Origin of the sequence: Pseudomonas sp. D1HM (assembly GCF_019266105.1) — a bacterium.
GTDB lineage: Bacteria > Pseudomonadota > Gammaproteobacteria > Pseudomonadales > Pseudomonadaceae > Aquipseudomonas > Aquipseudomonas taetrolens.
In genome coordinates this window covers 173015-216907 of record NZ_LRMN01000025.1, presented here as the reverse complement: position 1 = coordinate 216907, position 43893 = coordinate 173015, and the positions used below count along the sequence as shown (strand labels likewise).

34 protein-coding genes (1 of these 34 running past the window's edge) are annotated in these 43893 nt (G+C 60.5%); 15 read left to right on the top strand and 19 right to left on the bottom strand.

Annotation, left to right across the window (positions count from 1 at the left end; genetic code table 11):
• Positions 1–325: 325 nt before the first annotated feature.
• Complete coding sequence (locus AWM69_RS21695) at positions 326–1042, top strand: FadR/GntR family transcriptional regulator (protein ID WP_048380360.1); 717 nt, start codon at positions 326–328, stop codon at positions 1040–1042.
• A gap of 104 nt (positions 1043–1146) precedes the next feature.
• Here AWM69_RS21695 and pepN read toward each other — a convergent pair whose 3' ends face one another.
• From pepN to AWM69_RS21665, 6 genes are all read right to left on the bottom strand, one after another.
• Positions 1147–3804 (bottom strand): aminopeptidase N, encoded by a 2658-nt coding sequence (pepN, locus tag AWM69_RS21690; RefSeq protein ID WP_218728424.1) that lies wholly within the window; start codon positions 3802–3804, stop codon positions 1147–1149.
• A 12-nt stretch (positions 3805–3816) separates the two neighbouring features.
• Positions 3817–4647, bottom strand: coding sequence for a DUF2797 domain-containing protein (locus tag AWM69_RS21685; RefSeq protein ID WP_131654085.1), 831 nt, complete (start codon positions 4645–4647; stop codon positions 3817–3819).
• Positions 4644–4904: a YeaC family protein gene (locus AWM69_RS21680; protein ID WP_131654086.1), complete on the bottom strand. Its 261-nt coding sequence runs from the start codon at positions 4902–4904 to the stop codon at positions 4644–4646. The genes AWM69_RS21685 and AWM69_RS21680 overlap by 4 nt, the downstream gene beginning before the upstream one ends.
• Positions 4905–4980: 76 nt before the next feature.
• Positions 4981–5853: a rhomboid family intramembrane serine protease gene (locus AWM69_RS21675; RefSeq protein WP_218728422.1), complete on the bottom strand. Its 873-nt coding sequence runs from the start codon at positions 5851–5853 to the stop codon at positions 4981–4983.
• Entirely contained in the window at positions 5850–6821 is a 972-nt protein-coding gene (locus AWM69_RS21670; RefSeq protein ID WP_048380368.1) for a metallophosphoesterase, read from the bottom strand. The genes AWM69_RS21675 and AWM69_RS21670 overlap by 4 nt, the downstream gene beginning before the upstream one ends.
• A complete protein-coding gene (locus AWM69_RS21665; RefSeq protein ID WP_048380370.1) occupies positions 6821–7711 on the bottom strand; it encodes an NAD(+) kinase in 891 nt (296 codons plus the stop codon). The genes AWM69_RS21670 and AWM69_RS21665 overlap by 1 nt, the downstream gene beginning before the upstream one ends.
• Positions 7712–7814: 103 nt before the next feature.
• On the opposite strand from AWM69_RS21665, the gene AWM69_RS21660 reads away from it, so the two are divergent.
• Complete coding sequence (locus AWM69_RS21660) at positions 7815–8768, top strand: DUF1853 family protein (RefSeq protein ID WP_218728420.1); 954 nt, start codon at positions 7815–7817, stop codon at positions 8766–8768.
• Positions 8769–8875: 107 nt separating this feature from the next.
• On the top strand, positions 8876–9424 hold the full coding sequence (locus AWM69_RS21655; protein ID WP_131654090.1) for a cytochrome b: 549 nt from the start codon (positions 8876–8878) through the stop codon (positions 9422–9424).
• Here AWM69_RS21655 and AWM69_RS21650 read toward each other — a convergent pair.
• On the bottom strand, positions 9421–10344 hold the full coding sequence (locus AWM69_RS21650) for a 1-aminocyclopropane-1-carboxylate deaminase/D-cysteine desulfhydrase (protein ID WP_218728418.1): 924 nt from the start codon (positions 10342–10344) through the stop codon (positions 9421–9423). The genes AWM69_RS21655 and AWM69_RS21650 overlap by 4 nt on opposite strands.
• Before the next feature lie 193 nt (positions 10345–10537).
• Here AWM69_RS21650 and mrdA point away from each other — a divergent pair, with 193 nt between their 5' ends.
• The 3 genes from mrdA to AWM69_RS21635 all read left to right on the top strand — a co-directional run bounded on the left by mrdA (position 10538) and on the right by AWM69_RS21635 (position 14738).
• Complete coding sequence (gene mrdA / locus AWM69_RS21645; protein ID WP_218728416.1) at positions 10538–12430, top strand: penicillin-binding protein 2; 1893 nt, start codon at positions 10538–10540, stop codon at positions 12428–12430.
• A gap of 166 nt (positions 12431–12596) precedes the next feature.
• Positions 12597–13577: a taurine ABC transporter substrate-binding protein gene (gene tauA / locus AWM69_RS21640; RefSeq protein WP_218728414.1), complete on the top strand. Its 981-nt coding sequence runs from the start codon at positions 12597–12599 to the stop codon at positions 13575–13577.
• A gap of 165 nt (positions 13578–13742) precedes the next feature.
• Positions 13743–14738 (top strand): GlxA family transcriptional regulator, encoded by a 996-nt coding sequence (locus AWM69_RS21635; protein ID WP_131654094.1) that lies wholly within the window; start codon positions 13743–13745, stop codon positions 14736–14738.
• Positions 14739–14824: 86 nt separating this feature from the next.
• On the opposite strand, the gene AWM69_RS21630 is transcribed toward AWM69_RS21635, so the two are convergent.
• Complete coding sequence (locus AWM69_RS21630; RefSeq protein ID WP_218728429.1) at positions 14825–16144, bottom strand: MFS transporter; 1320 nt, start codon at positions 16142–16144, stop codon at positions 14825–14827.
• Between the two features lie 230 nt (positions 16145–16374).
• A complete protein-coding gene (locus AWM69_RS21625) occupies positions 16375–17586 on the bottom strand; it encodes a M24 family metallopeptidase (RefSeq protein ID WP_131654095.1) in 1212 nt (403 codons plus the stop codon).
• 250 nt (positions 17587–17836) lie between these two features.
• Here AWM69_RS21625 and AWM69_RS21620 point away from each other — a divergent pair, with 250 nt between their 5' ends.
• The gene (locus tag AWM69_RS21620; RefSeq protein WP_218728413.1) at positions 17837–18274 is read left to right on the top strand and encodes a YqaA family protein; all 438 of its coding nucleotides are present in this window, start codon (positions 17837–17839) and stop codon (positions 18272–18274) included.
• Positions 18275–18414: 140 nt separating this feature from the next.
• A complete protein-coding gene (locus AWM69_RS21615) occupies positions 18415–23682 on the top strand; it encodes a dermonecrotic toxin domain-containing protein (protein WP_218728412.1) in 5268 nt (1755 codons plus the stop codon).
• A gap of 32 nt (positions 23683–23714) precedes the next feature.
• Here the strand turns inward: AWM69_RS21615 and AWM69_RS21610 are convergent, their stop codons facing one another.
• Genes AWM69_RS21610 through AWM69_RS21590 form a run of 5 tightly spaced genes read right to left on the bottom strand, consistent with a single transcriptional unit; the run spans position 23715 to position 29102 of the window.
• Complete coding sequence (locus AWM69_RS21610; RefSeq protein ID WP_218728411.1) at positions 23715–24626, bottom strand: SMP-30/gluconolactonase/LRE family protein; 912 nt, start codon at positions 24624–24626, stop codon at positions 23715–23717.
• A 14-nt stretch (positions 24627–24640) separates the two neighbouring features.
• Complete coding sequence (locus AWM69_RS21605; protein WP_218728410.1) at positions 24641–25603, bottom strand: ABC transporter permease; 963 nt, start codon at positions 25601–25603, stop codon at positions 24641–24643.
• On the bottom strand, positions 25600–26604 hold the full coding sequence (locus AWM69_RS21600) for an ABC transporter permease (RefSeq protein WP_218728409.1): 1005 nt from the start codon (positions 26602–26604) through the stop codon (positions 25600–25602). The genes AWM69_RS21605 and AWM69_RS21600 overlap by 4 nt, the downstream gene beginning before the upstream one ends.
• The gene (locus AWM69_RS21595; protein WP_218728408.1) at positions 26601–28055 is read right to left on the bottom strand and encodes a sugar ABC transporter ATP-binding protein; all 1455 of its coding nucleotides are present in this window, start codon (positions 28053–28055) and stop codon (positions 26601–26603) included. The genes AWM69_RS21600 and AWM69_RS21595 overlap by 4 nt, the downstream gene beginning before the upstream one ends.
• A 24-nt stretch (positions 28056–28079) precedes the next feature.
• A complete protein-coding gene (locus tag AWM69_RS21590) occupies positions 28080–29102 on the bottom strand; it encodes an ABC transporter substrate-binding protein (protein ID WP_131654103.1) in 1023 nt (340 codons plus the stop codon).
• A gap of 384 nt (positions 29103–29486) precedes the next feature.
• Here AWM69_RS21590 and AWM69_RS21585 point away from each other — a divergent pair, with 384 nt between their 5' ends.
• The gene (locus AWM69_RS21585) at positions 29487–30722 is read left to right on the top strand and encodes a GAF domain-containing sensor histidine kinase (RefSeq protein WP_218728407.1); all 1236 of its coding nucleotides are present in this window, start codon (positions 29487–29489) and stop codon (positions 30720–30722) included.
• A 19-nt stretch (positions 30723–30741) separates the two neighbouring features.
• The gene (locus AWM69_RS21580) at positions 30742–31485 is read left to right on the top strand and encodes a response regulator transcription factor (protein WP_131654105.1); all 744 of its coding nucleotides are present in this window, start codon (positions 30742–30744) and stop codon (positions 31483–31485) included.
• 30 nt (positions 31486–31515) lie between these two features.
• Here the strand turns inward: AWM69_RS21580 and AWM69_RS21575 are convergent, their stop codons facing one another.
• Positions 31516–32700 carry a sugar transporter gene (locus tag AWM69_RS21575; RefSeq protein WP_131654106.1) on the bottom strand — a complete coding sequence of 395 codons (1185 nt, stop codon included), beginning with the start codon at positions 32698–32700 and terminating at the stop codon, positions 31516–31518.
• Between the two features lie 559 nt (positions 32701–33259).
• Between AWM69_RS21575 and AWM69_RS21570 the strand changes: the two genes are divergently transcribed.
• Together AWM69_RS21570 and AWM69_RS21565 are read left to right on the top strand one after the other, a co-directional pair.
• Positions 33260–34318 carry an aromatic ring-hydroxylating dioxygenase subunit alpha gene (locus tag AWM69_RS21570; RefSeq protein ID WP_218728406.1) on the top strand — a complete coding sequence of 353 codons (1059 nt, stop codon included), beginning with the start codon at positions 33260–33262 and terminating at the stop codon, positions 34316–34318.
• 90 nt (positions 34319–34408) lie between these two features.
• Positions 34409–35359: a PDR/VanB family oxidoreductase gene (locus AWM69_RS21565; protein WP_218728404.1), complete on the top strand. Its 951-nt coding sequence runs from the start codon at positions 34409–34411 to the stop codon at positions 35357–35359.
• Positions 35360–35366: 7 nt separating this feature from the next.
• Here AWM69_RS21565 and AWM69_RS21560 read toward each other — a convergent pair whose 3' ends face one another.
• The 3 genes from AWM69_RS21560 to AWM69_RS21550 form a co-directional block, all read right to left on the bottom strand.
• A complete protein-coding gene (locus AWM69_RS21560; RefSeq protein ID WP_131654109.1) occupies positions 35367–36080 on the bottom strand; it encodes a GntR family transcriptional regulator in 714 nt (237 codons plus the stop codon).
• A gap of 162 nt (positions 36081–36242) precedes the next feature.
• Complete coding sequence (locus AWM69_RS21555) at positions 36243–37469, bottom strand: OprD family porin (protein ID WP_131654110.1); 1227 nt, start codon at positions 37467–37469, stop codon at positions 36243–36245.
• A gap of 111 nt (positions 37470–37580) precedes the next feature.
• Positions 37581–38912 carry an MFS transporter gene (locus tag AWM69_RS21550; protein WP_131654111.1) on the bottom strand — a complete coding sequence of 444 codons (1332 nt, stop codon included), beginning with the start codon at positions 38910–38912 and terminating at the stop codon, positions 37581–37583.
• A gap of 575 nt (positions 38913–39487) precedes the next feature.
• Between AWM69_RS21550 and AWM69_RS21545 the strand changes: the two genes are divergently transcribed.
• On the top strand, positions 39488–40726 hold the full coding sequence (locus AWM69_RS21545) for an MFS transporter (protein WP_218728402.1): 1239 nt from the start codon (positions 39488–39490) through the stop codon (positions 40724–40726).
• Between the two features lie 140 nt (positions 40727–40866).
• Here the strand turns inward: AWM69_RS21545 and AWM69_RS21540 are convergent, their stop codons facing one another.
• Positions 40867–42324: an FAD/NAD(P)-binding protein gene (locus tag AWM69_RS21540; protein ID WP_218728400.1), complete on the bottom strand. Its 1458-nt coding sequence runs from the start codon at positions 42322–42324 to the stop codon at positions 40867–40869.
• Positions 42325–42618: 294 nt separating this feature from the next.
• Here AWM69_RS21540 and AWM69_RS21535 point away from each other — a divergent pair, with 294 nt between their 5' ends.
• Together AWM69_RS21535 and AWM69_RS21530 are read left to right on the top strand one after the other, a co-directional pair.
• Entirely contained in the window at positions 42619–43515 is an 897-nt protein-coding gene (locus AWM69_RS21535) for a TauD/TfdA family dioxygenase (RefSeq protein ID WP_218728399.1), read from the top strand.
• A 35-nt stretch (positions 43516–43550) separates the two neighbouring features.
• A protein-coding gene (locus AWM69_RS21530) for an ABC transporter substrate-binding protein (protein ID WP_218728397.1) crosses the window boundary here: on the top strand, positions 43551–43893 show its start. Its footprint extends 677 nt past the window's final position; the window shows 343 of its 1020 coding nt (coding positions 1–343); the start codon lies at positions 43551–43553; the stop codon falls past the right edge of the window.

Genomic DNA, 43893 nt, shown 5'->3' with positions numbered 1-43893 from the left:
GGCAAGGTGTTGTGAAACAGACGCTGAGTGTCGCTGGGATGGTCTTTGAAGCACTGAGTCATGGGCGGGCTCCAGGTCGAATGCCGCGACCCTAACAGCCCACACCCCGGTGTAGATCATCGCCAAAGAAATCCGGACGTGTCCTACCGATACCAGCCCGCAGTCCCGCAGAAAACAGCCGCACATCCTTCTACCGATCGGTTTATTTTCCTTTTAGCCACCTGTGGCGACGACGATAAAAGACGGGTGAAGCACTCTGCGCGTAAAACCCCCGCGGCCCCTGTTATGATCAGTGCTTTTCACTGACAGGATCGACCCGCGGCCAATGGATTATCGTCAGCCTTCCGAACGCAAGAGCATGCATGCGCGCATCGTCCAGGAACTCGGCATGCAGATCGTTTCCGGGCGTTTTAAACCCGATGACAAGCTGCCCGCCGAAGCGCTGCTGTGCGAAGAATATGCCGTCAGCCGCCCGGTGCTTCGCGAGGCCACGCGCGTATTGCTGGCCAAAGGGCTGGTGTACTCCAAGCCCCGTGTTGGCACGGTGGTCAAACCGCGCCGTGAATGGCACATGCTTGATCCGGACGTGCTGCACTGGCTGATGCAAAGCTCACCGCAAAACGAATTTTTTGCGCTGCTGACCAGCGTGCGCAGCATTATCGAACCCGCCGTGGCCGCCCTCGCCGCCCAGCATGCGACCGATGAGGACGTGGCGTCGATCCGTGAGGCCTATGAACGCATGGAGACGGCCACAACGCCCGAGGCCCTGTTACAGCCGGACCTGGATTTTCACAGCCGGATTGCCGACGCGACCCACAACGACCTCCTGGCCAACCTGTGCAACATGCTTTCGCTGGCTTTGCGCGAAGCCTTGAAACACTCCAATCGCCGTCCCAACCTGCACGAACTGGCCCTGCCCCGGCACAAGGCCATCTTGACGGCCATCGAAAATCACGACGCCCTCAGCGCCCGTCACGCCACGCTGGTGCAGCTTGATGACGCGCGCACGGCACTGGATACGGTGCTTAACCCTCAGCACTAGGCTGGCGCGGAGCTCGGCAGCGACGACACCCAAGCCCCGTAATGGAAGGCACAAAAAAGGCGCTAACCGATCACCCGGTTAGCGCCTTTTATTTGCCTGCGGGTTTACGCCAGGCTTTTGCTCACGACTTCAAACACGTCGCTGGACAATTCACCCGAGTTGCGGATGCGTTCCAGTTCGGCCTTCATCAGCGCCTGACGGGCGTTGTCATATTTGCGCCAGCGGGTCAGCGGTGCCAGTTGCCGCGAGGCAATCTGCGGGTTGAACCCGTTGAGTTCGATCACCAGATCAGCCAGGAAGCGATAGCCCGAACCGTCCGCCGCATGGAAGTTGATCAGGTTCTGCCCGGCAAAGGCCCCGACCAGTGCCCGCACCTTGTTCGGGTTCTTGATGTTGAAAGCCGGGTGCTGCATCAACTCCCGCACCCGCTGCAGTCCACCCGGCAAACCACTGGCCGCCTGCACGCTGAACCACTGATCCATGACCAGCGGGTTGTCCTTGAAGTGCTCGGCAAAGCTGGCCAGGGCCTTGGCCTTGTCTTCGGCAAATGGCGAGTTCACCAGCACTGCCAGCGCGGTCAGGCGCTCGGTCATGTTGTCGCTGTGTTCGAACTGTTCCAGCGTGGCCGCCAGCACCTGTGGCTGGCCGCTGAGCATCAGGTATGAGAGCGCGATATTTTGCAGGCTGCGACGGGCGAAATGCTCGGCGGCGGCCACATACGAAGTCACTCTGGAGATTTCGCGATTGGCCTGGTAGCGCGTCCACAGCCCGTCAAACAAGCTGTCGGCCAGTTGCTTGCGGGCAAACTCGCGCGCCGTGTGAATGGCCTCGACATCAGCCACTTCACTGATCTCAGTCAGGTAGGCTTCGCCCGGAAGCGAGAGCATTTCAGCCACCATCGCCTGATCCAGTTGCTGGTTGCCCAACACACTGCGCAAGGCCTCAACCAGTCGCTGATCCATGACCAGCGGCTCGCCGCGCTGGTGCTGGCCAATCAGTTCCTGCAGCACCTGCACCGACAGTTGCTGCCCGGCCTCCCAACGGTTGAAACCGTCAGTGTCGTGCTGCATCAAAAACATCAACTGGTCACGGCTGTAGGCAAAGCTCAGCTTCACCGGCGCCGAAAAGCCACGCAGCAATGAAGGCAACGGCTTTTCGGCCACGCCCACGAACGTGAACGTCTGCTCGGATTCAGTCACCGACAGCACGCGAGTGGTGCCGCTGGCGGCAGCTTCGTCCGCCAGTTGCAACGGGATTTCAGCCCCCTGGGCATTCAACAGGCCCACCTCGACAGGGATCACGAACGGCAGTTTTTCAACCTTGTCCGGTGTGGCCGGGCAGCTTTGAGCAAAGGTCAGGCTGTAGGTTTTCAGGGCCGCGTCATATTGCTCGCTGACCGCCAGCCGGGGCGTACCGGCCTGGCTGTACCAACGCTTGAACTGGGTCAGGTCAACGCCGTTGGCGTCTTCCATGGCCTTGATGAAGTCATCGCAGGTGACGGCCTGGCCGTCATGGCGCTCAAAATACAGGTCGCTGCCCTTGCGGAAGCCTTCGGCCCCCAGCAGGGTGTGGATCATGCGCACGACTTCAGAACCCTTTTCATAAACGGTCAGGGTGTAGAAGTTGGAGATTTCGATAAAGCTGTCTGGCCGCACTGCATGGGCCATGGGGCCGGCATCTTCGGCAAACTGGTGGGTACGCAGGAAGGCCACGTCCTCGATGCGTTTGACCGTGCGTGAGTTCATGTCGGCCGAGAATTCGGAGTCACGGAACACCGTGAAGCCTTCCTTGAGCGACAGCTGGAACCAGTCACGGCAGGTCACGCGGTTGCCCGACCAGTTGTGGAAGTATTCGTGGGCAACCACCGCCTCGACCCGCTGGTGCGCAGCGTCGGTGGCGGTTTCGGCGCGGGCCAGGACGCAACTGGAGTTGAAGATGTTGAGGCCCTTGTTCTCCATCGCGCCCATGTTGAAGTCGTTCACGGCCACGATCATGAAGATGTCCAGGTCGTATTCGCGACCGTAGACCTCTTCGTCCCAGCGCATCGACTTCTTCAGGCTGTTCATCGCGTGCTGGCACTTGTCGATGTTTTCCGGCTCGACATAAATACGCAGCGCCACGGTCCGATCGGTCATGGTGGTGAACGTGTCTTCGACGCACCACAGGTCGCCGGCCACCAGCGCAAACAGGTAAGCCGGTTTCATGAACGGGTCTTCCCAGGTGGCCCAGTGCCGCCCGTCTTCATCAGGACCACTGGCAATCGGGTTACCGTTGGACAGCAGGATCGGGTAGCGGTGCTGCTCGGCCACCACCGTGGTGGTGAATGTGCTCATCACGTCAGGACGATCGAGGTAATACGTGATTTTGCGGAAGCCTTCGGCTTCGCATTGAGTGCAGAACATCCCGCCGGACTTGTACAGGCCTTCCAGCGCGGTGTTGGATTCGGGGTGGATCTTGACGCTGGTATCGACCACGAACTGCGCAGTGGTCGGCTGCAGGACCAGGTGACTGTCCGTCAATTGATAGTCGCCTGGCACCAGGTCGGCATCATCGAGCTTGACCGAGAGCAGCTCCAGTTGCTGGCCATCCAGCTCCAGGGCCGGGAATCCAGCGCCACGGGCCGGATTGCGGCGCATCACCAGTTGCGCATGGACCAGCGTGTGGTCCTCGAACAACTCAAAGGTCAGGTGCGTCTCGTCGATCAGGTACTCGGGCGCCTGGTAGTCCTTCAGGTAGATCATTTGCGGTTGTTCGGTGCGCATGCTGGAGTCCTTTTACTGATGCACGGCCAATTGATAAGCCGTGTACTTGCGGATATTGATAACGCCGGTATCGAAGATCAAATACTGCCCCTTGATCCCCATCAGCGTGCCTTCAACGATCGGATTCTTGTCCAGATTAAAACTGACAATCTTGGTCGGGTAGCGTTCGACCGGATAACGAATCTCGACAGGCTCGACGTCCAGCAAGGGCTGGACGGCCTGCAGGCCGAAGCGCGCCTGCAACTCATTCATGCCTTCGGCGCAGCTCTCGAACAACTGGTCACGCACCGCCAGCAGGTCCACCGGCTCGGCATCGCCCTTGAGCAAGGCTCGCCAATTGGTCCGGTCGGCCACTTGAGTGCGCAACAGGTCTTCGACAAAACCCGATTGCTGGCGGGTGGCAACCCGCACGATCGGCAACGCCTGGCTCGCGCCCTGGTCGAGCCAGCGCGTCGGCAACTGGGTGGCACGGGTGATGCCGACCTTGACCCCGGACGAGTTGGCCAGATACACCACGTGATCGGTCATGCAGAACTGCTCGCCCCAGGATGGATCACGGCAGGTACCGGCGTCGTAATGGCAACGCTCCGGGCTCATGATGCAGACATCGCATTGCGCCAGCTTGGTCATGCACGGGTAGCAGTAACCCTGACTGAAGCTGGTTTTGGTCTTGCGCCCGCAGTGGGTGCAGTGAATCGCCCCCAGGTATTCCAGACGCAACGTGCTGCCGATCAACGGGTTGACCGGCACCTCGGTATCACCCAGACGAAACGCATATTGCACGGTCGGCGTTTCAAGGCTCGCCGACATTTTGCTGATTGCACCGCGACCAATTTCAATCAATGGATTGCATCCGACTTGAACAGAATATTGGGCACCGGTGCCGACTTGGAGCTGCACTCTTGAGGGCCCATGTAGCCGGTACGCTGGTCTTCGGGCAGGTTTTGCACTTCCCAGGCAATCATTGCCTGCAATGACAGCTCGCGCTGTTCGGCGGTGAGTTTGTTGCCATCGGCCCACTTGCCGATTTCGACCGCCAGTTTCAGGCTCTGGTAAATCTCGGGGGTGATGTTGTGAATCATTTCATTGAAAGAGGACATGGGTCTTTTCCACTCCTTAAAGAATAAACAAGCCTGTAGCCGCTGCCGCAGGCTGCGATGGGCAGCAGCTACAGCGTTAAGCCATCTGTTTGCGTCGCGCCCAAAGACCGCCGAGCAAACCGGTCAGGCATCCGATCAACAAGCCGCCGACATGGGCCGCGTTGGCGATCTGGCCAAAACCCATCATCGACACCAGCCCCGACATGCACAGCGCCAGCCAGACCAGCATCATCACCAGTACGCCGCGAGGCATGTGATACATCGGATTGGGTGCCATCCGCTGGTAAATCCAGACATGCCCAAGCAAGCCATACAACACCCCGGACAAGCCACCAAACAGGCTTGGGCCACCAAACAGGTACTGGGCCACGTTGGACACCACGCTGAACAACAGGCTCAGGCCAATCAGGTTGATGCTGCCCTGACGCATTTCAATGCGCCGCCCCAGTTCCCAATACCACATGCCATTCATGGCGATGTGCAAGAAACCGAAGTGAATCAGCATCGGCGTGAATAAGCGCCACCACTGCCCCGCGGCCAGGCTATCGGCCAGCGGCGTGAACTGGATGTACTCGCCGTGAATGCTGAAATCAAGGAACGTCAGCGCGCTGAGGGCAGGCAAGTTGTCACCCAGCTGCGTCAGCGCAGCGACAATCACGCACAGCAGCAAAATCGCAGCGGTTGCCGGACTGTCACGCAATTGCCGGGCGAAGCTCGGGCGGCCCATGGCCGGCGGGCGCTCGACGATGGGCAACGCATGATCGGGGTCGCCCACCGGGAAACGCTGATACAGGCTGCGCACATCGTCGGCAATGGTTTCGGGTGCCCACAGCACTTGCTCACCGGCTTCTTCGCTGACCCGATGCGGCACTTGCATGCGTTTAAGCAAACTCACAAACCCGCTCAGGTCGGTGGACAACGGCAAGCGTAAAACGGCGACGGCACTCATTGCACAGCCTCCGGACGCTCAACATCCACCCACACGAACTTGGCCGGATCGAGGCGTGTTTCCTGATCCAGGCGATAAGCAACCAGTTTGCCGTAGAGCACGGCACTGTAATCAAGACAGGCCAGGTTCGGCCGGATCGGTGCCGGCTGGCCGCTGCGCCAGTAATGGCCCACAAACAACAGCGGCTCATCACTGCCATAGCGCAGCAGCGCCCCTTTTTCAGTGGTTGATAACGGTTTTTTTGCAACGAGCTCAGGCAGAGCGTCAGGTTGGAACACGATATCTCCGTAGGTCTTGGGGTCATCTTCCCAGAACTTGGTGCGAAAAAACGCCCGGGTCAGGCCATCGCCACCGGTCAGGGTCATGCCGTCCGGCAGGCGCATGTCGGTGCCGCGCAACAAACGGTTGAAGGCCATGCTGGCAAAGCTTTCCGGTACCGCTGCGGCTTGCAGGAAAGGCCGGTCGATACAGCCATCGGGGTACTTCGCACGCAGTGCGGCGATCACATCGGCATCCCAGCAGGCGTGTACGACCCGAAAACGACCGGCGTCGACAAACAGCGGCATGTCATAAAACCACTGCACGAAGTCGTGCCAGTCGCCAGGGTACTGTGCGAACTGTTCAAGGGTCTCGTGGATCAGCCTGGCATGGCGCGGGGTGTGCTCACGCACGAAATGCTTGCCCGTGCCGGCCGGTGCCGGGGTACACCAGCCCAGCGCGTTGAATTCATGGTTGCCCATCAGGCACAGCGCCTGACCGGCTTGAACCATGTCGTAAACGATATGCAGCGCTTCGCGAATGCGCGGGCCACGATCAATGATGTCGCCCAGGAACACCGCCATCCGTTGCGGGTGTCGCCAGGTACCGGCGTGTTTGCGATAGCCCAGACGCTCCAGGAGGTGCTCAAGGGTATGAGCGCAACCATGCACGTCACCGATCAAATCGTAACTGCGCGCTGGATCGAGCATCAGTCAGCCCTACCGCCCAGTCGGCTACCCCAGCCAAGCTTGGTCCGACACACTTCATAGTAGTTGTGGTCCAGCGGGTGAATCAGGCGCAGCTTCTGCGCTTTTTTACTGACAGTGATGGTGTCGCCCGGCGCACAGGTGAAATGGTTCTGACCATCACACGACACTTGCGGGTAGATCTGCATGTCCTTGGCCACCACGATCTTCAGCTCGCTGTTGCCATCGACCACAATCGGCCGACTGCTGAGGGTATGCGGGTACATCGGGACGATGACGATCGCATCGAGTTTGGGGTGCATGATCGGCCCTCCGGCAGACATGGCATAGGCCGTGGAACCGGTCGGCGTGGCGACAATCAGGCCGTCGGCCTTTTGGCTGCACACGAACTGGCCGTCGATATGCAGCTCGAATTCGATCATCCGCGTGGATTTGCCTGGGTGCAACACCACGTCATTCAGGGCATCGCCCTGACCGATCGCTTCGCCATGGCGGCGAACCTCGGCCTGCAGCAAAAAGCGGTTTTCAACCAGGTAGTGGCCGTCCAGCACCTCGGCGACCTTGACTTCAAGTTCGTCCGGCCGGATATCGGTCAAAAAGCCCAGGCTGCCGCGGTTGATGCCCAGTACCGGAACATTGTGCCGCGCCAGTGCACGGGCAGCGCCCAGCAAACTGCCATCGCCGCCCACCACGATCACCATGTCGCAGACTTCACCGAGCATTTTTCGCGAAGAGGTTTGCAGGCCATGACCGGGCAAAACCTCGGCAATGGTGTCTTCAAGGATCACGTGCAGGTGTCGCCCAAGCAGGAATTTTTTCAGTCGGCGAACCGTGTCGAGCACCTGAGAACTGCCCAAACGACCAATGATGCCGATATTACGAAATTGCTCCATGAGGCTCCTGCGGGGTTATTGACAGGTGAAAACAACGATTATGGGCGAAAGACCACAATAGACAAAACCCTTTCAGCGCCTGACAAACAGCTATGCTCGCAGAATGATCCTCTTCCCCGACTTGCTTAACCTGCCCCGTCAATTGCGCCACCCCGAGGTGCGGGACCTGGCGTGGGTGATTCTGGCCCCGCCCATGCTCAGCCAGACGCCATGGCCTCAGCGCCACCCGCTGACCGGCAGCGACTGGGTGCGGGCCCCCGATCAACTGGAGCGTTGGCTGCGAGAGCTCGACCGCCACAGCGAACCGCTGCAGCAGTGGCTGGCATTGGCCACCACGCGGCGATTGGGGCGCTACTACGAACGGCTTTGGCAATTTGCCATCGACCAGGCGCCAGGTGTTGAGCTGCTGGCCGCCAACCTGCCAATCCGTGTGGGCGGCCATACGCTGGGTGAGCTGGACATGCTGCTGCGTGACCGTGACGGCGTGCATCACCTGGAACTGGCGATAAAACTCTATCTCGGCCCGCAAGACGCGGATGGCCACGATCCGGCGCACTGGCTCGGCCCCGGCAGCAATGACCGGCTCGACCGTAAGCTCAAGCATTTCACCCAGCATCAACTGCCCATGTCCAGCCGCCCGGAAAGCCGTGAGATTCTCGCGCAGATGGATGTCCGTCACTTCGATGCCCATCTGTGGCTCGGCGGCTACCTGCTGTATCCGTGGCCCGGCCATTCGCGGCCACCGCTCGGCGCTCACCCCGGTCACTTGCGGGGCCGCTGGCTGCATCAGCGGGACTGGCCGGCGTTCATTCGCCAGAGCGCCGCGGGTTGCTGGCAGCCCTTGCCCCGGCATGCCTGGCTTGCACCTGCGCACTCTGGCCCCGACGGGCTATGGTCTGAACAACAATTGCAGGTCTGGTTGTCAGAACTGCACCCCCAGGCGCCCGCCCAGCTGTTGGTGCGTCTGGCCGAAAATGGCGGCGGCGACTGGGAGGAAGCCGAGCGACTGTTCCTGGTTTCCGACCTTTGGCCCAAAGTCCCGGGCAACCCTGATTGAACTAAATCTGACTTGCCTCAGGAACGAAGTAACACAAGCCGATTAAAGTAAAGGTACTCCGTCGTACAAGAACGGAGGCTTACCGATGTGAACCGTGAGGAAAAGCCATGTCCTGGAAAAGCTCCGCCGACCGTTACAGCCGAATGTCCATTGCCTTGCACTGGTTCATGGTGCTGCTGTTCGTACTGATATATGCCTCGATCGAGTTTCGCGGAATATTCCCGAAAGACAGCGACGGTCGCAACCTGATGAAAGATGCGCACTTTATGCTCGGCCTGACCGTCTTCGCCCTGGTCTGGTTGCGGCTGCTGGCCCGTACCCTGGGCGCAGCACCGAACATCACCCCCGCCCCGCCGGCCTGGCAAACCGCTCTGGCAACGCTGATGCACTGGGCGCTGTATGTATTCATGATCGGCATGCCGCTGCTGGGCTATCTGATCCTTAGCTACAACGACAAATCGGTGTTCTTCTACGGCTTCGACCTGCCCGCTTTAACCGTCAAGGACCCGGAGTTCGCCAAACAGATCAAAAGCTGGCACGAACTGGGCGGGACCATCGGCTATTGGCTGATCGGCTTGCACGCGGTGGCTGGCCTGGCGCATCACTATGTGATCAAGGACAACACCCTGCTGCGCATGCTGCCCAAGCGCGGCTAGGTTTTTGCTGCAAACCCCCGGCGGCCTTGCAAGCCGCCGGTGTGGACAAAAACCAGACGTTTGCCACGCTCAATGACGCCTTCTGCGACCGCCTGCTTGAGCGCCATCAGCGCCTTGCCGGTGTACAACGGCTCCAGCGGCACACCTGCCGCCTGCTCGCTGACCTGAATGAACGCCAGCAACGCCTCGTCAACCCGGGCGAAACCACCGCGACTGGCCTCGATCAAGTCAAAGGCCGCCGAGGCGCTCCCCGCCTGTTGCAGAATGGCCTCGACCTGCGGCGCCACCCCATGATCCTGAGGCACCGCCAGTGCACCATATACCGGGCGCTCACCGGCTTCGGCCAGCACCAGGCCAGCCAGCGTCGTGCCGGTACCGGCGGCCAGCCACCAGCCGTCGTAGTCATCCCAGCCCACAGCGTCCAGTTGCTCGCGCACCAGACTCACCAGCGGCCTGCACCCCAGGGCACCCGCAAGGCTGCCGCCACCTTCAGGCACCGGGTACAACTGCGGGTACAGGGCTTGCCACGGCGTCCAGAAGCCCGGCTCGTGACGTGCCCGATAGCCGCCAAACCCCAGCCAGTGCAGCTGCATGCCAAAGCGTTGCAAGTCCTCAGTGGTCGGGGTTTGCTGCGCATGCCCGCGCAACAGCCCCACCGTAGTGAAACCAAAACGCTTGCCGGCGGCTGCCAGCGCATGCAGATGATTGGAGTGAGCCCCGCCCAGGCTGATCACCCCGTCAGCGCCGGCGGCATGCGCCGCACGCAAGTGTTCGGTGAGTTTGAACCACTTGTTGCCGCTGATCAGCGGATCGATCAGGTCAAGGCGCAGCACGGCAACCTCAACCCCGGCCTGTTGCAGCCAGTTCACGTGCAAACGCTGCAAGGGCGCATGGGGCCGCCAGTCAATCAAGGGCAACATCGGGATCGCTTCCGCTGAAAAGAACAGAGTCTACAACAGCCCGTGGCCTGCGCAGCCCGTCGAGTTTCATGTTCAGAACGGCCTTTATGCCCACTCCGCCCCAAGCTTATTGGTAAGGTGTGCGCCGACTTTCGTCGCCCCCAGGTCATTGCCCGGGCGACTGCACTTCTGTTTACCGATACGAGCCCCCGATATGCCCGAGCCGATCCATCTCAAAGACCACGAATCCGAAAAGCGGCTGGTCAACAAAAGACTGATTGCGTGCGCAGCGCTGGTGCTGGCAATCAGTTGCGCCCTGATTGGCCGGATGTACTTTTTGCAAGTGACTGAGTTTGCTTACAACTCGACCGTGTCCGAAAACAATCGCGTACACGTATTGCCGATTCCACCTGAGCGCGGCTTTATCTACGACCGCAACGGCGTACTGCTGGCCGATAACCAGCCCAGCTTCAACATGACCATTACCCGCGAGCGCGCCGCCGATACTGCCAAGGTGCTGGACACGCTGTTCGGCATCCTGCACTTGCCAGACGAAGACCATGCCTTGTTCGCCAAGGCCATGAAACAGGCACGCCATCCCTTCGATCCCTCGACCTTGCTCTATGACCTGAGCGAGGAGCAAATCGCCCTGCTGGCGGTCAATCAGTTCCGCCTGCCGGGCATCGATGTCGAGGCGCAGTTCGTCCGCCATTACCCTCAGGGCGACCACTTCGCACATTCGGTGGGCTATGTCGGCCGGATCAATGAAAAAGAGGCCAAACAGCTCGACAGCACGCAATACCGGGGGACGCAGTCCATCGGCAAAACCGGGATTGAACGTTTTTACGAACACGAACTGCATGGCAAGGTCGGCTTTGAAGAGGTCGAGACCAATGCCCAGGGTCGGGTAATGCGCGTGCTGCGGCACACCGATGCGGTGGCCGGTAAAAACATTGTGCTGAGCCTCGACATTAAATTGCAGGAAGCCGCTGAAGCTGCCCTCGGGGATCGGCGCGGCTCGATCATCGCCCTCGACCCGAAAACCGGCGAAGTGCTGGCGATGGTCAGTAAGCCCAGCTTTGACCCCAACCTATTCGTGACCGGCATCAGTACCCGGGACTACTCGGGACTGCGCGACTCCATCGACAAACCGTTGTTCAACCGGGCACTGCGCGGGCTGTATGCCCCGGGCTCCACCATCAAACCCGAAGTGGCCATTGCCGGACTCGACAGCGGGGTGATATCCGCTTCGACCCGGGTGTTTGACCCCGGTTATTTCCAGTTGCCCAACGTCGAACACAAGTACCGCAACTGGAACCACAGTGGTGATGGCTGGGTCGACTTGAACGCCGCGATCATGCGCTCCAACGACACCTACTTCTACGACCTGGCGTCCAAGCTGGGCATTGACCGCATGCATGACTACATGGCGGAGTTCGGGCTGGGGCAAAAAGTCTCGCTGGACATGTTCGAGGAGTCGCCCGGCCTGATGCCATCGCGCGAATGGAAGCGCATTACCCGTCGACAGACCTGGTTCCCCGGCGAAACGGTGATTCTGGGGATTGGCCAGGGTTATATGCAGGTCACTCCGCTGCAACTGGCCCAGGCCACCGCGCTGATCGCCAACAAGGGGGTGTGGAACCGCCCGCATCTGGCCCGCACCATTGACGGCGCGCCACCGGTGGATGAGCACCCGATAGCCAATATCGTGCTGCATGACCCCCGGGAATGGGAGCAGGTCAACCATGCCATGCAACTGGTCATGCATGATCCGCGGGGTATTGCCCGGGCGTCTGCCCAGGGTGCGCAATACCGCATCGCCGGGAAAAGCGGCACCGCGCAAGTGGTCGCCATCAAACAAGGCGAACGCTATAACCGCCTGAAAACCGCAGAGCGCAATCGCGATAACGCCTTGTTTGTCGGGTTTGCCCCGGCCGAAGATCCGCAAATCGTGATTTCGGTGATGATCGAAAACGGCGAAGCCGGCGGCCGGGTGGCCGGACCTGTGGTGCGCAAAGTGATGGACGCCTGGTTGCTGGACAATCAAGGCGCCCTTAAACCGCAATACGCCAGCCCGCAGCTCAAGCACGACGCCCCCCACGTCTAAACCCTGAACGCCTTTGAACCTGACCCTCTGCCTGGAGAGGGTCAGGCTCTAAGCTAGTTCCAAAACGGTATTTTCCCCTTTCATTTAAAGCACTTAGATTCCCCTCACCGGACCGCCGGACCTCCCTTGCATTTTCTCGTTTCCTCATCAGAACAAGGTCCAGCCCATGTCCGTGCGCACACTGTTGATTGCCCTTTGCGTCTCACTCGCGGGACTTAGCCCCGGCACACAAGCGGCTGAGGTAACGATTGGCTACATCACCGGCATCGACCCGACCAAACTGGCCCAGGCCGAAGGCACTTACGACAAAGCCATTGGCCAGAAAATCGACTGGCGCCGTTTCGACTCAGGCCCCGCCGTAGTCGCGGCACTGGCATCGGGGGATGTACAGATCGGCAATCTGGGATCGAGCCCGCTGGCAGCTGCCGCCTCGCGAAAGGTGCCGCTGGTGACCTTTATCGTCACCGCACAAATCAAAGGTTCAGAGGCCCTGGTGGTACGTGATGGCAGCGGTATTGCCTCACCACAGGACTTGATCGGCAAGACGCTGGCCACACCGTTCGTGTCCACCTCGCACTACAGCCTGCTGGGCGCACTGAAACACTGGAACCTGTCGCCGCAACAGGTAAAAGTGGTGAACCTCAGTCCTGCGCAAATCACCGCGGCCTGGAAGCGCGGCGACATTGACGGCGCCTTCACCTGGTCGCCCGCGCTGGGGGAAATCCGCAAGACCGGCAAGATACTCACCGATGCCGGTCAAGTCAGTGAATGGGGCGCACCGACCTTTGAAGTGTGGGTCGCACGCAAGGATTTTGCCGACAAACACCCCGAAGTGGTCGCGCAGTTCGCCAGGGTCAGCCTTGAGGCCATCGCCGATTACCAGGCGCATCGGGCTGACTGGACGGCCGACTCGCCCCAGGTGCAGAAAATCGCCTCGCTCACCGGGGCCAATGCTGCCGACATTCCCGAGTTGTTGCAGGGGGCGCACTTCCCTTCGGCCGATGAGCAAAAAAGCCCTCAGCTGCTAGGCGGCGGTACGGCCAGGGACATTGCCCGAACCGCGCTGTTCCTGAAGGATCAGGGCAAAATCGAAAGCGTACTGCCTGACTATTCTGCGTATGTCAGCGACCGGTTTTTGCCACGATAAAGAACGTTCCCGGCCAGAGCGTTCACTGGCATAACAAATGCTTCTTTACGCTCAAAAATACAGGGCACGACATTCCTTGAACGCTCACTCACGGCGCAATGGATCCCGTGCCCTGTGTGAACCCCGACGCTAGACGCGTCCCGGATCAAAAAAAGGAGCGTAAGGATGGCAACGCCTGTTACAGGGTCACCGCACACCCCGCACTCGGTAAAGACCGTGGGTTTTCTGGTGATACCAAACTTCACGACCATCGGTTTTGCCTCGGCCATTGAAACCCTGCGCATGGCCAACATGGCGGCGCGCCGCGAGATGTTTCGCACGGTGATCATCGCCCCCAGTCTGGACCCGGTAACCGCCAGCAATGGCATGCGCATACTGCCCGACTATGTGGTGGGCAATGCACCAAAACTGGACATCTTGCTGGTGGTCGGTTCAAACCCGATCGTCTCTCACCTCAGCAGCCGCCCGGTTCTCAACTGGCTGCGCAAACTGGCACACGAACAGGTCGCGCTGGGCGGGATCTGCACCGGCAGCTACTGGCTGGCGCGCGCGGGGTTGCTCAAAGGCTATCGCTGCACTATTCACTGGGAAGATATCGAAAGCCTGAAGGATCACTTTCCGGGGATCATCATTTCCAACCAGCTCTTCGAACTGGACCGGGATCGCTACACCTGCTCGGGCGGCGTAGCATCCATGGACATGACCCTGCAACTGATTGCACGGGAGCCCGGTGGTCGTGAGATTGCCGCCCATGCCGCCGAACTGCTGCTGTGCGACCGCGCACGCGGGGCGCAAGAACAACAGCGGGTCCCTCTGCGACAAAAACTGGGCACTTCGCAGCCCAAACTCAGCCAGGTGGTGGCCATCATGGAAGCCAATCTCGAAGAGCCGGTGAGCCTCGAAGAACTGGCACGCTTGAACGAAGTGTCAGTGCGTCAACTTGAACGCTTGTTCCACAAGCATTTGCAACGCACCCCCAGCCAGTATTACCTGGAGTTGCGCCTGGCCAGGGCACGTAATCTGTTGCTGCGCAGCGAATCGCAGGTGCGCGATATCGCCCTCGCCTGCGGCTTTGTCTCGGCGGCGCACTTCTCCAAGTGCTACAGCCGCCTGTTCGGCGTGTCGCCCATCGGTCAGCGCAAACAGATGGCCTTGCACTGAGTGGCGGCGGGCGCCCATCCGTAGAGCAAAAACGGCGAAGGCGTATCACTGCGCCTTCGCCGTTTCCTTTTCAGGCCTGCAATGCGTCAGTCCTGCAAGGCTTTGTGCGCGGTCTCGCGACTGGCCAGCATGGCAACCAGCGCGACGGCGGCGGCCGCGAGCAAATACCAGGCCGGGGCCATTTTGTTGCCGGTCATTTGAATCAGCCACGTCGCAATAAACGGTGCCGTCCCGCCGAACAGCGCATTGGCGATATTGAAGCTAAAGGCAAAGCCGCTGAAACGCACCCGGGTCGGGAAAATCTCGGCGAGGAAGCACGGCAAGGTGCCGTCGTTCATCGCCAGGATCGCCCCAAAAGCAATCTGGATCATCAGAATGACGGCCAGCGAGGTATTGCCGAGCATGCCGAACAACGGAAAGGTCAACGCCAGAAACAGCACCGAGGCTGTGACCAGCATGGTCTTGCGCCCGAAACGGTCCGACAGCTTGCCCATCAGGAAGATCAGGCCGATGTAGGTCGCCAGCGACACCGTTGAGGCAATGAATGAATCACGCTCACTCAGGCCCATTTCAGTGGACAGGTAGGTCGGCATGTAGCTGAGCAGCAGGTAAAACGCTACGGCATTCAGGCAAGTGACGCCAATCCCGATCATTACCGCACGCCGGTGCACGGTGAGCAGCTCACGAACGGGTGCATGGGTCGCACATTCCTTGGCTTCCAGGCGCTGCTCCATCTCCAGAAACTTGGGCGAGTCCTGCAGGCTGACGCGGATATAACGCCCCACCAGGCCAAAAGGTGCCGCCAACAGGAACGGCAAGCGCCAGCCCCAGTCATGCAGGTCTTCTATCGTCATGAAGGCATGCATGGCCGCCACAAACAACGCGCCAAACAACAGGCCTGCAGCGGTACTGGCCGGCACGATGCTGGTGTAGAAGCCCCGCTTTCCTTCGGGAGCGTATTCGGCGAGAAACGCCGAAGCCCCGGCGTATTCGCCCGAAGCGGAAAAACCCTGCACCAGCCGGATCAACAGCAGCAACGCCGGCGCCCACAGGCCGATGTGGTTGTAGCCGGGCAGAATACCGATGCAAAACGTTGAAACCGTCATGATCAGGATCGACCACGACAAAGCGCTGCGACGTCCGTACTTGTCACCAAAATGGCCCCAGACCAACCCACCGATCGGGCGCACGATAAACGACAGGGCAAACACCGCGAACGTCGCCAGCAACCCGCTGGCGGCATCGGTCTGCGGGAAGAACGTCAGGGCGATGACTGTGGCCAGGTACCCATAGGCAGCGTAGTCGAACCACTCGACAAAGTTGCCCATGAAACTGGCGGTGGCCGCACGGCGTAACGCCTTGCGTTCACTGATACGCTCGTGGAGCTGTTCTGTACTCAGGGGCATGGCGAGATTTGCGCTTGGGACGCTCATCGAGCACCTCCAGTGTGTGAGGTGCGGGGTTGAACCACAGGGACCGACGTTGAGACGTTAGGCATGACTAATACCCTCATTCTGTTCTTTTTGGCAGGGGTAATGGGTCAGAACACACCGCGTATCTGCGCACGCATGTGTGGGTGTCTGGAGCGATCAGCTCAACTGAAAACGCCGCACAGGGAGACTGTGCGGCGCTGATATTACTGCTTGATAATGTTGTGCTGCGGGCCATACGGGAATTTAGTGATGTTCTCGCCGCCCTGTTCGTTGACGATCAGAATATCGTGCTCACGGTAACCGCCCGCTCCCGGCCGTCCTTCGGGAATCATGATCATTGGCTCGATGGAAACCACCATGCCGGGCTCCAGCACCGTGTCGATGTCTTCGCGCAATTCGAGCCCGGCTTCGCGGCCATAGTAATGGCTCAGGGTACCGAACGAGTGACCATAGCCAAACGTGCGGTATTGCAGCAGGTCGTGCTCCAGGAAGATCTCGTTGAGTTGCAGTGCAATATCCGAGCAGCGCATGCCTGGCTTGATCAGTTTGAGTCCGGCTTCATGCACCTTGACGTTGACTTCCCAGAGCCGCAGATGCTCGTCGGAGCAATGGTCCAGAAACAGCGTACGTTCCAGCGCGGTGTAGTAACCGGCAATCATCGGGAAGCAGTTGAGACTCAGAATATCGCCCTTGTTCACCTTGCGGCTGGTCACCGGGTTGTGTGCGCCGTCGGTATTGAGCCCCGATTGAAACCAGGTCCAGGTATCCATCAGCTCGGCGTCCGGGAAAGTGCGGGCAATTTCACGCACCATCGCCTGGGTCGCATGCAGCGCGACTTCATATTCGGGTACCTGATCGCGCAGGGCTTCGATGATCGCCGCACCGCCAATGTCGGCAATACGTGCGCCGTGACGAATGATGGCGTGTTCTTCAGCCGACTTGATCATGCGCATGCGCATGCACGGGGCGGCGATGTCCACCAGTTCGGCCTGCGGATAGCGGCTGGCCAGTTTGTCGCGATTGAGCAGGTTGAGGTGGTCATGCTCGATACCGATACGTCCGGCAGCAGGCAGCGCCTGTTGAATCGCTACAAAAAAGTTATCCCGCTGCCAGTCGGTGTACACAATGTTTTCGGTGCCCACCGTCCGGCGCCAAGGTTGGCCACCGTCAATGTTGGCGCTGATGGTCACGGCCTTGTCCTGGGTCACGACCAGCGCGTAATTGCGGCCAAAGGAGCAATACAGGAAATCGCTGTAGTAGTTGATGTTGTGGTACGAGGTAAACACCGCCGCGTCGATATTGTTCTGCGCCATATAAGCCCGCAGCCTGGCCTGGCGATTGGCGTACTCCTGGGCCGAGAACGTTGGAGTGACCTTTTCACCGTTCTTGATCTGGATGGTTTTCGGCATTTGCATGTCATTTACCCTTGTCTGTGATCGCGCTTGAGAGGCCGCCAGCGGGCGGGTCGTTGAGGATCATTCGAACAGATACAAGGCTGACTTTTTTGCGCGAATCCGACCTGTAATTGATCAGATCCGCTGTGCAGGCACTTCGCTCAGGCGCCTCAGGCAGAGATGGGTCGTTCTGAATTGTCTGTACACTGCACCGGCCATTTTTACCGCGTCCCCCGCCGCCCCTTCCAACCGTCTACAAGGCATCCTTTGAGTGTTTGAACTCTCCAGCTACTTAGGTCTGTTTCTCGCAGCATTCGGTGCCGCCTCGATACTGCCGATGCAGTCTGAAGCGGTGCTGGTGGCAATGCTGCTATCCGACCGTTACGTCGCGGCCACCCTGCTGACGGTGGCGACCCTGGGCAATGTGCTGGGCTCGGCCCTCAACTGGTTGTTGGGGCGTTCGCTTGAACGATTCCGGCACAAACGCTGGTTTCCGGTCAGTGCAGACAAACTCGAAAAAGCCCAGCGCTTCTATCTGCGCTACGGGCGCTGGTCACTGCTGTTGAGCTGGGTACCCATCATTGGTGACCCGCTGACCGTCATCGCCGGTGTCATGCGTGAGCCGCTGTGGCGTTTCTTGCTGATCGTGACCCTGGCAAAAGGCATGCGCTATCTGCTGCTGGCCGCGGTCACGCTGGGCTGGGCATAGGCCTGCGCCCTACAAGATTGCACCTGCACCCGGTATGACTATATGCACCACCTTGCCTGCCGATAAGCCACCTAGTGTGTGCGCTTTATCCACGATGTCCTGGCTGCCTTGACCAGGGCACGGCAGCCAGGGAACACGCAATGAATGACAACGACCTACCTTATTACTTTGCAGAAGCATTTGAAGCCCGCCCCCACTCCAGTGCCCGTGAACTGGCACGTGGCTTCGATGACGACCTGCGAACATGGCTCCACACGGTGCGCATCTCCACCGCCCTGGAGCGCTTGAATCAGCAGCGGCCGATGCAGGTTGAAAAGATAATCCTGAACTTTTCCGGCCAGCCGGCCATTGAGCTGGCGGGGGCGTTTCTCATGACGGCCCTGTTGCAGCCTTACACGGTGCTGTACACCCCCGAGTTTGGGCTTGAATCCTTTACAAACCGGGCCGGCCTTGAGCAGCGCCTGACTGAGCGCCTTGACGCACCGGTGCTGCGCGACGAACTGATGGCGCTGGTGGATCGTACACAGCGCAAGGCTGTTTCGGAGTGGGACGCCCCGCAGATTTCATACGCAACCATTGAGGGTGATGTGTTTATGGAGGTTGCGGCCACGGTCGAGGCCAACCAGCGCCGCAACCTGCAGGTTCTGCAGGCCGAGCTGCTGAAGCTGCCCTCCTTGCCCGTCCTGCTCGATCAGGTACTCCAGGTCGAGCTGACGTCTCTGGCCCTGGGCTGGAACAGGTCCACGACCCGCCTCATCACTTACCGCGCCGAGACCACCGTAGACAGTGCGGGGCAGACTGTGACCCGCAACCGGCAGGTCGCCTCGCAGACCCTGGAAGAGGCCGTGCTGAGCTACTTTCGGCATCAGCACTGGCCTGCCGGGCAGACCTATCAGGTAAGCGATCACGGCACTGGCGAGACGCCCTATCACGCCAGCTCCATGGAAAATCAGCAATGGCTGGACATTATCTCGACGCTGGGCACAAACCTGCCCAACCGCTTGCAGGCGCAGCTGGAACGTTACTGGAGCACGGTGCTGGAGCCGGGCCTGACCCGAATGGACGTTTTTGCCCGGATACTCAAGGACGGCTACCAGGCAGGACTGCTCAAAGGGCTGGCATCCGCCAGGATCTCCCCGCAGGACTATCAGTGGCTCAAACCCCTCAATGAAGGCCTGTCATTGCAAGCGGAGGCACTGCGGCTAAGCAGCGAGCACAAGCCGTTCATGGAACTGTCCGGGTATTTGATGCTCAGCAACCCCCGGCGCCCCGGCAGCCCCTTCTTTCTGTATCAGCCCTGCGCCAGTATCAGGGCGTTCGGTTCCGCTGCGAGCCTGCACAGTCACTTGCTGAGCCCGCTGAACACGGCGTCCGTTCCGGAGCCGCTGATCAACGCTTTGGCCCTCAAGGAACGCCAGATCGTGGTCGCTTACCATTCTCCAGGCATCCTCAGCATTCCCGTTCCGGGGCCGATGATGCTCAGCGTCATGCAGAGCATCGCCGACAAGCAGGCACATAACCTGAACCACGTCATGAGCCTGTACCGCACGCTGGCGCAGGCTTTCGACCTGGCGGCCGTGATCGACTCGGTGCTGGATGTGCGCCGCCTGATCGACCCCGCGCTGTTAGCCTTCGATACTCAAGGGCGCTGGAGCACTCATCTGAACCTGCAGTCCCTGCAAGCGCCCCCACCCCGGCCTGACATGCCGACGCCGCTTTCGCCAGAAGAAGCACTGGAGCAGCAAATACCGTTGCTCGAAGGGCTGCGCCATTCCTGCCAGCACGAAATGCACACCTGCCCCGCGCTGTACGCCGTGGCTCAATCGGCCTTGAATGATGCCTTGCGGGACGCCCGGTTAACTTCATTGAACGCGGGCGAGATTGTCCTGAACCACTACAGCTCACCCCCCTCGAGCAACGAGTCGCGCCCGCCATTGCTGTCACAAGACCTGGTGGATCACTTCATCGAACGGTTCAACGGCTTTGCCGCGCCCCTGTCAGCGCCTGAGCACTGGGGCGCCTACACCCGTCGCGTCGAGGGCATCAGCCAGATGATTCCCGAACTCGGCTGGCGAGCCCTCAATACGTTGATCAACTTCACCCTCAACGGATTCTCGACGCGTTTCTTTCATCAGCACCGTGACTTCTACACCCGCCTGATGCCCTTCCTCAGCAACACGCAGCAGGCAGCCTTGCGCAATGAACTGATCATCAAGGCACGCAGCCACCCTGAAATACTGCGCAAGCAAGACGTCTTGCTGCGGGTCCTCGATAACCCTGTACAAGCGCTTCGCAAAGGCTTGAACGGCTTTATTCCGCAAGTTTTCGGCATGTCCGTGGTGCTGCCCGGCAAGCCGCTACCGCTCGATCTGCAGCATGCCTTCCTGATTACCGAGCACGGAGGGCTGGACCCCAGACACTCCGGCTGTGTCCTGTTCTGGACCCCGGTGGCAGGCCTGGAATTCGCCGACAGCCTGAGCCTGGCGCTCAATGGCCTGAACAGCCGGCTGGCAACACCGCACCTGCATGAAATGTTCCAGGGCCTGCAAAGTTACCCCGACCGCCTGACACCGTGGCAACACGACTCAGGCGGTTCGGACATCCCGCCCCGCATACAACTACGGTTGATCGAGGCGAATTTCATCGAGACCTTCAACCACGCCCAGATCGCCTCGTTGACCCGAGAAATTCACCATGCTGTCGCCCAACCTTTACCCGCTCATCAAACCCAGGACTGGATCAAGTACAGTCAGACCCACCAGCGTTTCAACCTGCTTCTGGAGCACACGCTGAACCTCGCACGCAACGCACAGCTTCTGCTTTCTGCGCCCCATTGGCTGGCGACGGCACCCGAGCAGCACCTGCTGACGCTTGCCGGGTGGGTGGAACAGCATCACCAGCAGACCCCGCAGAATCTCGACTTTCTCAATGGCAACCTGCCCGACCTGGAGGCTTTCACCCATGTGCGGCTGGTCGCCCAGATAGAAGCCGACCATCCCGGGCATGGTCTGGATCTTGGGCATTACAGCGTTGTCGCACACCCTCTGCACGAGCCGCCCGGCACCCTGCCCGTCGCGCAACAGCACTCGCTGATCGAACTGATGCTGAGCCATGGCAGCCATCTGGATGATCATCAGCTAACACTGGCGTCAACCGACGCAGGGGCTGTGCCTGACTGGATGACCATCGACTACCTGAAACAACTCCACAGGCGGCTCGACATCGGCCGTAATTTCCAGACCATCATGCGTCCCCGTTTTGAGCCCCATCGGGCCGGCGACGAGGAACGCTGCCGAATGTTCAGCCAGCACGCGCCATGGCAGCTTCTCGCCCAGGCCATGTCCCTTCACTTGCAAGGCCAACTGTCCTCGACCGCGTTGAACCTGGTCGAGCAATTGATGGAAATGCCCGATCACCTGGCGCGCACGCCGGTCAACGGGCACAAGGCGGTGCTGCGTGAAGTTCACCTGCGGCACATGCCAAACGCAACACCGACCAGGCTGGAAGGCCTGCACTGGATACAGCGCGAACACGCGCACCAGGGCCCCTGGGTATTACTGACACTGTTCAATGACGTGTTTCACCTCAATGAATACGCCCACGGTGAAGCTTTTCTCAGCACGCTGCGCCATTCAAACAGCCTGCAATCGCTGGTTCTTGAACGCTTGCCAGGTCCTGTGCGAACGCTGTATTCGGTCGGGCATTTTTTGAATGCGCAGCTCGGCTCTTCCATGGGCGGGCCGCTCTACACCGGTAATGTGCTGAAAAAGCTCTATCACGACACCTGCCATGTGGTGCTGAACCTGCTTGGCCAACAGCACAGTTCCTTTGGCCAAACCGCCTGGCATATCGCCAAATCCATGTTCGGCGCCGCAGAGCGGCTGGGCACGTTCTTGTTGCTCGGCAAACAACGTTTGCCGTTAATCGCCTGGCAACTCCTTCCACAATTGCTCAAGGCTGCCAAACTGGCCTGGCAAGGCGAGTGGAAACACTCAATGAGCGAGTGCGCGCAAATCCTCCTGCAACTGGCGCTGGCCAAAATATCGACCGTGGTGCCCGCCACTCCTGCAGCACCGGTTCCCGCCGCGCTCACCCAGGCCGGCTCCGGCACGACCCTGCACGAAGAAGCGTCGCCCGAGACGCTTAGTGTGTGGCACAACCGGATACAGCTGACGCCCTCCCAGGAGCATCGGCTTCGCAGCTACGAGATCAAGCACCTGGAATTGAGCAGCCTTAACCATGATGCCTCGACCGGGTTGTACACCGACCCTCTGACACAAAAACACTACGTCCCGGTCACCGGCAAAATCTTCCAGGTCGAACAAGTGGGCCTGCGCTGGCGCATCGTGGGCGTGTACGAGAGGGGGCCGTTTCTGCTCAGGGATGAGCAGCAGCAATGGCAGCTGGATCTCAAAGGCTACCTGCTGGGCGGTGGTGCGGCGCTGGGCAAAATCATTGACCAGGCCGAGGCCCAAGCGTTGATCCAGATTGCCTTCAACGTCGAAGCCATCGGGATGAAAAAAATCAACCGTCTGTACCCCCACAAGGCCGCGATCATCCGCAATGCCCATGAACGGGCCCTGCATTATCTGGCAAAGAGCCAGATCAGCTTGCGCCAATCACAGCCGGACGTCTTTGCCCACCCGCGTAACCGTGAGTTTTTAAAAAGCATTTTCGGCGAAAACAATATCACCGAGGCTCTGCGTCAACGCTTGCTGACTTCAATCGCGACGCTGCGTACGGACATGCTGAGTGAAGCCATGTCACCGCTAGACTCGGACCGTTACGTGGTGGGCACGCTCCGGGGGGCACATGAAAACTCGTATGGATTTGTCCATCCCAATGAAAAACCGATGCGTATTTACCTCACCGAGCTGTACTTCAAACCGCCATTGGACAAACTCGCGCAGTGCACCCGTGAACCTTTCGAGGTGCTGGCCAACGCGCAAATCCTGACCTTGATCCACGAACAAACGCACATCAGCCTCAACACCCTCAACATTGCCTACGTGGATGCCATCCTCCCGCTGTATGACCTGATAGACACCAACACCGAGCAAGGGCGCAACGTTTATGAAGTGCTGTACAGCGGCCAGACCCGGGGCTTGAGCACACTGACGCCCTTGCAAAACCTGTTCAAGCTCTGGGATCACGCCAGTGATTTGTGGATCGATCCTGAACCGTCCACGGTAGCCGGCATCATCCGCCTGGCTGAATCCCGTACGTTGAGCGCAGCCAGGTACCTCTTCACCAATAACGACAGTACCCGGTTAAAAATCATTTTGAACAATGCCGACTCGTTGACACTGGTGGTTGCCATTCTCAACCGAACGCTGGAGGTGGTGCCGGCCACGCCCTTGGTGCCAGCGGCAATCCCGGAAATACTGCTTGGCTTCAACCAGCCTTGAAGACGTGCGGCCAGCACCTTGCCGCCGCTGTCTCAAGGCAGCTGCGCACCCGCCACAGCCACGTGAATCATGTACAGCGACGTATTGGCCGTGATGAACAGCCGGTTGCGCCGTGGCCCGCCAAACGTAAGATTGGCCACCTTTTCGGGCAGGCGGATTTTGCCCAGCAGCACACCGCTGGAATCGAAGCACTGAATACCGTCGCCAGCGCTGGTCCAGATATTGCCCTGAACATCGACTCGCAAGCCATCGGGGATGCCGGGCTCTATCTGGGCCAGGATCGTCGACGCCCCCAGTCGGCAGTTATCGATCACCTGAAGGGCGCGAATATGGTGCGCGGCCTCCGGGTCATGGGAGCGCGCAGAGTCGGCCACGTAGAGGGTCTGGCCATCCGGGGAGAAGGCCAGGCCATTGGGCTGCTCAAAGTCATCGGCCATACAGGCGAGTTCACCGGTGTGAGGGTCAATGCGAAACACATTGCGCCCGCTCTGCTCCGGCTCGGCCTGGTAGCCTTCGTAATCACTGAGAATGCCGTAGGTCGGGTCGGTGAACCAGATGCCGCCATCCCGGTGAACGACCACATCGTTGGGGGAGTTGAGCCGTTTGCCTTCGAACCGGTCGGCCAGCACGGTGATGCTGCCGTCGGGTTCGGTCCGGGTGACGCTGCGCGTGCCGTGCTCACAGGTCACCAGCCGCCCTTGCAGGTCCCGGGTATTGCCATTGGCAAAGTTCGACGCCGGGCGAAACACCGACACGCCCTGCTCCGGGGTCCAGCGCAGGATGCGCTGGTTGGGGATGTCGCTCCACAGCAGGTAGCCGCCGTCGTTGAACCACACCGGCCCCTCAGCCCACCGGCATTGATCGTAAAGCCGCTCCAGCTGGGTGTTGGGCAGGGTCAGGCTGCGAAAGCGCTTGTCGAAAAATTGGTAAATGTCGTCACTCATGGAAGGGTCCTTGCTCAAAGACTGCGCAATGTCTTGCGCCCGCTGACAGCGGCGATCACCGCGATAATAATCACACCGGTCAGAATCAGCCGCACACCGGCGCTCGCGCCAAAGGTGTTGAGCATGCTCACCAGCAAATACAGAAACAGTGCCGCCCCCCACAGCCCGGGGACGTTGGAAAACCCGCCGGCCACCGAGGTGCCGCCAATCACCACCACAGCGATGGAAGCCAGCAGGTACTCATCGCCCATGCTGAGGGAGGCACCACCGGAAAACCCGGCGAGCAACACCCCGCAGACGCTGGCGAACACCGCACTCAAGACGTAGGTGGCGCATCGCACCCGCTCCACCCGCACCCCGGCCAGCTCGGCAGCACGCATGTTCTGCCCCAGCGCCAGGGTCCAGCGCCCATAAAGCGTGCGGCTCAACACGTAGCCGGCCACCACCGTGAGCAAGCCAACGGCCAGAGCCAGATAAGGAATGCCTGCGATATGCCCGGTGGAGAACTGGTAGAACCACTCCGGCGGGGCAATGCGCACGCTGCGGCCATAGGCAATCGCCATCGACTGCAGCAGAAAACTGGCCGACAACGTGGCGATGATCGGCGGGATCCGCAGCACCCGGATCAACGCGTAGTTGGCGCAACCGATCAGAACGCCCAGGCCCAGCACCCCGGCGACACCCAGCGCGATCAGGCCGTCCTGCCCGTCCATCAACTTCATCCCCACCGCACCGCTCAAGGCGATATTGGCCGGGATCGACAGGTCGATGTTGCCGGGCCCGGTGGTGATGACGAACATCTGCCCCACGCCGACGATTACAAAAAAAGCCGAGAACGACAGCGCGCCTGAAGTCAGGGCGCCAGCGCCCTCGCCCCGCGTGAACGCCAGGGTGGCGAGCCACACCAGTAACGCGGCCAAAAACGACCACAGCCAGGGTTTGCTGCGCAGAGTCGAGACATGCGTGGAAAGGTTCATGCAGGGCGGACCTCAAGACGGTTGACGGCAGTGCGCAGGGCCAGCACCAGGATCAGAATCGCGCCCTGGGCACCGATCTGCCAATCGGGGGAAATGCGGATAAACGACAGCAGTGAACCCGCCAGCACCAGGGTCAAAGCCCCCAGCACTGCACCGATGGGCGATACCCGCCCGCCGGTGAATTCACCGCCACCCAAGATCACGCCAGCAATCGATAGCAAGGTGTAGCGCAAAGCCATATTGGCGTCCGCCGAGGTCGTCAGGCCCACCAGGAACAGCCCCGAAAGCACGCCGAAACTGCCGGCCAGCGCATACAGCGTGACCTTGATTTTCAGCAACGACCAACCGGCCTTGGCAATCGCCAGCGGATTGCCCCCGGCACCGCGCAACACCACGCCCAGCCGCGAACGCATCAAAAACAGATGCACCGCCACCGCCAGGACCACGCAGACCACAATGGCAAACGGCAACAGGGGCGTCTTGATCTTGACCAGCGCCTGCAACCATTGCGGTGCGCTGCCGCCGGGAGCTGGCAGCAACAACACTGCGCCACCGATCCAGATAAACGACATGCCCAGCGTCACCACGATCGCCGGCAACTGGCGGACATGGATCAGCGCCCCCAGCAGCGCATAAACGCCAATGCACCCGAGCAAGGCCAGACACCCCAACAGCGGATGATCGTTGAGCAACGTGGCGGCCACGCAGGCGACAAAACTGATAAAGCTGCCCAGGGACAGGTCCAGATCATTCACGGTGATGATCAGCATCTGGGCAATGGTGGCCAACGCAATCGGTACCGCCAGGTTGAGCATCAGGTTCATGCCCATATAGCTCATGGCCCGTGGCTGCATGATGAAGATCGTGGCCAGCAGCACGATCAGCGACAGGGCCGGCAAAGCGCTGCGCAGCAAACGTGCACGATTGAACGTGCCTGTACCTGCAGGCGCAAAACCCGTAGCAGATATTTTTTTCAAGGTCATGGGTTGAGGCGCGTTCATGCCACCTCCTCCTGAAAGGAGCTGCGCAGCACTTGCGCTTCGCTCAGTTCGTCCCGCGGCATGTCGGCTACGGCCTGCCCGTTGCGGAACACGTAGATGTGATCGCAGTGATCCAGCTCTTCAAGCTCAGTGGTGTACCAGATGAACGTCCGCCCGCGAGCGGCCTCTTCCTTGATGATCGCGTAGACCTCGCGCTTGGTTCCTACATCCACCCCGCGCATCGGATCGTCCATCAGAATCAGGTCACTGTCACAGGCCAGTGCGCGGGCAAACAGGGCTTTTTGCTGGTTGCCGCCGGAAAGCGACAGGATCGGGTTGTTCATGTCCGGTGTGCGAATCCCCATGCGCTGCTGCCATTTGGCGGCCATCGCCTGCTCCGCCTGCGGGTCGATCAGGGCGCCGCGCCTTAGGGCCGCCAATGAACTGATGGTGATGTTCTCGGCGATGGACCACAGGTTGAAAACCCCGTCGGTCTGCCGGTCTCCGGCGACCAGGGCCACACGCTTGCCCCGGGCGATGCGCTCGCGCAACAGTTGCACCAGCAACTGGCTTTGCCCCTGCCCGGCGAGCCCGGCCAATCCGACAATCTCCCCCGGATACGCCGCGACGGTAACGCTGTTTTGTTGCCGGGCAGGTCGTTGATCCACCACCGGCGTCTGTGCGCCGCGTTTTGAGGTAAAGATATGCGCAGGGTCGTGGGGCCTCGCCACGGTGCCCATGGATTCGACCAGCGAGGCATGGGTAAACGCACTCGCGGCACGCACGTCGACCACACAGCCGTCACTCATCACCGCGATCCGGTCGCAGGTTGCGAGCATCTCGCCAAGGATGTGACTGATCAGCACCACGCAGCCGCCACTTTCGACGTAACGCCGTACGTGTCGCAACAGTTGTTCGGCAACCCGCGCATCCAGCGACGAGGTCGGTTCGTCGAGAATCACCAGCGCCAGGTGTTCATCGACACAGGTAAAGGCCCGGGCGATTTCCACCATCTGCCGCTGACCAATCGGCAGGTCGGCAATCACGTCACCAGGGCTGATACCGTGCCCCGGAAAAATAGTGTCCAGGCTCGCCCCAATCAGCGCCCCCGCCTTGCGCCGCCAGCCAAAGCCACCCAGCTTGGGGCACATCAAGCGGGTATTCTCCGCCACGCTCAGGTTAGGACACAGCGACAGCTCCTGGAACACGCAACGGATCCCGTGCTGGCGAGCCACTTGCACCGAATAACCGGTGCGGACATCCGCTGCGGCCATCATCAAGGCGCCTTCATCAGCGCGCAAAGTGCCCGCCAGAATATGCATCAGGGTCGACTTGCCCGCGCCGTTATGGCCGATCAAGCCCAGGCACTCACCGGCCCTGAACGCCAGGTTTACATCGCTCAATGCGCGCACGGCGCCAAAACGCTTGCCGACCCCTTTGAGGTCTACGAGCGGTACGTAAGTCTCTGTCATTACGCGTTCCTCGACGGGCCGGGCTTATTGAGGTGAAGGGCTTTTAAGCTCGGCCACGTCGTTGACGCTGTAGACATGGCTGACAATGCCGCCCTTCTCCACCCCGGCGAGCGAAGCTTCGAGGGTGTCCTGGGTCACACTGATGGCGGGCGACAACAGGTCATGGGGCAGTTGCTTGCCGTCCAGCAACTGCTGGGCGACCCAGAAGGCCAGGCTGGAAATACTCGGCGCACTGGAGATCGAGAACGACGCATAACCGTTGCTGTCTTTCTGTTTTTTCCACCACGACAACTCTTCCTCCCGGTTGCCGAAGATGATCACCGGCAGAGGCCGCCCAGCGGCCGTGAACGCCTGGGCCACGCCATACCCGTCATCGCCCTGGGTCACCACCGCATCAATTTTCGGCAGGCTCGGCAGGATCCCGGCCACGGCTTTTTGCGCAGCGGTCTGCGACCAGTTGCCATTGACCGAGCCGACGATTTTCAACTGCGGATACTGACGGGCACCAGCCATCACCCCGGCATGGATCATCTCGTCCACCGAGACCCCGGCCAGGCCCCGGACCTGCAACACATTGGCCCCGTCGGGGAAGCGCTTGGCCAGATACGCCATGCCGTCCAGGCCGCTTTGCTTGAAGTCCATGGAAATCCGGTAGGCACAGGGCTCCGTCACCACCCCGTCAAAGGACACCACGATAATCCCGGCATCACAGGCCTGCTTCACCGCACCGTTAAGGGCCGTCGGCGAAGCCGCGTCAATCACGATGGCGTTGTACCCCTGAAGGATCAGGTTCTGGATTTGGGCGGCCTGCTCGGTGGCCTGGTTTTCCCCGGTGGTGAAGGAATCCGCTGAGGCAATCACCCCGTCCTTGACTGCCTGGTCGGTGGTTTGCTGCCAACTGCTGAGCATGCTCTGACGCCACGAGTTACCGGCGTAGTTGTTTGACAGCGCGATGGTTTTGTCGGCCGTATCGGCCTGAACAGACATGAAGGGCGTCAGCAGTAAGGCGGTGGACAACAAGGCGCGACGAAGCGTGAAACGTTCCATGACAAGACCCTTTTTATTATTGTGGGCATTCGGTCGCCGATTGATTCGGTCGTACCTGATAACTGAACGCCTCCAGTCTGATCTGAGCACCCGGCCCATGTCTGGAGCGTTACTGCACACTTGATACTCTTTACGCGCAAATAAACTGCGGGATCCCGCAAAACAAACGCGCACATCTGCAGACATTCAGTGGCGACGGTGACGGTTCGTGCATTTTTGCAGGCATTGTTGCAGGCTGCGATGGGGTGTCTGGTTGAAGGGCCTGCCGCCCTTGCCGCCGCCTTCGACAGCGGCTACAGGATCCCCCGTCGCGACGTTCAACGACTGCTGTGCAGCCGGGCGGGGCATACTCCCGGCCTCGTGCCTCACTACGGATCTCCAGTCATGGTGCAAAGAGTCCCCATCGCCGCTGAACACGTGTTGCACCATTTTCTCGGGATTTCCCGCGCGCTCGCCGGACGCCTGGACTTTCAGTCGATGATCGAGGCGGTGTCCGAGGAAATCCGTTTTATCCTGCCCCATGATCATCTCGACGTCAGCCTGCTGCTGGATGACGACAGTCACCTGTCCGCTTACGAGACGGGCCTGCACACGTCCTGGAGCGATTTTGCGCTTCACCCGCTGGCCATCGCACGTAGCCCGATCCGCACGGTGCTGCTGGGCGAAGCGCCGTACCTGCTCAGCGATGACGCCATGAACGATGAGCGCTTTCAGTTCCCTGGCGCGCTCAACCACCCGATTTTCGACGCCCGCTTGCGCAGTCGCCTGCATGTGCCGTTACGGGCACGGGGCGAAGTGATCGGTGCGCTCAGTTGTTCCAGCCACGCTGCCAATTACTACACCCTCGACGACGTGCGCCACACCCAACATGTGGCTGACCTGCTGGCGTCCTACCTGTATGCCCTGCGCCAGACCGAGCAGGCCAAGCAGCTGGCGATTGCCGAGGCACAGATTCGGGCCCGCGAAGAAGGCCTGCGCCTGGGGGTGCTGCGCCTCACCGAAGAGCTGGAGAACGAACGTCAGCGGATCGGCATGGACCTGCACGATCAGACCCTGGCCGACATGACCCGCCTGCACCGACGCCTCGGCCGCCTGCAGTTGCTCGATACCGTCCCGACCACCGAGCTGGTGCCTATCGGCCAGGCCCTGCATGAAAGCATGCAGGAGTTGCGGCTGATCATCGATGCGGTGAAACCGACGATCTTGCAGCTGTTCGGTTTTGTCGAAGGACTTGAGGACCTGTTGCTGCGCAGCGTTCGCAACAGCGGGCTGGCAATCAGCACCCAGTTGCGTGATAACACCGACGGGCTGGCCAACGCCCTGGCCGAACCGCAAAAAATCGCCCTGTTCCGGATCATTCAGGAAGCCGTCAACAACGCCATCAAACATGCCGCACCGCTCGCCATCACGGTCGAGATCACCGCCTCGGACAGCCATTTGCAACTGACCATCATTGACGACGGCGTGGGCCTGGACAGCGCCAGTCGCCTTGAAACCGGCGGGCTCAAGAACATGCAAGTCCGTGCGCAGCTGCTCAGCGCGCACGTCAATATCGACAAGGGGCCGCACGGCAAAGGGACCTGCGTGCAGGTCAGCCTGCCGTTGCCGGCACAGGCCTGAACCCCGCTGGGAGAACACTATGGAAATCCTGTTAATCGAAGACGACCCGGTGCACAGGGCTTTTTTCAAGGAAGTCATCGACGGTGCGCTGCCCGAATGCGAGCGCTTGTATGAAGCCGAGGACGGGCTGGCGGGCGAACGCCTGGCACAGGAATTTGCCATTACCTCGGTGGTCATGGACCTGCAGATGCCCCGGCGTACCGGGGTCGAAGCCGCGCGGGCGATCTGGCGCGAACGCCCGCACACCTCGATCATGTTCTGGTCCAACTACGCCGACGAGGCCTATGTTCGAGGGATCTCGCGCATTGTTCCCGAGGGCGCGGCCTACGGCTATATCCTCAAGACCGCGTCCGAAGACCGGCTGCGCCTTGCATTGCGCAGCCTGTTCATCGAGCAGCAATGCGTGATTGATCGCGAGGTTCGCGGCGTACAGCAAAAAAGCCAGAACCAGTTGCTGGGCCTGACCGATACCGAGTACGAAGTGCTGCAGGACATCGCCCTGGGTCTGACGGACCGGGTCATTGCCCGACGACGCAACCTGTCGTTGCGCAGTGTACAAAACCGTCTGCAGCAGCTGTACGAGAAGCTCGGTGTGCGCCAGCCCAGCGATGACGGCGACAGCGTCCCGGCCTTTAACCTGCGCGCCAGAGCGGTGAATGTCGCGCTATTGCGCAAACTGTTGAACCGGACCGCGCTGGAACAGGCTGAAATCGAATTGCAGGAATGGCTCAGGGATCCACGCTTCGCGCCGCTTCGAAACTGAGCGCCCGCGAACAGGCGCCAAACTTGAGCGTCAGGTGTTCTGCCCGGTATGGCGAAGCAGGTACATCGACCAGCCGTAGAACGCCAGCGCCAGGCCTGCCAGCAGGCCACCCGCCAGACCGATCCAGGCGAACCCGAAATGGCCGCCGACCCAACTTCCCAGCAGTGCCCCGCCACCGATGCCAATGTTGTAGATGCCCGAAAACATCGCCATTGCCACATCGGTCGCATCCGGTGCCAACGACAGTACCCGGGACTGCAAGGCCAGCCCGAAGCCCATGATCGCCATGCCCCAGATCACACTCAGCACGCCCAGGGACTCAATCGCACCGCTGGCCGGCAACAACAGCAACAGGCACAGCGTGAGCAGACTCACGGCCACCAGCAAAAAGCGCTGCGGACTGTATTTGTGAAACCAGCCGAAGCACAGCGAGCCAAAGATCCCGGCACCGCCAAACAACAGCAGCACCAGTGTCACAGCGCTGCCACTCATGCCGGCGACACCCTGGACGAAAGGCTCAATGTAGCTATAGGCGGTAAATTGCGCGGTCACCACTGCAGCCGTCAGCACATAAATCAGCACCAGCGCCGGGCGCTTGAACAGGATGGGCAGGCTTCTGAGTGAGCCCGAGTTCTGGCTTGGCAGCAACGGCAAGGTTCGAGCCAGCCACAGCACCAGTAGCGCAGCCAGACCGCCAATCGCCAGAAAGGTCGTGCGCCAACCCATCGCCTCGCCCAGCAAACGTCCAAGCGGCACACCGAGCACCATGGCCAGCGAGGTGCCGGTTGCCAGCAGGCCAAGCGCTTGCACTTGTTTGCCCGGCGGTGCAAGACGCACCGCCAGCGAAGCCGTAATGGACCAGAACAGTGCATGGGATAACGCTACCCCGATCCTGCTCAGCAGCAATAAACCAAAGCCGGTTGCCAGGCTCGACAACGCATGGCTCACGATAAACAGGCCGAACAGCACCAGCAGCAACTTGCGCCGCTCAACGTTACGGGTCAGCAGCATGATTGGCAGCGAGGCCAGCGAGACGATCCACGCATAAAGCGTGAGCATCAGCCCGACACGCGAGGTCGGCAGATCAAAGCTGGCGCCAATGGCCGTCAACAGGCCAACAGGGACGAACTCAGTGGTATTGAACACAAAGGCTGCCAGCGCCAGGGCGATGACCGGTTGCCAATTTGCGTTAGGTGTCGCAGTGGGGGTGTTCATTTAAAGGTCGGACTACTCGCTATCGATGATCAAACAGGCCCATGACTCGAGCGCCCTTGCCGCCACATGCTGCTTACACAGCACGTGCCACTTGGAAACCTTTCGATTCTGAACCCCATTGGGCGGCATTCTATAGGCTTCTCAAACGACTGTTGATGAACATCGACAGTGGCTAACGAGACATTTCGCCGCACGGAGCCGCTTCATGCACACCCGACACAACACCTTGAGCGACCCGCTGGGCGAGCAGGCACGGGTCGGGAATCTGCCCGGCATGGGCGTGCCCCGACAATTGTAGATCAACCCCCGGATTTACAGTGGCGACAGCCCTGACCGTGGCAGCGCCGAGCAAAATGAACGGAGCGCCTTGCATGCCTGCAGAGGTCGAAAAACACTCAATGGATCCACTACATATAAAGCCGACCTCAATTAAGTGTTCGGTAATCGCCAGAACAGGCTGAATACCGGGTTAACAGACCGCCTTCCAGATTGACTTGCCGGATCCAGATCACGCCTAATGGATCCACAAAAGCAATAACGTCTAATTTGGAGATTGGTCATGTATCCGAAAAACACCTGGTACGTCGCGTGCACCCCCGATGAAATTGCCGAAAAACCGCTGGGACGTCAGATTTGCGGCGAGAAAATCGTGTTCTATCGCGGCCAGGAAAATAAGGTATCGGCCGTCGAGGATTTCTGCCCGCACCGCGGCGCCCCTCTGTCTCTCGGTTATGTCGAAAACGGAAATCTGGTGTGCGGTTACCACGGACTGGTCATGGGGTGCGACGGCAAGACCGTCGAAATGCCAGGCCAGCGGGTACGCGGCTTCCCGTGCAACAAGACTTATGCCGCAGTGGAGCGCCACGGTTTCATCTGGGTCTGGCCGGGCGACCAGGACAAGGCGGACCCTGCGCTGATCCACCACCTGGAATGGGCAGAGAGTGATGAGTGGGCCTACGGCGGTGGGCTGTTCCACATCAATTGCGATTATCGATTAATGATCGATAACCTCATGGACCTCACCCACGAGACCTATGTGCACGCCTCCAGCATCGGCCAAAAAGAAATCGACGAAGTGTCGCCAACCACCACGGTCCAGGGTGATGAGGTGGTCACTGCCCGGCACATGGAAAACATCATGCCTCCGCCGTTTTGGCGCATGGCGTTGCGCGGCAACCACCTGGCCGATGATGTGCCGGTAGACCGCTGGCAGATTTGCCGCTTCACGCCGCCCAGCCACGTGCTGATCGAAGTCGGCGTGGCCCATGCCGGCAAGGGCGGCTACCACGCCGACCCCGAATTCAAGGCATCGAGCATCGTGGTCGACTTCATCACGCCCGAAACCGAAACCTCGATCTGGTACTTCTGGGGCATGGCCCGCAACTTCAATCCTCAGGACCCTGCACTGACCACCACGATCCGCGAGGGCCAGGGGAAGATTTTCAGCGAAGACCTGGAAATGCTCGAGCGTCAGCAGCAAAACCTGCTGGAGCATCCGCACCGCGCCCTGCTCAAACTCAATATTGACTCGGGTGGCGTGCAATCGCGACGCGTTCTGGAGCGCATCATCGCCAACGAACGCGCGCCCGAACCTCAATTGATCGCCACCGCTCAGTAACCTCGATGGCACGGCTTCGGCACCGTGCCAGCAACCTATCGAACAATAACCAGAAGCGCCCCATGGGGAGCAACGCTCCGAGGACCCGGCATGATTGAAGTAGTGGTGGTATCCCGCAAACACGAAGCCCAGGACATCTGCAGTTATGAGCTGGCCTGCGTCGATGGCAACGCCCTGCCCGCGTTCAGCGCCGGTGCGCATATTGATGTGCACCTGCCTGGCGGACTGATCCGCCAGTATTCCCTGTGCAATCATCCCGATGAACACCATCGCTATGTGATTGGCGTGCTCAGGGATCCGGCCTCACGCGGCGGTTCGCAAAGCCTGCACGAACAGGTCAACACCGGGGATCAGTTGCGCATCAGCGAACCGCGCAACCTGTTCCCTCTGGACGATACCGCCCGGCGCAGCCTGCTGTTTGCCGGCGGCATCGGCATTACTCCGATTCTGTGCATGGCCGAACGTCTAGCCCATAGCGGTGCAGACTTTGAACTGCACTACTGCGCCCGATCAAACGAGCGAGCGGCCTTTATTGAGCGCCTGCACAATGCGTCGTTCTCGGACCGGGTGTTCCTGCATTTCGATGAAGACCCGAACACCGCTCTGGACGCGACCCGAACTCTGGCCGCCCCTCACCCCGACACCCATCTCTACGTGTGCGGCCCTGGCGGCTTCATGCAGCACATTCTGGACAATGCCCGCGCACAAGGCTGGCAGGAAAAAACGCTGCACCGCGAATACTTTGCGGCAGCGCCGATGCAAACCGCTAACGAGGGCTGCTTCTCGGTGAAGGTCAACAGCACCGGGCAGCTGTTCGAGGTGCCGGCGGACAAGACCGTGGCTCAAGTGCTCGAAAGCCACGGCATCGATATCCCCCTGTCATGCGAACAAGGCATCTGCGGCACCTGCCTGACCAAAGTGCTGGAGGGGGTGCCGGAGCATCGTGACCTGTTCCTGACCGAGGACGAACAGGCCTGCAATGACCAGTTCACACCGTGCTGCTCACGGTCGAAATCACCGCTGCTGGTACTGGATATCTAGCGGCTTTTCACTCGGTCCGCTGAATGACTTTCATCCGCTCGCGAGCCGTGGCCAGGCCAAATATCTCGGCATAACGCAAGGTCGCGTTGGCGTGCTCGCGCATGATGGATTCGGCGCGGGCACCCTGGCGATTGACCAGGGCATCAAACACCGAATGATGCTGCATGTGGGCGTAGTTGAAGCGTCGATACTCACGCACCATGTCCTTGCGGTCGACCGCCAGCGCCGTCACCGAAGCGAACGGCAAATGGTCGTTGCGCGCCAGGGCATCGGCAATCGCCGGGTTGTGGCTGCCTTCAACAATCACCTGATGAAAGCGCATATTGAGGTCGTGGTAGATCTCCAGATCCTCTTCGGTGACAAACCCCTTGTCGAACAGCTCGTCACCCTGCAACAGGCAACGCTCAAGGATCGCCCGCCCTTCTGCCGAGAGCCCGCGCTCGGCAGTCTGGCGCGCCGCCAGCCCCTCGAGCACACCGCGCACTTCCACGGCCCCGGCAATATCATCGGCACTGACCGAGCGCACCTGAAACCCTCGCCCTCCGAAACGCACCAGCAACCCTTCCTGCTCAAGTGTCCGAAACGCCATGCGCACCGGCATGCGCGACACACCGAACAACTCCGCCGTGGGGATTTCCATCAAGCGTTCACCTGCGGCCAGCTCGCCCGAGGCTATCATCTTGCGCAGTGCGATCAGCACCATTTGACCGGGCTTGCTCATCCAGGCAACTTCCAAAAACGTGAGCCGTCATAGTAACGCAAGCACCGCGAAAATCGCCCCCGGCATCTGTGGCCAACCGCACAAAAGCCGAGAAGGCCCGCGACAGCAGCGGCATGCCGTGCATCATCGCGAACCTGCTCGGCTCCGAGGGACGATTGGCCCTTACATTGACAGCGGGTAACTGACGACTACCCGGGTCTGGTCCAGGTCGCTGTTGAAACTGCGGCGGTTGGTGGCGTTATTGATACGAAGGCTAAGCCGCCTGAACGTGCCGCTTTGAAAGGTGTAGCCGATCTCGGTGTCGCGCTCCCACTCCTTGCCATTACTGCCCTGCAAGGTGGTTGCGTTGTCGCCGCGACCATAGCGGACCATCGCCAGCAGTCCCGGTACGCCCAGAGCGGCAAAGTTGTAGTCATAGCGCACTTGCCAGGAACGCTCATCCGCTTGGCTGAAGTTTCCGTTGAACATGTCGTTGCCCAATGTCCGCCCGCTGCTGCCGTAGACCGACATCCAGGCGCTGTCACCGCTGACCCGCTGCACACCGAGGTACAGCGTATGCCCACCTGTCGCCGCCGATAACAAGGCATACCCGGTACGACTGTTGACCTGGCCGATACGGGCAGCCCCCTCGTCCGCGTCGATGAAGTACCCCAGGTTGGCACCCAGCACCCAATCGCCCACCGGCTGCTTGTGCAGCACATTCAAGTAGCTTTGCCGGTAGATGTCTTTCAGCTGTGAGTGCCACAACCCGACCTGCGTACGCTGCTCGTTGAAACGGTAGTCGGCCCCGGCATAGCTGAAGCGGTCAGAGGTCACACCCGGTGCAGCCCAGGCCGACAGATCCTGCATGTCCGAGGAGTTGCGCAGGCTCACAGCCCGGTATTGTCCCGCCTGCACCGCTAGCCCTTCGATCTCGCTGGACACCAGCATCGCCCCGCGAAAGGTTTGCGGTAGCAGCCGGCCATCGTCGTAACGCAGCAGCGGTATATCAGGCATCAACTCACCGACTTTCAACTCGGTGGCCGAAAAGCGCATTTTTGCCGCCAGGCCTGCACGACCGAAATTATCCGCCGCACGCCCATCATCATGCACCGGCAACAGCTCCGAACCACTGGCCGAGCGACTGCTGTCCAGCTTGACCCCGAGCATGGCAATTGCGTCCAGGCCAAAGCCCACCGGGCCCGGGGTGTAACCCGAATTGAATTTGAGAATGAAGCCCTGCGCCCATTCATCAACCTTGCTTTTACTGGCACCGGGATCACGAAAATCTCGGTTGAAGTAATAATTGCGCAACAGCAAATCCGTGGTTGCCCCTTCAAAAAATCCCTGCTCCTGTGCCAGCACCGGAGCGCACAGCGTTAACGACAGCAAGCCAATGGTGTGTTTCATTATTATTGTTCTCCATTTTTAGAGCGCAGCCGCTCCCCGCGACTGATAAAGCCCGCCCGGAAATGCGTGTGGAATATGCCCGGCTACCCGGGCATGGATTGAGTCGTGGCGTCAGGCTTGCGCCAGTGCCGGTTGCGTCTGCGGCCTGGCTGGCTTGAGCAGCAACAGGCAGCCGGCCGCGACCACAAACACGATGGCAAACACCCCGTACAGGTGCAGCGGTTGCCAGCCGGCATCAAGCAGGAATCCGGCCACCACCGGCGACAGGATTGCGCCAATCCGGCCAATCCCGATGCCCCAGCCCACCCCGGTCGCGCGCACCGACGCGTCATACACCATCGGCGACAACGCATAGAGCCCGGCAACGCAGCCATTGGAGAACAGCCCGATCAGCAGACCAAGCCCAAGTGCGGCCATCACCGAAGACCCTGAACCGACAAACAGCACGAGCAAACCGGCAGTGATCAACATGAACAGGGACAACACGCGCGTCAGCGGCCAGCGTGAAGACAGACCACCCACCAGGGCAGCCCCGAAGATCCCGCCCACACTGAGCAACACCCCGCCGGTTATCCCTTGTTGCGCCGACAGACCTGCAGACACCAACAGCTTGGGCGTCCAGCTCATCACAAAGTAGAAGCCGAACATCACCAGGAAGAACAGCAGCCAGATCAACAACGTGGTACGGCGCATCGCCGGCGCCAACAATTGCGTCAGGCCTTTGCCTGTCCCGGCCCCAGTGACGGCCCGCGGCGGTAACTGGTTCAAGCCCGGCTGGCCGAGACGTCGGGCCAGGCGATTGATGCGCTGCAGGGCCGAGGCAGGCCGGCGCGCCAGCAGAAAGTCCAGCGACTCGGGCAACCACAGCAGCACCAGCGGAATGACCGCCAGGGTGACAAGCCCGCCGAACAGGAAGACCGACCGCCAGCCCCAATGCGTCAGCAACCACACCGCCAGCAAACCACCCAGCGTGGCACCGAGGGCATAACCGGTGGATTGCAAACTCACGGCCAGCCCACGCCAGCGTTTGCTGGCATATTCACTGGCCAGCACGTTACTGCTGGCCAGAATCCCGCCGATTCCCAGGCCGGTGAGCCCGCGCAGTAGCGCCAATTGCACAGGCGTCTGACTCAAAGCCGAGAGCAACATGCCGCTCCCGGAAATCAGCAAACACAACACGATCAAGGGGCGCCGTCCGATGCGGTCCGCCCAAGGGGCGAGAAACAACGAACCGGCGGCCATACCAAACAATCCGGCACTGAGCAGCATGCCGATTTGCGCACCCTTCAGGCCCCACTCGGCCGACACCGAAGCGGCGGTGAACGCCATCACCAGTACGTCGAACCCGTCAATCATGTTCAAGACAATACAAATACCGATCGCGAGCCATTGAAAAGCGCTCATCGGACCGTTATCCACGGTGGCTTTCAAATCGACAGTCATGGTCGCACCTGCGGTTTGCAGAGGGTGATGCACACGGAGCTAAAACAAGCAGAACTCAGGCAGTTCTGTGCCCTGGATAAGTCATTCATGACGAGGCCCTTTTTTTGTATTTTTTATGGGCGACGGTCTGGAGGGGATCCGGCCATCACCGGAAGCTAGTCAACCCGCTAATGGATCCATAGACAAGATGATCGGTGAGCGAAACCAGTGACTCAGCGCCACAGATCGGCTAACTCACTCAAGATATAATCTTTAATATCAATCACTTATCTTAGTAACCCATGCCTGATATTACTGTGCGATTATCGATCACAATCCGCGTAATGGCTGCCCTTACAGTCGAAATATGCCAAATCCCGGCATAATCCTGATCGGGTGCCGCTCATTGGATCCATTGCCCCCAGAAAATACGCCCGGGCCTTGCGGCTTTTCGCTGGACCGTTGAGGCGCAGGCACGGCGTTTGTTTAGACACCGGCGATGTCAGGATTCAAACGTTTGAACCTCCCACGCTGTTTTTAACTGCTATCAAAGAGGCAGACCATTTACCCCAACACACTGTCCAAGGAATCACTCCATGCCGCCCGCCCAGCCTGCCGCCCCCTCGACAAAAGGTTTGTTTGGCGTCTTTTGCCTGAGCAGTTACCTGTTGTCGGTCTCTTACGGCAGCACGTTTTTACTGGCCGTGATGCTCAAGACCCAAGGCGGCAGCGAGTCCGACGCCGGTACCGTGATTTCAGCCGCCATGTTCAGCACCTTTATGGCCGTGCTTTTTTCCGGGCATCTGACCGATAAATTCGGTGCCACCAAAACCATTGCGGCGGCAGCACTGCTATTGGCCGGTGCGTGCGCAGGCTTTGCAGCCGTTCCGGCGTTCGGGGCTGCGATGCTGGGTTTCGGCCTGCTGCTGGGCTTTGGCTGGGGGCTGTTCTACACCCTGGGGCCGATTGTTGTGTCGATGCTCATCGAACCCGCAAGGCGAGTGAAATACTTCGCCCTGCTCTCGGGCAGCATGATGAGCGGGATCGGGACCGGCCCCTTGCTCGGGCGTGTCGCCGAAGCCTTGGGCTATCCGCTGGAATCGGCATTTGTGCTAGCGGCGATCGCCAGCCTGGTGGGCGGTGTGCTGTTTGCCCTGATCGGTCCCCGGGTTCAACACCAGCAAGCCATGCAAGGCACCGTCAGCGTGTGCAGAATCACCCTTCGGGCCACCCGTTTGGTGCTGAGCTCCAAAGCGGTGTTCGCCATTATGATGGTCGGCCTGGGCGGAGCAATTTTCGGCGGGCTGTCGAGCTTCCAGACGACTTACGCCACGCTTAAGCAGCTGGATTACTCGTTGTTCTTTCTCGGTTTCATGTGCGCCGTGATCACATGCCGACTGTTGGTTGCCGGGTTTATCGTCAAGCGCGATCCCTATGTGACCGCCTGTATCCTGACCGCCCTGATCGTGGCCTCGGTGCTGATGCTGATGTTCTCGGTCAGCTCCAGTGCAACCTATTTGATGGCGGCGGTGACCTTGGGTGTCGGTTATGGCCTCACCTACTCGGTGATCAACGGGCTGGCCGCCAACGAAGCCCCGGCCGGGTACACGGCGCAAGCCTTGGTGTTATTCAGCCTGGCGTACTTTATCGGCGTGTTCGGGTTCCCGTGGTTCGCCGGGCAAATCATCGTCAGCTACGGCATCCCTGCCCTGCTTTCAGTCATCCTGGTCATCGCCCTGTGCAACTGGCTGATTACCCTCGGCCGTGTGCTGTGGCGGCGGGCGCGCCAGGGCGACGCCGGCACGCCGTCCAAACCGCTGGCCTCAGCGCGTTGACCCCTCGTTCGGGCAGCCTGGATCGGCCCCCTCGCCCATTATCTGGCAGCGTCCACAGGGTCATCACGTAGCCGATGCACCAGAGGCCAGCTCGTGATGGGTGTTTTAACGGCGCCAGTTCTTGCGCCGTTGAAACACGCTCAGGTCCGGTCAGCACCGGCTTTTCTAGCGCCCGTGTCCAGGTGCGCGGCCAGTGCCTTGGCCTGCAGGGCGACGTCGGTGACGGCAGTGCTCTCCCACCATTGGCCGCGCAAGGGTGGGCCCATGGCAAACAACCGTTGCGCCGGCACAGACTCGGTATTCAACACCGCACCATTGATATCGGCCGCGATTCCCAGGCCCAGGTTGCCAGGCTGGATCAGCCCGCGCTGCAACAGGTTTCTGGGCAAGGCCTTATCCACCCGGCGCCAGTCGTATTCGATACCGGTGGAGTTGATCAACCCATGGCCTTCAACCACGCTCACCTGTGCCTGCCCGCGATAGCGCAGGCGGATCCGGGGCAGCCCGCTTTCGGAACGTTCCACCCCTTGCAACGATGCGGCGCGGATACTCAGACGCCCTTCACTCAACAACCGCTGCAGCAAGCCATGGCCCTGGGGTGGCGAACGGTGGTGATGGCTTTCCCACCACGGTCGCACATGCCGCACGAACTGGCGGCGCTGCACGTCGGTGGCCTGGCTCCAGAGCCGAGCGATATGAACCCGCACCGTGTCCAGCGGTGCCTGCCAGTCAACCCCGGCCGCCTCGGCCAGACCGCACTGGCGCCGCAGTTCACGCATCAGCTGCAAGGGGCTGCGCAGGTGCGGTGACCGATCCAGAAAGTCCTCCCAGGCGGGTGGCTGACGGCGCACATGCGGTAACAACCCGTGCCGCGAGTACACCTCGATCGGTCCGCGATGACCGGCCTGGTTCAGGGTTTCCAGCGCGTCGACCATCGTCAGCCCGGAGCCGATGATCAACACCCGCGCGTCGACCGGCAGAGCCCGCAAGGCCTCGACATCCCACGGATCCAGGGCCGTGGCATTGAGTCCGCTGGATTGACGCTGGGCCGTGCGCGCGGCCGGGAACATACCCGTTGCCAACACCACCGCACCGGCTTGCCATTGCTCACCGCCCTTGAGGGTCACGCTGAACCCGTGTGCACGGGGTTGCACATCGACCGCTTCATCGCGCACATGCGTCAGGCTTGAGCCACGGGCCGAGCCGATCGCCAGCGCTTCGGACAAGCGTTGCCGGGCGTACGTTCCGAACAGCCCGCGCGGCGGGAACAGCTGCGCAACCGGCACTGACTGTGCGGCGGATTCAGGCCATCCGCCGTGGGCAATGTGCGCCTCCAGCCAGCGGGTCAGGTCGTCGGGATCGTCCGGTTCGACGCTCATCCGCGCCGCGTTACCGTTGAGGGTGTGGCCCAGTTCAGTCGCACTGTAGGCTTCTCCGCGCCCCAATTCGGCCCGGGGCTCCACTACCACAATGCGCCGGGCATCCGCCAAGCGCAGCAGTTGCATGGCCAGCAGATTGCCGCTCAGGCCACCGCCAATAATCAGGACATCGGCCTCGCGGATGCCAGGGTTTGCCTGTCCGGCCAAGGGCTCGCGCATGGTGACTCCCTCACTCGTCGATAGGACGGGCCCGCTCAGCCAGGCCCGGTTCAATGGAGCGCAGATCCTGCGACGAGTCCCCCTCCGCTGTCCAGCACCGTGTCCCAGCATCCCGTCCCGACCATATCGTTATTCCTTAACGGTATTTAAAATAAATTTCTTATGCTTATATATTCATTCCCCTGCGTACAGGCCGACCAATCGGCGCGCCGCACGAAATGAACCCGCACGGGCTATCCGTGAGTTTCTGATCGACATGCGCGCCACTGAGCGTGCTCTGCGTGGGAGTGATTTATGTCTGCACCGTCTGCCTCTGCGATCGCCGCGAGCATCGCCCCCCAATCGTTCGAAGTCCGCCCGTTCAATGGCGCGGTGGGTGCCGAAATCATCGGCCTTGATCTGGCGTTGCCAATCAACGACCAGGACTTCGCCCGCCTTCATCGGGCCCACCTGGAGCATCACGTGGTGGTGTTTCGTGATCAACACATTACCCCGCAACAACAGATCGCTTTCAGCCGCCGGTTCGGCGTGTTGCAGATCCACGTGCTCAAACAGTTTTTGCTGAGCGGCCACCCGGAAATCCTCATCGTCTCCAACATCATCGAGAACGGCCAATCCATCGGCCTGGGCGATGCCGGCAAGTTCTGGCACTCCGATCTCTCGTACAAGGAGCTGCCGAGTCTGGGCTCGATGCTGCACGCCCAGGAGCTGCCTTCCGAGGGTGGCGACACCTTGTTCGCTGACATGCACAAAGCCTGGGACACCCTGCCGCAAGCACTGCGCACGGCGGTTGCAGGCCGATCGGCCGCGCACTCCTACACCGCGCGTTACAGCGAGACCCGGTTCGAAGGCAACTGGCGTCCGACCTTGACCCCGGAACAACTCGCCGAAGTCAGGGAAGTGGTTCACCCCATCGTTCGCACCCACCCGGAAAACGCCCGCAAAGCACTGTTCGTCAGCGAAGGCTTCACCACCCGCATCGTCGGTCTGCCCGAGGATGAAAGCCGGCAATTGCTGGCGCAGCTCTATGCCCACAGCGTCCAGCCGGAACATATCTATCGCCATGCCTGGCAGCCCGGCGACCTCGTGTTCTGGGACAACCGCTCGCTGATCCACCTCGCGGCAGGATGCCCGAGTCATCTGCGGCGCAAGCTCTATCGCACCACCATTCAGGGCGACGCCCCTTACTGATCGGCTACGTCATGTCCATGACCAGGAGCACTCACATGTCCAAACGCATTAACGCTGTAGCAACCCGTATCGGCCTGGGCCTCAGCCTGCTCACCAGCAGCCTGTTTGCCCCCGGCATGGCCCAAGCCGAAGGCGAGATCCGCATCGCCGAACAATTCGGGATCGTTTACCTGCTGCTCAATGTGGTGCGCGATCAGCATCTGATCGAAAAATATGGCAAGCAAGAAGGTATCGACATCAAGGTCGACTGGACGCAACTGTCCGGCGGTGCAGCCGTCAACGATGCGCTGCTCTCAGGCTCGATTGATATCGCGGGCGCCGGGGTTGGCCCGCTGCTGACCATCTGGGACCGCACCCGCGGCAAACAGAACGTCAAGG

Bases quoted from the DNA above. Each gene is read 5' to 3' on its own strand.
- AWM69_RS21695 (WP_048380360.1), top strand. From the start codon at position 326: ATGGATTATCGTCAGCCTTCCGAACGCAAGAGCATGCATGCGCGCATC.
- pepN (WP_218728424.1), bottom strand. From the start codon at position 3,804: ATGCGCACCGAACAACCGCAAATGATCTACCTGAAGGACTACCAGGCG.
- AWM69_RS21680 (WP_131654086.1), bottom strand. From the start codon at position 4,904: ATGTCCTCTTTCAATGAAATGATTCACAACATCACCCCCGAGATTTAC.
- AWM69_RS21675 (WP_218728422.1), bottom strand. From the start codon at position 5,853: ATGAGTGCCGTCGCCGTTTTACGCTTGCCGTTGTCCACCGACCTGAGC.
- AWM69_RS21670 (WP_048380368.1), bottom strand. From the start codon at position 6,821: ATGCTCGATCCAGCGCGCAGTTACGATTTGATCGGTGACGTGCATGGT.
- AWM69_RS21665 (WP_048380370.1), bottom strand. From the start codon at position 7,711: ATGGAGCAATTTCGTAATATCGGCATCATTGGTCGTTTGGGCAGTTCT.
- AWM69_RS21660 (WP_218728420.1), top strand. From the start codon at position 7,815: ATGATCCTCTTCCCCGACTTGCTTAACCTGCCCCGTCAATTGCGCCAC.
- AWM69_RS21655 (WP_131654090.1), top strand. From the start codon at position 8,876: ATGTCCTGGAAAAGCTCCGCCGACCGTTACAGCCGAATGTCCATTGCC.
- AWM69_RS21650 (WP_218728418.1), bottom strand. From the start codon at position 10,344: ATGTTGCCCTTGATTGACTGGCGGCCCCATGCGCCCTTGCAGCGTTTG.
- mrdA (WP_218728416.1), top strand. From the start codon at position 10,538: ATGCCCGAGCCGATCCATCTCAAAGACCACGAATCCGAAAAGCGGCTG.
- tauA (WP_218728414.1), top strand. From the start codon at position 12,597: ATGTCCGTGCGCACACTGTTGATTGCCCTTTGCGTCTCACTCGCGGGA.
- AWM69_RS21635 (WP_131654094.1), top strand. From the start codon at position 13,743: ATGGCAACGCCTGTTACAGGGTCACCGCACACCCCGCACTCGGTAAAG.
- AWM69_RS21630 (WP_218728429.1), bottom strand. From the start codon at position 16,144: ATGCCCCTGAGTACAGAACAGCTCCACGAGCGTATCAGTGAACGCAAG.
- AWM69_RS21625 (WP_131654095.1), bottom strand. From the start codon at position 17,586: ATGCAAATGCCGAAAACCATCCAGATCAAGAACGGTGAAAAGGTCACT.
- AWM69_RS21615 (WP_218728412.1), top strand. From the start codon at position 18,415: ATGAATGACAACGACCTACCTTATTACTTTGCAGAAGCATTTGAAGCC.
- AWM69_RS21610 (WP_218728411.1), bottom strand. From the start codon at position 24,626: ATGAGTGACGACATTTACCAATTTTTCGACAAGCGCTTTCGCAGCCTG.
- AWM69_RS21605 (WP_218728410.1), bottom strand. From the start codon at position 25,603: ATGAACCTTTCCACGCATGTCTCGACTCTGCGCAGCAAACCCTGGCTG.
- AWM69_RS21600 (WP_218728409.1), bottom strand. From the start codon at position 26,604: ATGAACGCGCCTCAACCCATGACCTTGAAAAAAATATCTGCTACGGGT.
- AWM69_RS21595 (WP_218728408.1), bottom strand. From the start codon at position 28,055: ATGACAGAGACTTACGTACCGCTCGTAGACCTCAAAGGGGTCGGCAAG.
- AWM69_RS21590 (WP_131654103.1), bottom strand. From the start codon at position 29,102: ATGGAACGTTTCACGCTTCGTCGCGCCTTGTTGTCCACCGCCTTACTG.
- AWM69_RS21585 (WP_218728407.1), top strand. From the start codon at position 29,487: ATGGTGCAAAGAGTCCCCATCGCCGCTGAACACGTGTTGCACCATTTT.
- AWM69_RS21580 (WP_131654105.1), top strand. From the start codon at position 30,742: ATGGAAATCCTGTTAATCGAAGACGACCCGGTGCACAGGGCTTTTTTC.
- AWM69_RS21575 (WP_131654106.1), bottom strand. From the start codon at position 32,700: ATGAACACCCCCACTGCGACACCTAACGCAAATTGGCAACCGGTCATC.
- AWM69_RS21570 (WP_218728406.1), top strand. From the start codon at position 33,260: ATGTATCCGAAAAACACCTGGTACGTCGCGTGCACCCCCGATGAAATT.
- AWM69_RS21565 (WP_218728404.1), top strand. From the start codon at position 34,409: ATGATTGAAGTAGTGGTGGTATCCCGCAAACACGAAGCCCAGGACATC.
- AWM69_RS21560 (WP_131654109.1), bottom strand. From the start codon at position 36,080: ATGAGCAAGCCCGGTCAAATGGTGCTGATCGCACTGCGCAAGATGATA.
- AWM69_RS21555 (WP_131654110.1), bottom strand. From the start codon at position 37,469: ATGAAACACACCATTGGCTTGCTGTCGTTAACGCTGTGCGCTCCGGTG.
- AWM69_RS21550 (WP_131654111.1), bottom strand. From the start codon at position 38,912: ATGACTGTCGATTTGAAAGCCACCGTGGATAACGGTCCGATGAGCGCT.
- AWM69_RS21545 (WP_218728402.1), top strand. From the start codon at position 39,488: ATGCCGCCCGCCCAGCCTGCCGCCCCCTCGACAAAAGGTTTGTTTGGC.
- AWM69_RS21540 (WP_218728400.1), bottom strand. From the start codon at position 42,324: ATGCGCGAGCCCTTGGCCGGACAGGCAAACCCTGGCATCCGCGAGGCC.
- AWM69_RS21535 (WP_218728399.1), top strand. From the start codon at position 42,619: ATGTCTGCACCGTCTGCCTCTGCGATCGCCGCGAGCATCGCCCCCCAA.